The 57248-nt window shown below is 73.1% G+C and carries 51 protein-coding genes, 1 tRNA gene and 1 riboswitch (2 of these 53 running past the window's edge); of the genes, 12 read left to right on the top strand and 40 right to left on the bottom strand.

The window, feature by feature from the left end; translation table 11 throughout:
• Positions 1 to 367, top strand: partial view of a dihydrofolate reductase family protein gene (locus ACFQ8E_RS18160; RefSeq protein WP_430551969.1) — the 3' portion only. The gene continues 272 nt to the left of window position 1, outside the view; only the last 367 of its 639 coding nucleotides appear in the window; its start codon lies beyond the left edge, outside the window; it ends in the stop codon at positions 365 to 367.
• Positions 368 to 387: 20 nt separating this feature from the next.
• Here the strand turns inward: ACFQ8E_RS18160 and arfB are convergent, their stop codons facing one another.
• From arfB to ACFQ8E_RS18225, 13 genes are all read right to left on the bottom strand, one after another.
• The gene (arfB, locus tag ACFQ8E_RS18165) at positions 388 to 825 is read right to left on the bottom strand and encodes an alternative ribosome rescue aminoacyl-tRNA hydrolase ArfB (protein WP_430551970.1); all 438 of its coding nucleotides are present in this window, start codon (positions 823 to 825) and stop codon (positions 388 to 390) included.
• Positions 826 to 883: 58 nt separating this feature from the next.
• Positions 884 to 1831, bottom strand: a complete 948-nt coding sequence (gene bsh, locus ACFQ8E_RS18170; RefSeq protein ID WP_430551971.1) for a choloylglycine hydrolase — start codon at positions 1829 to 1831, stop codon at positions 884 to 886.
• 157 nt (positions 1832 to 1988) lie between these two features.
• Entirely contained in the window at positions 1989 to 2189 is a 201-nt protein-coding gene (locus ACFQ8E_RS18175; protein ID WP_430551972.1) for a hypothetical protein, read from the bottom strand.
• Positions 2190 to 2292: 103 nt separating this feature from the next.
• Positions 2293 to 2369, bottom strand: a tRNA-Pro gene (locus tag ACFQ8E_RS18180).
• Between the two features lie 51 nt (positions 2370 to 2420).
• A complete protein-coding gene (gene ribH, locus ACFQ8E_RS18185; protein WP_430551973.1) occupies positions 2421 to 2948 on the bottom strand; it encodes a 6,7-dimethyl-8-ribityllumazine synthase in 528 nt (175 codons plus the stop codon).
• Positions 2945 to 4273, bottom strand: a complete 1329-nt coding sequence (locus ACFQ8E_RS18190; RefSeq protein ID WP_430551974.1) for a bifunctional 3,4-dihydroxy-2-butanone-4-phosphate synthase/GTP cyclohydrolase II — start codon at positions 4271 to 4273, stop codon at positions 2945 to 2947. The genes ribH and ACFQ8E_RS18190 overlap by 4 nt, the downstream gene beginning before the upstream one ends.
• Positions 4270 to 4911, bottom strand: a complete 642-nt coding sequence (locus ACFQ8E_RS18195; RefSeq protein ID WP_430551975.1) for a riboflavin synthase — start codon at positions 4909 to 4911, stop codon at positions 4270 to 4272. Before ACFQ8E_RS18195 ends, ACFQ8E_RS18190 begins: the two co-directional genes overlap by 4 nt.
• A gap of 3 nt (positions 4912 to 4914) precedes the next feature.
• Complete coding sequence (ribD, locus tag ACFQ8E_RS18200; RefSeq protein WP_430551976.1) at positions 4915 to 5982, bottom strand: bifunctional diaminohydroxyphosphoribosylaminopyrimidine deaminase/5-amino-6-(5-phosphoribosylamino)uracil reductase RibD; 1068 nt, start codon at positions 5980 to 5982, stop codon at positions 4915 to 4917.
• Positions 5983 to 6122: 140 nt separating this feature from the next.
• Positions 6123 to 6252: riboswitch (FMN riboswitch) on the bottom strand.
• A 119-nt stretch (positions 6253 to 6371) separates the two neighbouring features.
• Complete coding sequence (locus tag ACFQ8E_RS18205; RefSeq protein WP_430551977.1) at positions 6372 to 7415, bottom strand: hypothetical protein; 1044 nt, start codon at positions 7413 to 7415, stop codon at positions 6372 to 6374.
• 7 nt (positions 7416 to 7422) lie between these two features.
• Positions 7423 to 9006: a ribosome biogenesis GTPase Der gene (der, locus tag ACFQ8E_RS18210; RefSeq protein ID WP_430551978.1), complete on the bottom strand. Its 1584-nt coding sequence runs from the start codon at positions 9004 to 9006 to the stop codon at positions 7423 to 7425.
• A 92-nt stretch (positions 9007 to 9098) separates the two neighbouring features.
• Complete coding sequence (gene cmk, locus ACFQ8E_RS18215) at positions 9099 to 9791, bottom strand: (d)CMP kinase (protein WP_430551979.1); 693 nt, start codon at positions 9789 to 9791, stop codon at positions 9099 to 9101.
• Positions 9792 to 9912: 121 nt separating this feature from the next.
• Positions 9913 to 10773: a pseudouridine synthase gene (locus ACFQ8E_RS18220; RefSeq protein ID WP_430551980.1), complete on the bottom strand. Its 861-nt coding sequence runs from the start codon at positions 10771 to 10773 to the stop codon at positions 9913 to 9915.
• Between the two features lie 86 nt (positions 10774 to 10859).
• A complete protein-coding gene (locus tag ACFQ8E_RS18225) occupies positions 10860 to 11483 on the bottom strand; it encodes a TetR/AcrR family transcriptional regulator (RefSeq protein WP_430551981.1) in 624 nt (207 codons plus the stop codon).
• A 104-nt stretch (positions 11484 to 11587) separates the two neighbouring features.
• On the opposite strand from ACFQ8E_RS18225, the gene ACFQ8E_RS18230 reads away from it, so the two are divergent.
• Positions 11588 to 12010 carry an organic hydroperoxide resistance protein gene (locus tag ACFQ8E_RS18230; RefSeq protein WP_430551982.1) on the top strand — a complete coding sequence of 141 codons (423 nt, stop codon included), beginning with the start codon at positions 11588 to 11590 and terminating at the stop codon, positions 12008 to 12010.
• A gap of 20 nt (positions 12011 to 12030) precedes the next feature.
• On the opposite strand, the gene ACFQ8E_RS18235 is transcribed toward ACFQ8E_RS18230, so the two are convergent.
• From ACFQ8E_RS18235 to ACFQ8E_RS18255, 5 genes are all read right to left on the bottom strand, one after another.
• Complete coding sequence (locus ACFQ8E_RS18235; protein WP_430551983.1) at positions 12031 to 12720, bottom strand: SMC-Scp complex subunit ScpB; 690 nt, start codon at positions 12718 to 12720, stop codon at positions 12031 to 12033.
• Entirely contained in the window at positions 12717 to 13694 is a 978-nt protein-coding gene (locus ACFQ8E_RS18240; protein ID WP_430552020.1) for a segregation and condensation protein A, read from the bottom strand. Before ACFQ8E_RS18240 ends, ACFQ8E_RS18235 begins: the two co-directional genes overlap by 4 nt.
• Positions 13687 to 14655: a ParA family protein gene (locus tag ACFQ8E_RS18245; RefSeq protein WP_429729163.1), complete on the bottom strand. Its 969-nt coding sequence runs from the start codon at positions 14653 to 14655 to the stop codon at positions 13687 to 13689. Before ACFQ8E_RS18245 ends, ACFQ8E_RS18240 begins: the two co-directional genes overlap by 8 nt.
• A gap of 89 nt (positions 14656 to 14744) precedes the next feature.
• Positions 14745 to 15758, bottom strand: a complete 1014-nt coding sequence (locus tag ACFQ8E_RS18250; RefSeq protein WP_430551984.1) for a site-specific tyrosine recombinase XerD — start codon at positions 15756 to 15758, stop codon at positions 14745 to 14747.
• Between the two features lie 56 nt (positions 15759 to 15814).
• The gene (locus ACFQ8E_RS18255) at positions 15815 to 16837 is read right to left on the bottom strand and encodes a heme o synthase (RefSeq protein ID WP_430551985.1); all 1023 of its coding nucleotides are present in this window, start codon (positions 16835 to 16837) and stop codon (positions 15815 to 15817) included.
• Positions 16838 to 17244: 407 nt separating this feature from the next.
• Between ACFQ8E_RS18255 and tkt the strand changes: the two genes are divergently transcribed.
• The 5 genes from tkt to pgl all read left to right on the top strand — a co-directional run bounded on the left by tkt (position 17245) and on the right by pgl (position 24074).
• Positions 17245 to 19380: a transketolase gene (gene tkt / locus ACFQ8E_RS18260; protein WP_430551986.1), complete on the top strand. Its 2136-nt coding sequence runs from the start codon at positions 17245 to 17247 to the stop codon at positions 19378 to 19380.
• 100 nt (positions 19381 to 19480) lie between these two features.
• Positions 19481 to 20611: a transaldolase gene (gene tal / locus ACFQ8E_RS18265; protein WP_430551987.1), complete on the top strand. Its 1131-nt coding sequence runs from the start codon at positions 19481 to 19483 to the stop codon at positions 20609 to 20611.
• 79 nt (positions 20612 to 20690) lie between these two features.
• Positions 20691 to 22232: a glucose-6-phosphate dehydrogenase gene (gene zwf, locus ACFQ8E_RS18270; RefSeq protein ID WP_429763413.1), complete on the top strand. Its 1542-nt coding sequence runs from the start codon at positions 20691 to 20693 to the stop codon at positions 22230 to 22232.
• Positions 22233 to 22329: 97 nt separating this feature from the next.
• The gene (gene opcA / locus ACFQ8E_RS18275) at positions 22330 to 23286 is read left to right on the top strand and encodes a glucose-6-phosphate dehydrogenase assembly protein OpcA (RefSeq protein ID WP_430551988.1); all 957 of its coding nucleotides are present in this window, start codon (positions 22330 to 22332) and stop codon (positions 23284 to 23286) included.
• On the top strand, positions 23283 to 24074 hold the full coding sequence (gene pgl, locus ACFQ8E_RS18280; protein ID WP_430551989.1) for a 6-phosphogluconolactonase: 792 nt from the start codon (positions 23283 to 23285) through the stop codon (positions 24072 to 24074). The genes opcA and pgl overlap by 4 nt, the downstream gene beginning before the upstream one ends.
• Before the next feature lie 4 nt (positions 24075 to 24078).
• Here the strand turns inward: pgl and ACFQ8E_RS18285 are convergent, their stop codons facing one another.
• The 15 genes from ACFQ8E_RS18285 to uvrA all read right to left on the bottom strand — a co-directional run bounded on the left by ACFQ8E_RS18285 (position 24079) and on the right by uvrA (position 41862).
• Positions 24079 to 24975, bottom strand: a complete 897-nt coding sequence (locus ACFQ8E_RS18285; protein WP_430551990.1) for a phenylalanine 4-monooxygenase — start codon at positions 24973 to 24975, stop codon at positions 24079 to 24081.
• 67 nt (positions 24976 to 25042) lie between these two features.
• Positions 25043 to 25408, bottom strand: coding sequence for an RNA polymerase-binding protein RbpA (locus tag ACFQ8E_RS18290; RefSeq protein WP_430551991.1), 366 nt, complete (start codon positions 25406 to 25408; stop codon positions 25043 to 25045).
• A gap of 146 nt (positions 25409 to 25554) precedes the next feature.
• Complete coding sequence (gene secG / locus ACFQ8E_RS18295) at positions 25555 to 25797, bottom strand: preprotein translocase subunit SecG (RefSeq protein ID WP_380326827.1); 243 nt, start codon at positions 25795 to 25797, stop codon at positions 25555 to 25557.
• Between the two features lie 195 nt (positions 25798 to 25992).
• The gene (gene tpiA / locus ACFQ8E_RS18300) at positions 25993 to 26760 is read right to left on the bottom strand and encodes a triose-phosphate isomerase (RefSeq protein ID WP_430552021.1); all 768 of its coding nucleotides are present in this window, start codon (positions 26758 to 26760) and stop codon (positions 25993 to 25995) included.
• A 73-nt stretch (positions 26761 to 26833) separates the two neighbouring features.
• Positions 26834 to 28033 (bottom strand): phosphoglycerate kinase, encoded by a 1200-nt coding sequence (locus tag ACFQ8E_RS18305; protein ID WP_430551992.1) that lies wholly within the window; start codon positions 28031 to 28033, stop codon positions 26834 to 26836.
• Between the two features lie 173 nt (positions 28034 to 28206).
• Positions 28207 to 29211 carry a type I glyceraldehyde-3-phosphate dehydrogenase gene (gene gap / locus ACFQ8E_RS18310; protein ID WP_429729141.1) on the bottom strand — a complete coding sequence of 335 codons (1005 nt, stop codon included), beginning with the start codon at positions 29209 to 29211 and terminating at the stop codon, positions 28207 to 28209.
• A gap of 306 nt (positions 29212 to 29517) precedes the next feature.
• Complete coding sequence (whiA, locus tag ACFQ8E_RS18315; RefSeq protein ID WP_429729139.1) at positions 29518 to 30498, bottom strand: DNA-binding protein WhiA; 981 nt, start codon at positions 30496 to 30498, stop codon at positions 29518 to 29520.
• 63 nt (positions 30499 to 30561) lie between these two features.
• On the bottom strand, positions 30562 to 31494 hold the full coding sequence (gene yvcK, locus ACFQ8E_RS18320) for a uridine diphosphate-N-acetylglucosamine-binding protein YvcK (protein ID WP_430551993.1): 933 nt from the start codon (positions 31492 to 31494) through the stop codon (positions 30562 to 30564).
• Between the two features lie 32 nt (positions 31495 to 31526).
• Positions 31527 to 32462 (bottom strand): RNase adapter RapZ, encoded by a 936-nt coding sequence (rapZ, locus tag ACFQ8E_RS18325; protein WP_430551994.1) that lies wholly within the window; start codon positions 32460 to 32462, stop codon positions 31527 to 31529.
• Positions 32459 to 34612 (bottom strand): excinuclease ABC subunit UvrC, encoded by a 2154-nt coding sequence (gene uvrC / locus ACFQ8E_RS18330; protein ID WP_430551995.1) that lies wholly within the window; start codon positions 34610 to 34612, stop codon positions 32459 to 32461. Before uvrC ends, rapZ begins: the two co-directional genes overlap by 4 nt.
• Positions 34613 to 34678: 66 nt before the next feature.
• A complete protein-coding gene (locus ACFQ8E_RS18335; protein WP_430551996.1) occupies positions 34679 to 35578 on the bottom strand; it encodes a carbohydrate ABC transporter permease in 900 nt (299 codons plus the stop codon).
• The gene (locus ACFQ8E_RS18340) at positions 35575 to 36597 is read right to left on the bottom strand and encodes a carbohydrate ABC transporter permease (protein ID WP_430551997.1); all 1023 of its coding nucleotides are present in this window, start codon (positions 36595 to 36597) and stop codon (positions 35575 to 35577) included. The genes ACFQ8E_RS18335 and ACFQ8E_RS18340 overlap by 4 nt, the downstream gene beginning before the upstream one ends.
• The gene (gene ngcE / locus ACFQ8E_RS18345; protein ID WP_430551998.1) at positions 36594 to 38039 is read right to left on the bottom strand and encodes an N-acetylglucosamine/diacetylchitobiose ABC transporter substrate-binding protein; all 1446 of its coding nucleotides are present in this window, start codon (positions 38037 to 38039) and stop codon (positions 36594 to 36596) included. Before ngcE ends, ACFQ8E_RS18340 begins: the two co-directional genes overlap by 4 nt.
• Before the next feature lie 260 nt (positions 38040 to 38299).
• Positions 38300 to 38818, bottom strand: coding sequence for an OsmC family protein (locus ACFQ8E_RS18350; protein WP_430551999.1), 519 nt, complete (start codon positions 38816 to 38818; stop codon positions 38300 to 38302).
• Positions 38819 to 38835: 17 nt separating this feature from the next.
• Positions 38836 to 41862 (bottom strand): excinuclease ABC subunit UvrA, encoded by a 3027-nt coding sequence (gene uvrA, locus ACFQ8E_RS18355; protein ID WP_430552000.1) that lies wholly within the window; start codon positions 41860 to 41862, stop codon positions 38836 to 38838.
• Between the two features lie 142 nt (positions 41863 to 42004).
• On the opposite strand from uvrA, the gene ACFQ8E_RS18360 reads away from it, so the two are divergent.
• Positions 42005 to 42301 (top strand): YciI family protein, encoded by a 297-nt coding sequence (locus ACFQ8E_RS18360; protein ID WP_430552001.1) that lies wholly within the window; start codon positions 42005 to 42007, stop codon positions 42299 to 42301.
• 59 nt (positions 42302 to 42360) lie between these two features.
• Here ACFQ8E_RS18360 and ACFQ8E_RS18365 read toward each other — a convergent pair whose 3' ends face one another.
• From ACFQ8E_RS18365 to uvrB, 3 genes are all read right to left on the bottom strand, one after another.
• Complete coding sequence (locus ACFQ8E_RS18365) at positions 42361 to 43479, bottom strand: TerC family protein (protein WP_430552002.1); 1119 nt, start codon at positions 43477 to 43479, stop codon at positions 42361 to 42363.
• Entirely contained in the window at positions 43476 to 44489 is a 1014-nt protein-coding gene (locus tag ACFQ8E_RS18370) for a TerC family protein (RefSeq protein ID WP_430552003.1), read from the bottom strand. Before ACFQ8E_RS18370 ends, ACFQ8E_RS18365 begins: the two co-directional genes overlap by 4 nt.
• A 257-nt stretch (positions 44490 to 44746) precedes the next feature.
• Positions 44747 to 46861, bottom strand: a complete 2115-nt coding sequence (gene uvrB / locus ACFQ8E_RS18375) for an excinuclease ABC subunit UvrB (protein WP_430552004.1) — start codon at positions 46859 to 46861, stop codon at positions 44747 to 44749.
• Positions 46862 to 47046: 185 nt separating this feature from the next.
• Here uvrB and ACFQ8E_RS18380 point away from each other — a divergent pair, with 185 nt between their 5' ends.
• Positions 47047 to 48513: a choice-of-anchor A family protein gene (locus ACFQ8E_RS18380; RefSeq protein WP_430552005.1), complete on the top strand. Its 1467-nt coding sequence runs from the start codon at positions 47047 to 47049 to the stop codon at positions 48511 to 48513.
• A gap of 194 nt (positions 48514 to 48707) precedes the next feature.
• Here the strand turns inward: ACFQ8E_RS18380 and coaE are convergent, their stop codons facing one another.
• On the bottom strand, positions 48708 to 49340 hold the full coding sequence (coaE, locus tag ACFQ8E_RS18385) for a dephospho-CoA kinase (protein WP_430552006.1): 633 nt from the start codon (positions 49338 to 49340) through the stop codon (positions 48708 to 48710).
• Between the two features lie 78 nt (positions 49341 to 49418).
• Between coaE and ACFQ8E_RS18390 the strand changes: the two genes are divergently transcribed.
• Complete coding sequence (locus ACFQ8E_RS18390; RefSeq protein WP_430552007.1) at positions 49419 to 51302, top strand: ABC transporter ATP-binding protein; 1884 nt, start codon at positions 49419 to 49421, stop codon at positions 51300 to 51302.
• Positions 51303 to 51403: 101 nt separating this feature from the next.
• On the opposite strand, the gene rpsA is transcribed toward ACFQ8E_RS18390, so the two are convergent.
• Positions 51404 to 52897 (bottom strand): 30S ribosomal protein S1, encoded by a 1494-nt coding sequence (gene rpsA, locus ACFQ8E_RS18395; protein WP_430552008.1) that lies wholly within the window; start codon positions 52895 to 52897, stop codon positions 51404 to 51406.
• Positions 52898 to 53104: 207 nt separating this feature from the next.
• Here rpsA and ACFQ8E_RS18400 point away from each other — a divergent pair, with 207 nt between their 5' ends.
• On the top strand, positions 53105 to 53926 hold the full coding sequence (locus ACFQ8E_RS18400; protein WP_430552009.1) for a class I SAM-dependent methyltransferase: 822 nt from the start codon (positions 53105 to 53107) through the stop codon (positions 53924 to 53926).
• Between the two features lie 19 nt (positions 53927 to 53945).
• On the opposite strand, the gene ACFQ8E_RS18405 is transcribed toward ACFQ8E_RS18400, so the two are convergent.
• Positions 53946 to 54296 carry an SH3 domain-containing protein gene (locus ACFQ8E_RS18405; RefSeq protein WP_430552010.1) on the bottom strand — a complete coding sequence of 117 codons (351 nt, stop codon included), beginning with the start codon at positions 54294 to 54296 and terminating at the stop codon, positions 53946 to 53948.
• 61 nt (positions 54297 to 54357) lie between these two features.
• Entirely contained in the window at positions 54358 to 57099 is a 2742-nt protein-coding gene (gene polA, locus ACFQ8E_RS18410) for a DNA polymerase I (protein WP_430552011.1), read from the bottom strand.
• Between polA and ACFQ8E_RS18415 the strand changes: the two genes are divergently transcribed.
• Positions 57098 to 57248 carry the 5' end (the start) of a hotdog fold thioesterase gene (locus ACFQ8E_RS18415; RefSeq protein ID WP_430552012.1) on the top strand. Its footprint extends 284 nt past the window's final position, so only the first 151 of its 435 coding nucleotides appear in the window; it begins with the start codon at positions 57098 to 57100; its stop codon lies beyond the right edge, outside the window. The genes polA and ACFQ8E_RS18415 overlap by 2 nt on opposite strands.

The raw sequence follows: 57248 nt of genomic DNA on the forward strand, positions 1-57248 counted from the left end.
CCCGAAGTACGTCGCCTCCCGCGGCACCCCCGACCTCTCCTGGGCCGGCTCCACCCAGCTCGGCCCGGACCTGCCCGCCGCCGTGCGGGAGATCCGCAACCGCCACGAGCACGTCCGCGTCGTCGGCAGCCTGAACCTCGTGCAGACCCTCCTGCACGAGAAGCTGTTCGACCGCATCGACCTCTGGGTCCACCCCATCGTCCTGGGCGTCGGGAAGAAGGTGTTCGACGGCGGGGAGGTGCCGACGAACCTCCGGCTGCTCGAGCCCCCTGCCGCCGGCCCCAGCGGCACCGTGTACCTCCACTACGGCCTCGCCGACGGCGTGCCAGCCACGGGGGACATGGGTGCTCCGGACCGCGGCGCCTGACGACCGCCGCGCCCGCCGGTTCAGTCCTGCGGCGGGCGCCGCATCCGCTTGACGCCCGCACGACGCTTCTTCGCGTCGATGCGTCGCTGCGCCGACCCGCGCGTCGGCCGCGTCGGGCGGCGGCGCGGCCCCGGCGGCGCGAGCGCCTCGGCGACGAGCGCCGCGAGACGGGTCCGGGCGACCTCCCGGTTGCGCAGCTGGGCGCGGTGCTGGGAGGCCGCGACCGTCACGACCCCGCGCACGGCACGGCCCGCCAGGTGCTCGAGGACCCGCGCGCGCTGCGCCTCCGTGAGCGACCTCGACTCCCCCACGTCCCACGACAGCTCGACGCGCGAGTCCGCCGTGTTCACGCCCTGACCGCCCGGACCCGACGAGCGCGAGAACCGCCAGGACAGCTCCCGCTCGGGGACGACGAGGGCCGCCGTCACGCGCAGGCCGGAGTGAGGGTCGTCGGGCACGCGTCCATCATGCCCGGTGCGTGCCCGCGAGCGCGGCCTCGACCTCGTCCACGTCGCGCTACGCCAGGACCAGGTCCGAGCCGTCGGCCGGATGGTCGGCCATCGCGACGCTGCGGATCGCCGGGTCGTCGTAGGTGTTCCAGTAGTACGTCGAGGTCTGGGAGGAGAAGAGCCCCGTGTAGATCGTGATCTCGAACTCGCCCGAGCCCATCGCGGCGCAGCCGTCGACCATCGCCACCTGCTGCAGGGTATGGAACGCGCGGCTGACGTTCTCCGCCTCGCTCTCCCTGCCGGGGTAGTGCGCGTTGACGTACGCCGCGCGGACGAACCGGGACGGCGAGTAGTAGTCGCCGGGGATCCCGCGCATGTGCGAACCCGACCCGAACGGGCCGAGGAGCGCCCTGCCCAGCGCGACGTCCTGAGGAAACTCCGGCGAGGTGTTGAGGTAGTTGCGCAGGTTCTCGTGGTGCCAGGCGAACCCGGGCTGGTTCGTCAGCACGTCGACGTCGTCGTCGAACACGTGCATGCCGTCGCTCGTGTGCTCCACCACGATCGCCCGCGTGCCGTCGGCGACGATCCAGTGGAGCAGCGAGCTGGGGAACTTGTCGTTGATCGGCCGGTCGACGATCACCACGTCCGCGAGCGCGGCCTCGACCTCGTCCACGCTCGCGAACTGCGAGCAGACCCACAGGGGGAACTCGAACGCGGCGACGTTGACGGCGCCGTCCACCGGGGCGGGGGCGTAGGCCGCGTATCCCGGGAAGTTGAGCCCCGCGACCGCCAGCCCCGCGTCGTTCCCGCAGTCGAAGTAGAGCGGCGTGGCCTCCTCCACGATGCCCATGCCGATGGTGGCGTGCTTGATGTCGGGCACGGCACCGAACGGCGACCTCGGCGCGAACCCGGTGGGCGTCATCACCACCTGCTGCCCGTAGCCGGTCGTCCAGTCGAGGTTTCGTGCGAGGTAGACGCTGCCGTGACCGTCGGAGAACCGGATTCCCGTGCACATGTCGTGTTTCCCCTCGTCGTCGTGTCGATGCGACGTGCCTGAGGCGTGCTCACTCTTGCCGCGTCGTGTCCCGTCTCGTGGCCATCGTCGCCCGCAGCGGACCGGGTCGCCCGGGGGCGACGCACGGGGCCGCAGACGCGTTCGTCCGGTGGCGGGGTCAGGACACGTCGGCAGCAGGTCCGGCGGGCGCGAGGGTCAGCAGCCTGTACCGGGCGCACGCGTCCACGTGGATCGCGTGCAGCCCGCCGACGACGGCGGCGGGTATCCGGTACTGCCGCAGCTCTCCGTCGATGACGAAGAACTCGCTCGCGACGGCCTCGGCGAGCTGCTCGTCGGTGTACCGGCGTTGGCGTCCCATGGGGAGGACGGTCGGGCGCGGGACCGACAGAGAGCGCAGGGCCGATCGACCCGAACGACGAGAGGCTCGGACCGTCTCCGGTCCGAGCCTCTCGTTCGTGTGCTGGTCGGGCTGACAGGATTTGAACCTGCGACCCCTTGACCCCCAGTCAAGTGCGCTACCAAGCTGCGCCACAGCCCGTCGACCCCACCTGTGGCACCGTGGTGCCACCCCGCAGGGCCGACCGAAATACTACCCCAGGTCAGACACTGCTCCTGCATCGACGCGAGCACCGCCGACGGGTGTCGCCCGGACGTCGCCGAGGACGCGCGCGGTGGCCAGCGCCGCCGCGGTGGCCTCGTAGCCCTTGTCCTCGTGCGAGCCGTCCAGCCCGGCGCGGTCGAGTGCCTGCTGCTCGTCGTCGCACGTCAGGAGCCCGAACCCCACGGGGACGGTGTGGTCGAGGGCTACCCGGTTCAGCCCGTCGGTCGCGGCGGCGCACACGTAGTCGAAGTGCGGGGTGCCGCCCCTGATGACGACGCCCAGGGCGACGACGGCGTCGTACCCGGCCTCCGCGAGCGCCTGGGCGGCGACGGGCAGCTCGAACGAGCCGGGCACGCGCACGACCAAGGGGGCGCCGACCTGGTGGTCGGCGCACGCGCGCAGCGCGCCGTCGAGCAACCCGTCCATGACCACCTCGTGCCAGCTCGCCGCGACGACGGCGACGCGCAGGTCGGAGCAGTCGACGGGCGCCGCGGTAGGGGCGCCGGCGCCGCTCATCGGGCGGCTCCGGCGGCCGTCGGGGCGGGCCGGGTCGCGGGGAGAGTCGAAGGGAGAGTCGGGGCGTCGTGCATCGTTCCTCCGGTGTCGTGCGGGACGTCGGTCAGGTGGGGCAGGTCGTGCCCCATGCGGTCGCGCTTGGTCCGCAGGTAGCCGAGCGTGCGCGGGTGGGCGGGCAGGGTGAGGGGCAGCCGCTCGACGACGTCCGCTCCCCCGGCGACGAGGCCGTCGACCTTGGCGGGATTGTTGGTCAGCAGGCGCACGGCCGGCACGCCCAGGTCCTTCAGCACGTGCGCGGCGGCGGTGTAGTCGCGGGCGTCGGCGGGCAGCCCCTGGTCGAGGTTGGCGTCGACGGTGTCGCGCCCGACGTCCTGCAGGGCGTAGGCGGCGAGCTTGGCGGCCAGCCCGATCCCCCGCCCCTCGTGCCCGCGCAGGTAGACGACGACACCTCGGCCGGCCTCGGCGATCCGCCGCAGCGACTCGTCGAGCTGCGGCCCGCAGTCGCACCGCAGGCTGCCGAACGCGTCCCCCGTGAGGCACTCGGAGTGCACCCTCGTCAGTACGGGGCCGTGCCCGGGGGCGGCCAGGGCGTCCAGGGCCCCTGCCACCAGCGCGACGTGCTCGTCGCCCGAGCGGGTGTCCCGGTAGGCCACGGCGGTGAGGTCGCCGTGCCGGGTGGGCAGGGTCGTCACGGCGACGCGCTCCACGAGCAGCTCGGTCGCCCGCCGGTGGGCGACGAGGTCGGCCACGCTGATCAGCGCGAGCCCGTGCTCGGCCGCGAACTCCCGCAGCGCGGGCAGCCGCATCATCGTGCCGTCGTCGTGCACCAGCTCGGCGAGCACGCCGGCCTCGCCCCGCCCGGCGAGGCGCGCGAGGTCGACGGCCGCCTCGGTGTGCCCGCGCCGCTCCAGGACGCCGCCGGGACGGGCCCGGAGCGGCAGCACGTGCCCGGGCCTCGTGAGGTCCGCGGGCCCGGCCGCCGGGTCGGCGAGCAGGCGCGCGGTGCGGGCCCGGTCGGCGCCGGAGATCCCGGTCGAGACGCCCGTGGCGGCGTCGACCGTCACCGTGTAGGCCGTGCGGTAGGCGTCCTGGTTCGCCTCGACCATGAGAGGCAGGCCGAGCCGGTCCAGCTGGTGGCCCGCCACGCCCACGCACACGAGGCCGCTGGTGTGCCGCACCAGGAACCCCATGAGCTCGGGCGTCGCGGCGTCCGCGGCCAGGATGAGGTCGCCCTCGTTCTCGCGGTCGGCGTCGTCCGCGACGACGACGGGGCGCCCGGCCGCGACGTCCGCGATCGCCCGCTCGACCCGCCCGACGGCGCTCACCGCGCCGCTCCTGCCGCAGCCGCGAGGCCGTGCGCGGTGCCGGACGCCAGGTGCCGCTCGACGTACTTGCTCAGCACGTCGACCTCGAGGTTGACCTGCTCCCCCACGGCGCGGGCGCCGAGCGTCGTGCGCGCCCGCGTCTCGGGGATGAGGCTCACGGTGAACGCGTCGTCCCGCGCGTCCACCACGGTGAGGCTCACACCGTCGACGGCGATCGAGCCCTGCGCCCCGACGTACCGCGCCAGCTCCGGGGGCAGCGCGATCTCGACGACCTCCCACTGCGTGCCCGGCGTGCGCGCGAGCACCGTGCCGACGCCGTCGACGTGCCCCTGCACGACGTGCCCGCCGAACCGCCCGTCGGCCGCGAGCGCCCGCTCGAGGTTGACCGGGTCGCCGGCACGCCGCCCGCCGAGGCTCGTGCGGGCCAGGGTCTCCGCCATGAGGTCGGCCGTCCAGGTGGCACGACCGTCGTGCTCCCCCGTCTCCGCGACGGTCAGGCAGCAGCCGTCGACGGCGATCGAGTCGCCGAGCCGGACGCCGTCGAGCACCCTCTCGGCCGCGACGGTGAGACGGGCGCCGTCCGCGTGCTCGCGCACGGCCACGACGGCGCCGAGCTCCTCCACGATTCCGGTGAACATGGCTCAGTGCTCCTTCCGCGGCCGCAGGGCCAGCCGCACGGTGGGGATGTCGGTGGGGTCGTCCGGGTCCCGGGGCAGGACGGCGACGTCGAGGAGGTCGAGGCGCGCGGCGTCCGCGATGGTCCCGATGCCGAGGTCGGCGACGGCGGAGGCGCCGACGCCGAGCAGCACGGGGGCGACGTAGGCGACGACGTCGTCGACGAGACCGGCGCGCCAGAAGGCGGCGGCGAGGGCGGGACCGCCCTCGAGCAGCACGTGCCGGTGCTCGCGGTACCAGAGCAGGTCCAGCACCTCGTGCGGGTCGTGGGTGCGCAGGTGCATCACCGCCTCCCCGGCGGCCGCGGCCCGCGCGAGCCGGGACGACGCGGGCAGGTCCCTCAGCCCGACGACGACCCGGTCCGGCTGCTGCCCCGTCAGCGGGACGTGCCGCACGGTGAGGTCGGGGTCGTCGGTGAGCGCGGTGCCGGTGCCGACGACGACGGCGTCGACCCCGGCCCGCAGCCGGTGCACGTCGTGCCGCGCGGCCCGCCCGGTGATCCAGCGCGAGGTGCCGTCGGCGGCCGCGGACCGTCCGTCGAGCGTGCTCGCGACCTTCCAGGTGACGACGGGACGGCCGAGCTCGAGCGCGCGCGTCCAGATGGCGTTGAGGGCGCGGGCCTCGTCGGCCAGGACGCCGCCGACCACCTCCACGCCCGCGGCACGCAGGCGCGCGGCACCCCCCGACGCCGCCGGGTTGGGGTCGTGCTGGGCGTGCACGACCCGCGCGACCCCCGCCTCCAGGAGCGCGTCCACGCACGGCCCGGTGCGCCCGTGGTGGTTGCAGGGCTCGAGCGTGACGACGGCGGTGGCCCCGCGCGCGGCGCCCGGGCCGCGGGACTCGGTCGCGCGGCGCAGCGCCTCGACCTCGGCGTGTGGCGTGCCCGCGCCACGGTGGAGACCCTCCGCGATCGTCGCGCCGTCGGCGTCGAGGAGCACGCACCCGACGCGCGGGTTGGGTCCTCGGGCCGGCACCTGCGCGGCCAGCTCCAGCGCGCGCTGCATCGCGGCGCGCTCCGCCGTCGTGGCACTCATCCGTCCTGCCCCTGTCGTCCGGTCGCGGACCCCGGGGCAGGAAGGCGGGGTCGGGACGTGCTCGCACCTCCGGTCCCGGACGTCGTCACGACGGACGGCGCCGGCCACGAGGGCCGGGGGACGGACCGGACGGGGAGCCGTCGCGTGCGCTTCCCATCCGGACTTTGACCGTCGGTCCAGGAGTTCCACCTGGTCAACCGGTCACAGGCTGTGACCGGGTCGCGGACTTTCACCGCCGGCTCGGAATTTCACCGACCCCAGAGCACGCGAGCTTTTCGCTCGTCACCGCCGACCGTGCCACGCTCCGCGACCACCTGGCAAGCCCGAGTGGCGGACGTCTCACGGGCCGGCCGTCGCTCCGTCGGGCCCGTGCGTCCGCGCGACGGCGCTCAGCGCGCCCGCGGCCGGACGGAGCGTCGCTCGTCGTCCCGCCCCAGGGCGACCCCGAGGGCGACGAGCACGACGAGGTCGACCGCCAGCCCCGCCACGGCCACCCACTGCACCGCGCGGAACGCGAGGAGCTGGGTGACCAGCAGGCTGACGAGGACGCCCCGGCGCACCCACACCGCGCCCGCGCGATGGTCGCGCGGGCCGACGACGAGCGCCCGCACGACGCACGCCACCGTCACGGCGACGGCCGCGAGGATGCCGACGCCGACCCAGGTCGGGACGGCGACGCCGCCGAGCAGCACCCGCAGTGCCACCACGACCGACCCCGCGCTGGTGCCGAGCACCGCCACCGTCACGACCGCGGCCGCCCAGCGGTGCTCCATCGCGTCGGCGAACCACGCCGACACCCGGACGACCAGCGCCCGCACGGGGTCCGGCACGGCGACCGCGTCCGCGGGCACGGCCTCGACGAGAGCGGCCACCTCGTCGGCGGCGGGCTCGCCGCGGCCCCGCTCCACCAGCGCCCGCGCCTCCTCGCGCTCCGCGTCGGTGAAGCCGCCCGCCACCCCGGCCACGGCACGGTCGGTCGCCACCGCGAGGTACTCGGCCGGGTGGTGCGACCGCCTCCCGTGCAGGGCCTCCACGAGCAGCACGAGCACGACGACGACCGCGTAGATGAGCGCCGCCGTCGGTTCGTAGAAGTAGTCGTTGTCCGAGGTGACGAACTTGCCGATCTCGTCGACGAACAGCCCGAAGCCGACGCCGCCCAGCACCGCGCCGAGCGACCGCGGCGCCGGCCCCACCCAGGAGAGCAGCACCACCACCGCGAGCGCCATGCCGAGACCGCCCCAGAGCACGTGCGCCACGTGCAGACCGCCGCCGCCCACCTGCGGGTAGCCGGACGCGGCGAGGAGGAACCGGGTCACGAGCACCGTCGCCACCGCAACCACCAGGAACGTCACCAGGTGGCGCACCGCGGACGTGTCGCGCGCCACGCCCAGGCGCAGCAGGCGACCCCGGCGGGCCAGCGGGGCAGCGCTCAACGGCAGCTCATCGGCGCCGCTTCTCCCGCACGCGGACGCTGATCTCGATGGGCGACCCCTCGAACCCGAAGGTCTCGCGCAGGCGGCGCTCGATGAACCGGCGGTAGCCCGCCTCGAGGAACCCGGTCGCGAAGATGACGAACCGCGGCGGGCGGGTCGAGGCCTGCGTGCCGAACAGGATGCGCGGCTGCTTGCCGCCCCGCAGCGGGTGGGGGTGGGCGGCCACCAGCTCGCCGAGGAAGGCGTTGAGGCGGCCGGTGGGGATGCGGGTGTCCCACGACTCGAGCGAGGTCTCGAGCGCGCGCGTCAGCTTGTCGGTGTGCCAGCCCGTGCGGGCGGAGACGTTGACGCGCGGCGCCCACTGCACCTGCACCAGGTCCCGCTCGATCTCGCGCTCGAGGTACGGGCGACGGTCGTCGTCCATGAGGTCCCACTTGTTGTACGCGATGACGAGCGCCCGGCCGGCGTCGACGGCCTGGGAGATGACGCGCGTGTCCTGCTCGGTCATCGGCTCCGAGGCGTCGACGAGCACGACGGCGACCTCGGCCTTCTCGATCGCCGCCTGCGTGCGCAGCGACGCGTAGAAGTCGGCGCCGCGCGTCTGGTGCACGCGGCGGCGGATGCCGGCCGTGTCGACGAACCAGTACGGCACGCCCTTGATCTCCACGAGCTCGTCGACCGGGTCGCGCGTGGTGCCCGCGGTCTCGTCGACGACGACGCGCTCGGCCCCGGCGATCTTGTTCAGCAGCGAGGACTTGCCGACGTTCGGGCGGCCCACGAGGGCCACCCGGCGCGGGCCGGCGGGCCGCAGCTCCCCGTGCTCGGAGACCTCGGGCAGCACCTTCATCGCGGCGTCCAGCAGGTCGCCGGTGCCGCGGCCGTGCAGCGCGGACACGGGGTGCGGCTCGCCCAGGCCGAGCGACCACAGGTAGGCGGCGTCCGCCTCGCCCGACGGCCCGTCCACCTTGTTGGCGGCCAGCACGACGGGCTTGCCCGAGCGGCGCAGCAGCTCCACGACGCGCTCGTCGGTCGACGTCGCGCCCACCGTGGAGTCGACGACGAAGATGACCGCGTCGGCCAGCTCGACGGCGACCTCTGCCTGCTCGGCGACCTTCGACTCGATGCCGGCGACGTCGACCTCCCAGCCGCCGGTGTCCACGAGGGTGAAGTCGCGGCCGGCCCACTCGCCGGGGTAGCTCACGCGGTCGCGCGTGACGCCCGGGGTGTCCTCCACGACGGCCTCGCGGCGGCCGAGGATGCGGTTGACGAGGGTCGACTTGCCGACGTTGGGGCGCCCGACGACGGCGAGCACCGGCAGCGGCGCCTCGCCCGGGCCGAAGCCCTCCTCGTCCCACTCGGCGTCCAGCAGCGCGCGGTCGGCCTCGTCGAGCTCGAAGTCCTCCAGGCCGACGCGCAGCGCGCGCTCGCGCGCCTCGTCGTCGCCGTCGGACTCGAGGACCTCCGCCACGGCGTCACGGCCCTCGGTGTCCGCACGGTCCGCGGGCGCCGCGGCGATGCCGGGCGCAGGCGGGGCGGTGGGCTCGTCGGTGGGCTCGGCAGCAGGCACGGAGCCGTCGGCGGGAGTGGTCATGCGCACCATTCTCCCAGGCCGAGCGACGTGTCACGAACGAGACCCGCGTCACCGCGTCCGGCGCGGCGTCGCGCATCCGTCGCGGCGGCGCGTCAGGCGGTGACCTGCGCGACGACAGCGAGCACGGCGTCGACCGTCTGGTCGAAGTCGAGGTCGGAGGAGTCGACGGTGACGACGCCGTCGGCGGCGACCTGGAACTGGCTGACGGTGGAGTCGTCGCGGTCGCGGCGCAGCACCTGGTCGCGCGTCGCCTCGACGGCCGACTCGTCGGCCGCGCCGTGCACCTCGAGGGAGCGGCGGCGCAGGCGCGCCTCCTCGCTGGCGGTCAGGAGCACGCGGGCGTCGGCGTCGGGCGCGACCACGGTCGTGATGTCGCGCCCCTCAGCGACGATGCCCTTGCCGCCCGAGAAGCCGCCCGGCGCGCCCTCGGTCTCGATGACGGCGCGCTGCCGGCGTCGGAGCTCGGCGCGCACCTCGAGGTTGGTGGCCACCTGCGAGACGGCGGTGGAGACCTCGGTGGTGCGGATCGCCGCGGCGACGTCGCGACCGCCGAGGTGCACCGTCGGGGCCGCCGGGTCGACGCCCATCTCGAGCGGCATGGCGCGCACGGCGTCGGCCACCGCGGCCTGGTCGGCGAGGTCCGTGCCGCCGTCGACGCACCACAGCGTCGCGGCCCGGTACATCGCCCCGGTGTCGAGGTAGGCGAGCCCCAGCCGGGCCGCCACCGCCTTGGAGACGCTGGACTTGCCGGACCCGGAGGGACCGTCGACGGCGATGACGACCACGTGTGCTCACCTTCTGTTGTCGCGCGGTTCTGCCGCGCGGGACTGCGGGACTACGGGTGCTGCTGGGACTGCTGGGACTGCTGGGACTGCTGGGTCGACGCGGGTCGGTGGTGCGACGGCGTCACATGTCGACGTCGCGCATGAGGGTGCCGAGCTCGGTGCGCCCGAGCACCCGCGAGCGCCCGACTCGCAGGTCGCCGAGGGCGATGGGGCCGATCCGGGTCCGCACCAGGCGCGTCACCGGGAAGCCGACGGCCTCGAGCATGCGCCGCACGATCCGGTTGCGGCCCTCGTGCAGCACCACCTCGATCATGGTCTCGCCGGGCACCGAGTCCACCACGCGGACCTTGTCGGCGCGCGCGAGGCCGTCCTCGAGCTCGACGCCGTCGGTGAGCTGCTTCGCGTGGCGGGGGTAGAACTCGCCGCCCGTCACGGTGACGAGGTACGTCTTGCGGATCTCGTACCGGGGGTGCGCGAGCCGGTTCGCGAGCTCGCCGTCGTTCGTGAGGAGCAGCAGGCCCTCGCTGTCGGCGTCGAGCCGGCCGACGTGAAACAACCGCTCCGACCGGTCCTTGACCAGGTCGGCGAGCGTGGGGCGGCCCTCGGGGTCGCTCATCGTGGAGACCACGCCGAGCGGCTTGTTCAGCGCGAGGGTGATCTTCGAGGTGTCGAGCTGCACGCGCATGCCGTCCACGTGCACGGCGGCGGTGGCGGGGTCGACGCGCACGCCGAGCTCCGTGACGAGGACGCCGTCCACCTCGACGTGGCCCTCGGCGATGAGCTCCTCGCACTTGCGGCGCGAGCCCAGGCCCGCCTGGGCGAGCACCTTCTGCAGGCGGACGCCGTCGGCGACGTGGACGTCACGGTCGGGCTCGCCCGAGCGCGGTGCGGGGCGACGGGGTGCGGCCTTGCGGGGGCGCTGCGCAGCGGGGCCCTGCGGACGGCTGGTGCGGCGGCTCCCGCCGCGGCGTTCGGTGCTCATGGTGCTCGATTCTCTCAGGTCCCCCCGAACCTGCTCGACACACCTGCTCGACACACCTGCACGACTGCCGCCCGACGCCCGGGCGGTCACCCCCGGTGGGCGGCCAGGACCGCGGCGAAGCCCGCGGCGAGGCGCGGCGCCACGACGCCCGCGTCGTCCACGTCCCCGCACACCATCGCCCCGTCGCGGAGCATCATCAGCTCGGCGGCCGCGGCCGCGGGGTCGTCGGCGCCGCCGTCGCGGGCGACGGCGGCGAGGAAGGCCGCGTACCAGGCGCGATGGTCGGCGACCGCGCGCCGGACGGGGTGTGCGGGGTCGGCGAACTCGGCCCCGGCGTTGACGAACGCGCAGCCGCGGAACCGGTCGCCCCGCGCCACCTCGCCGAGCGCCCCGGCGAGCGCCGCGAGGGCCCCGGCCGCGTCGCCCGCGTGCTGCGACCGGATCTCCTCCAGCCGCTCGCGCTCGGCGGCCGCGAGCTCCCCGAGGTAGGCGACGACCAGGTCGTCCTTCGTCGGGAAGTGCCGGTAGAAGGTGACCTTCGACACGCCGGCCGCGGCGATGACCTTGTCCGCGCTCACGGCACGGATGCCCTCCGCGTAGAAGAGCCCGCTCCCCGCCTCGACGATCCGCTCGCGCACCCGCCCGCGGCCGTGCCCGCTCGCCCGCCCGGCCGGTCCGGTGGCCGTCTCCTCCGGCGCGCTGGTCTCCATCTGCCCAACCTCTCACGTCCGGCCCGGCACCGGGCCCTTGCTTGCGGCGACGGTCGCCGCATGATCTAGTAGACGAACTAGTAACTCTACCGAGAGGACACACCATGAGCGCGATCTACACGGCGGTCGCCACCGCGACCGGCGAGGGACGGGACGGGCGGTCCCGCTCCGACGACGGGCTCCTCGACGTCGACCTCGCGATCCCGAAGGAGATGGGCGGCGCCGGCGGCGCCACGAACCCCGAGCAGCTCTTCGCCGCGGGGTACGCCGCGTGCTTCCATTCCGCGCTGAAGCTCGTCGCGCGGCGCGAGCGGGCCACCGTGAGCGACTCCGCGGTCGTGGCCGAGGTCTCCCTGCACCCGACGCCCGAGGGCGGCTTCGCGCTGACGGTCGCGCTGCACGCCGAGCTCGGCGGCGTCGACCAGGCCACCGCGGACGCCCTCGTCGCCGCCGCGCACCAGGTCTGCCCGTACTCCAACGCCACGCGGGGCAACGTCGACGTCACGGTCGACGCGACGGTCGCCTGACAGCCGCGGACGCCTGATCCTCAGGCGTCGGGCCCGTCCTCCGCCAGCCCGCGACGCAGGGCCGAGGACGGGTCCAGGGCGATCGCCTCCCCCACGTCCGGCAGGTGCGGCGCCAGGGGCGGCAGCTCCTCGAGCGACGACCAGCCCATCCGGTCGAGGAACTCGCCCGTCGTGCCGAACAGCACGGCCCCCGTCATCGGGTCCTGGCCCGTCTCCGCGATCAGGCCGCGGGCCAGCAGCGTGCGCACCACGCCGTCCACGCTCACCCCGCGCACCGCCGAGACCTGCCCGCGGGTCACGGGCTGGCGGTACGCGATCACGGCGAGGGTCTCCAGCGCCGCCTGGCTGAGCCGGGACGACTGCCCCTCGAGGACGAAGGCGCCCACGACGTCGGCCTGTGCCCGCGCGGAGTACACGCGCCATCCCTCGGCCCCCTGGCGCAGCTCGAAGCCGCGCGGGCGCCCGCCCGTCTCGCCCCGGTACTCCGCGGCCAGCTCCTCGAGCGCCCCGGCGACCACCGGCACCGGTCGCGCGACGCCCGCCGCGAGCCGCTCGACCGGCACCGGGGACTCCGCGACCATGAGCACGGCCTCCAGCGCCGCCGCCAGCCCGCCCGGCAGGTCGTCGACGTCCACCTCGACCTCGGCCGTCCGCTCGGCCTCGGCCGCCGGCCCGACGGCCTCGGCCTGCTCGTCCGTCTGCTGCGTCATGCCACGACCTCCGTCACGCCGGCGCCGCCTGCGGCGGGTGCGCCGGTCCCCTCGTCCTGCCCGGGCGTCCCGTCGAACTCCTCGAAGCCCGCCGCGAGCTCGCCGTCGTCGTCCTCGTCGTCCTCGTCGTCGCGGTCGCCTCCGGCGCCCGCGGTCCACCGCACGGTGAGCTCACCCAGCGCCGTGGCCTGCTCGAACGCCACCCGGCCGGAGCGGAACAGCTCCAGCAGGGCGAGGAACCTCGCGACGGCCACGAGCCGCTCCTCCCCCGCGACGAGCGCGCGGAAGGTCGCGACGTGCTCGCGCCGCAGCCGGCGCGCGATCACGCCCGCCTGCTCCCGCACGCTCACGGCGGGGGCGTGGAGATGGTCCAGCCCGACGACCGGCGGGGGTTTCGGCTCCAGCGCCTTGGCCGCCAGCTCGGCGAGACACGCGCCGTCGAGGGTCCACACCAGCTCCGGCAGCAGCGCCACGAGGTGCGGCTCGAGCGGGACGGACCGTGGCACGCGGCGCCCCTCGGTCTCCAGCCGCTCGGCGAGGAGGCCGGAGACCTCCTTGTACGCGCGGTACTGGAGCAGCCGGGCGAACAGCAGGTCGCGGGCCTCGAGCAGCTCCAGGTCCTCGGCGTCCTCCTCGACCACGCCGGGCAGCAGCCGAGCGGCCTTGAGGTCGAGCAGGGTGGCCGCGACGACGAGGAACTCGCTCGCCGTCCCGAGGTCCCACGACGGGTGCTCCTCGCCGCGAGCCGTCGCCTCGCGCGACGCGGCCTCGGCCGCGCGGATGTGCGCGACGAACTCGTCGGTCACGGCCGCGAGCGCCACCTCGGTGACGTCCAGCTCGTGCTTCGCGATCAGCGACAGCAGCAGGTCGAACGGGCCCGTGAAGTTGTCGAGGTGCACCTCGAACCCCGGCCGGGCGTCGGAGCCGTCGACGGCGTCGACCGCCTCCCCCTGCTCCGGGGCGAGGTCAGGCAGCGTCACCACGGGCGACGAGCTCCCGCGCGAGCTGCCGGTACGCGGCGGCGCCGGCGTGGGTCGGGGCGTAGTTGGTGATCGGCTCGGCCGCCACGGACGCGTCCGGGAACTTCACCGTGCGTCCGATGACCGTGTGCAGCAGCGTGTCGCCGAACGCCTCGTGCACGCGCGCCACGACCTCCCGCGAGTGCAGGGTGCGCGAGTCGTACATGGTCGGCAGGATGCCGTCGATCTCCAGGGCCGGGTTGAGCCGGTCGCGCACCTTCTCGATCGTCTCCACGAGCAGGGCCACGCCGCGCAGCGCGAAGAACTCGCACTCCAGCGGGATGAGCACGCCGTGCGCCGCGGTGAGGGCGTTGACCGTGAGCAGGCCCAGCGACGGCTGGCAGTCCACGAGGATCACGTCGTAGTCGTCCAGGGCCGGGCGCAGCGCACGGGCGAGGACCGACTCGCGGGCCACCTCGCCGACGAGCTGGACCTCCGCGGCCGAGAGGTCGATGTTCGCGGGCAGCACGTCCATGCCCTCGATGTTCGTGGGCTGCAGCACGTCGGTGAAGCTGACGTCGCGCTCCATGAGCAGGTTGTAGACGCTGAGGTCGAGGTCGTGCGGGCTGACGCCGACGCCCACCGAGGCGGCGCCCTGCGGGTCGAAGTCGACGAGCAGGACGCGGCGGCCGTACTCGGCCAGCGCGGCGCCCAGGTTGATCGTGGTCGTGGTCTTGCCGACGCCGCCCTTCTGGTTGCACATCGCGACGATGCGCGCGGGCCCGTGGGACGCCAGCGGCGCCGGGTCGCGGAAGTCGGGCAGCGGCCGCCCGACGACGTCGGTACGCGGTTCCTCGAGCCCGCCGGCCGGACTGCCCGGCGCGGGGCTGGTCGCGGTGGCCGCGGCCGGTGAGGCGTCGCTCGTGGTCGTCTGCGTCATGGTGTCGCTCCCGAGTCCCTCGCTCACCTGCGTCACGCTACCCCAGGGCCTGCCGGGGTCCGGGCGGCACGCCGGGCGCGCCGTCGTTCCGGCGGGCGGGCCGCGGCGGGCGTGCTGACGGGGGTTCAGCCGAGCGCGCGGGGATGCGCCGCGGCGTACACCTCGCGCAGCGCATCGCGCGTCACCATCGTGTAGATCTGCGTGGTCGTCACCGAGGCGTGTCCCAACAGCTCCTGCACCACGCGGACGTCGGCGCCGCCCGCGAGCAGGTGGGTGGCGAACGAGTGCCGCAGCGTGTGCGGCGACACGTGCTGCGTCAGGCCGGCGCGCTCCGCGGCGGCCTGCAGCACGGACCAGGCGCTCTGCCGCGACAGCCGGGCGCCGCGGGTGTTGAGGAACAGCGCCGGCGTGCCGCGTCCCGCCGACGCGAGGGGCGCCCTGGCGCGCACCAGGTACGCCTCCAGCGCGGCCCGCGCGTACGAGCCCACGGGCACCACGCGCTCCTTGTCGCCCTTGCCCCGCAGGCGCACGGACCCGGCGCGCGGCACCCCGTCGTCGTGCGCGTCGGGCGGGTCCGTGCGGCGGCCCACGCCGTCCAGGAGGCCGTCGACGTCGTCGACGTCGAGACCCACGACCTCGCTGATGCGCCCGCCGGTGGAGTAGAGCAGCTCCAGCAGGGCGCGGTCGCGCAGCGGCACCGCGCCGTCGCCGGCGCCCGCCGCGTCGAGCAGACGGGCCACCTCGTCGATCGACAGCGCGTGCGGCAGCCGGCGCAGCGCGCTCGGGGCGTGCACCTGCGACGCGGGGTCGGCGCTCGTGGCGCCCTCGGCGTGCGCGAACCGGTGCCAGCCGCGGACCGCGGCCAGCGCGCGGGCGGTGGAGGACGGCGACAGCGGGGCCCCGCCGTCCGATCCCTGACGGAGCACGACGACGTAGTCCTCGACGTCGCGCTCCCCCACGTCGTCGAGCCCGGAGCGACCCGTGGCGTGCAGGTGGCGCGCGTAGCGACCGAGGTCGCGGCGGTAGGCCGCGACCGTGTTCGCCGACAGCCCGCGCTCGACGCCGAGGTGCGCCAGGTAGTCCTGCAGCGCGGCCGTCAGCGCGGGCGGGAGGGGCGGGGCGAACGTGGTGTCGGGCACCGGAACATCATGCCCCGGGGCCACGACGTCCCGGACGGGCCGCGTCACCGGGAGGGTCAGAACGGCAGGAAGACGTCCACCGCGACCGCGATGAACAGCACCGTGAGGTACGTGATCGAGCCGTGGAAGACCTTCATCGCGCCGAGCTTGCCCCGCTCGGGGTGGCCGGCGCGGCGCAGCATCGCGATCACGAGCCAGAGGAACCAGCCGCCCGAGGCGACGGCGACGGCCGAGTAGAACCACGACATGCCCGCGAGCGGGATGAGCGCGAGCGAGCAGGCGATCATCGCGACCGTGTGCGCGACCATCTCGACCGCGACGCGACGGTCCGTCGCGACGACCGGGAGCATCGGGACGCCGGCGTTGGCGTAGTCCTTCTTGAACTTCACGGACAGCGGCCAGTAGTGCGGCGGCGTCCAGAAGAAGATGACGCCGAAGAGCGCCACCGCCGCCCAGCTGAGCGACTCCGTGACGGCGGCCCAACCGATGAACACGGGCATGCAGCCCGCGATCCCGCCCCACACGATGTTCTGCGGCGTGCGCCGCTTGAGGATCATCGTGTAGCCGACGACGTAGATCGCGATGGCCGCGAAGGTGAGCCACGCCGCCGGGACGTTGACCAGCAGGGCGAACCACAGCAGCGACACGACGCCGAGCACCGTGGCGAACACCAGGGCCGCCCGCGGCGTGATCTCCCCCGTGGCCAGCGGGCGCCGCTTGGTCCGGTTCATCACCTGGTCGATGTCGCGGTCCAGGTAGCAGTTGAAGACGTTCGCCGACGCGGCCGCGAGCGTCCCGCCGACGAGCGTCTTGACCACGAGCCACAGCGAGGGCAGGCCGCCCTGCGCGAGGATCATGGTGGGGAGCGTCGTGACCAGCAGCAGCTCGATGATGCGCGGCTTGGTCAGCGCGACGTACGCCCCGACGCGGTCGCGCCATCCCGTGCTCGCCCCCCGGCCCTGCTCCGCGTTCCCTCCGCGGCGGTCCGCCCGGTCCGCATCGGCACGCTCCCGCTCGGCGCGCGCGGCCGCGCGGGTCGGCGCCTGGGGGTGGGACGTCGTGGTGCTCGTGGTGCTCACGCGCGTGCTTGTCCGTTCTCGGCTGGGGGTCCGGGGAGCTCGGGCGACGTGGGACGGTCGCCGCCTCATCGTACGCCGAGGTCAGCGACCCGGCGGCCCGGACGGTGGCCGCCCGGCTGTGAGAAATGCCCGCGCCGGCGTCATCTCCCCGGACATCCTCCGGCGCGCACGGCGCGCCGCTCAACTGGTGGGACGAACGGCTCCGGGACGGGCGTGACGGGAATGCTCGGCGCTAGGGTGGTGCTGCACAACGGTGAACAGCGGGCCGCCCACCCGGTCGGCCCCTCGACGCCGTGCCCCGCCGTCGCCCCCAGGACCCCGTGCGGCGTCCGACGCGACGGCGCCCCGTACCGGCAGAGCAGCAGCAATCACCCGGGGCTCGCTCCGGGCAGGAAAGAGGCACATCTGTGAACGCGTTCGACCCCGTCGTCGCCCCGCTCGAGTGGAGCTCGCTCGACGACCGCGCGGTGAAGACCATCAAGGCGCTGGCGGCCGACGCCGTCGAGAAGGTCGGCAACGGCCACCCCGGCACGGCGATCTCCCTCGCCCCCGCCGCGTACCTGCTGTTCGGCAAGACGATGCGGCACGACCCCTCCGACCCGCACTGGGTCGGTCGTGACCGGTTCGTCCTCTCCGCGGGCCACTCCTCGCTCACGCTGTACCTGCAGCTGTTCCTCTCCGGCTACGGCATGGAGCTGGAGGACCTCGAGGCGCTGCGCACCTGGGGCTCGCAGACCCCGGGCCACCCCGAGTACCGCCACACCCCCGGCGTCGAGATCACGACCGGCCCGCTCGGCCAGGGCCTCGCGTCCGCCGTCGGCATGGCGTTCGCGGCCCGCCGCGAGCGGGGCCTGCTCGACCCCGACGCCGCGCCCGGCGAGTCGCCGTTCGACCACCACGTCTACGTCATCGCCTCCGACGGCGACCTGCAGGAGGGCGTCACGTCCGAGGCGTCGTCGCTCGCCGGCACGCAGAAGCTCGGCAACCTCGTGGTGATCTGGGACGACAACAAGATCTCCATCGAGGACGACACGGACATCGCGTTCACCGAGGACACCCTCGCGCGCTATGCCGCCTACGGCTGGCACACCCAGCGGGTGGACTGGACGCAGGGCGGCACCGGCTACGCCGAGGACGTCGACGCGCTCGCCGCGGCCATCGCGGCCGCGAAGGCGGAGACCGACCGCCCGTCGTTCATCGCGCTGCGCACCATCATCGGCTGGCCGTCGCCCACCAAGCAGAACACGGGCGGGATCCACGGCTCCGCGATGGGTGCCGACGAGGTCGCGGGCCTCAAGGTCGCCCTCGGTCTCGACCCGGAGGCGACCTTCGCCGTCGACGACGAGGTGCTCGGGTACACGCGCGACGTCGCGGCCCGCCAGGCCGAGCAGCGCGCCGCCTGGGACCGCTCGTACGACGCGTGGCGCACCGCCGCCCCGGAGCGGGCGGCCCTGCTCGACCGCCTCGTGGCCCACGAGCTGCCCGCCGGCTGGACCGACGAGCTGCCCGTCTTCGAGGCCTCCGAGAAGGGCGTCGCCACGCGCGCCGCGTCCGGCAAGGTCCTCACCGCGCTCAAGGACGTGCTGCCCGAGCTGTGGGGCGGGTCCGCAGACCTCGCCGGCTCGAACAACACCACGATGGACGGCGAGCCGTCGTTCATCCCCGTCGAGCACGCGACCAAGAAGTTCCCGGGCAACCCCTACGGGCGCACCCTGCACTTCGGCATCCGCGAGCACGGCATGGGCGCGATCCTCAACGGCATCGTGCTGCACGGCCTCACCCGCCCCTACGGCGGCACCTTCCTCCAGTTCGCCGACTACATGCGGGCCTCGGTCCGCCTCGCGGCCCTCATGGAGATCCCGACGACGTTCGTGTGGACGCACGACTCCATCGGGCTCGGCGAGGACGGCCCCACGCACCAGCCCGTCGAGCACCTCGCGGCGCTGCGCGCCATCCCCGGCCTCGACGTCGTGCGCCCCGCCGACGCGAACGAGACCGCGTGGGCCTGGCGCGGCATCCTCGAGAACACCGCCAACCCGGCCGGCATCGTCCTCACCCGCCAGAACGTCCCGACGTTCCCGCGCGGCACCGACGGCTTCGCCGGCGCCGAGGGCACGCTCAAGGGCGGCTACACGCTGGTCGACGCCACGAACGACGAGACCGGCACGCCCGACGTCGTCCTCGTCGGCACCGGCTCCGAGGTGCAGCTCGCCGTCCAGGCGCGCGAGCAGCTCGCCGCCGAGGGGATCGCCGCCCGCGTCGTGTCGATGCCGAGCCGCGAGTGGTTCGACAAGCAGGACGCCGCGTACCGCGAGTCCGTGCTGCCCTCCGCGGTGAAGGCGCGCGTGTCCGTCGAGGCGGGCGTCGCGCAGGGCTGGCGCGACGTGGTCGGCGACGCCGGCCGCAGCGTCTCGCTCGAGCACTACGGCGCGTCGGCCGACTACCAGACGCTGTACCGGGAGTTCGGGATCACGGCGGAGGCCGTCGCGGCCGCCGCCCGCGAGTCGCTCGCCGCCGTGCGCGGCGCTGGCGACGCCGCCTGAGCGCTCGTAGATTCCCAGGGTGGGGCGTCGCCGGCCGGCGCCCCACCCGGCCCCTGTCGAGACCTCCCGCTCAGGGGCTTCCGACCTGGAAGGACGTCCGATGACGCAGAGCACCGTCCCCGCACCGATCACCGACCTGACCGGCGCCGGGGTGTCCATCTGGCTCGACGACCTGTCGCGGGAGCGCCTGCGCAGCGGCAACCTGGCGGCCCTCGTGGCCGAGCGGGGCGTCGTCGGCGTGACGACGAACCCCACGATCTTCGCCAAGGCGCTGTCCAGCGGCGACGCCTACGACGCCCAGCTGGCGGAGCTCGCCCGCCTCGGTGCGGACGGAGACGTGGACGCCGCCGTCGAGACCATCACCACCGACGACGTGCGCGCCGCCGCCGACCTGCTGCGCCCGGTCTACGACGCCACCGACGGCGTGGACGGGCGCGTGTCGATCGAGGTCGACCCCCGCCTCGCGTACGACGCCGACAAGACCGTGGTCGTGGCGGAGCGCCTGTGGCGCACCGTCGACCGCCCGAACGTCTTCATCAAGATCCCGGCGACCGTGCCCGGCCTGGACGCGATCTCGCGGACCCTCGCCCAGGGCATCAGCGTCAACGTCACCCTGATCTTCTCGATCGAGCGCTACCGCTCCGTCCTCCAGGCGTTCGCGATCGGCCTCGAGCAGGCGCGCGCCGACGGGATCGACCTCGGCCCGATCGGGTCGGTGGCGTCCTTCTTCGTCTCCCGGGTCGACTCCTCGGTGGACGCCGCGCTGGAGAAGATCGGCACGCCGGAGGCCCTCGACCTGCGCGGGCAGGCCGCCGTCGCGAACGCCCGGCTTGCGTTCGAGGCCTACGAGCAGTTCGTCGGCACGGACGAGTGGCGGTCGCTCGCGGCGTCCGGCGCGCACCCGCAGCGGCCGCTGTGGGCGTCGACCGGCGTGAAGAACCCCGAGTACTCGGACACCCTGTACGTCTCCGAGCTGGTCACGGACGGCGTCGTGAACACGATGCCCGAGCCGACCCTGCAGGCGTTCGCCGACCACGGCGTCGTCACGGGCGACACGGTCCGCGGCACCGCGGGCGCCGCGCGGCGCACGATCGAGACCATCGAGTCGTTCGGCGTCTCCCTCGCCGAGGTCACCGACCACCTCGAGACGGACGGCGTCCGCAAGTTCGAGGACTCCTGGACCGAGCTCCTGGACACCGCGTCCGCCGGGCTGAAGGCCCAGGGGGCCTGAGCCCTCACCCCGGGGGCGCCACGGCGCCCCCGGGCCCGCACCACCTCCCGCCCGCACGACGAAGAACGGTGCCCACCTCGTGAGACCGGCCAAGATCACCGCCGAGCACAACCCCCTGCGCGACCCCCTCGACCTGCGGCTCCCCCGCATCGCCGGCCCCAGCGGCCTGGTGATCTTCGGGGTCACGGGCGACCTGTCGCGCAAGAAGCTCATGCCCGCCGTCTACGACCTGGCGAACCGCGGCCTGCTGCCGCCCGGCTTCGCGCTGACGGGCTTCGCCCGCCGCGACTGGGAGGACGAGGACTTCGCCCAGGTCGTGCACGACGCGGTCAAGGAGCACGCCCGCACACCGTTCCGCGAGGCCACGTGGCGCCAGCTCGCCGAGGGCATCCGCTTCGTGCAGGGCTCGTTCGACGACGACGAGGCGTTCGAGCGCCTGCGCCAGACGGTCGAGCAGCTCGACGCCGAGCGCGGCACCGGCGGCAACCACGCCTTCTACCTGTCCGTGCCGCCCAGCGCGTTCCCGATCGTGTGCCGGCAGCTGTCCGAGTCGGGGCTCTCCAAGTCGTCCCCGGACGCGTGGCGCCGCGTCGTCATCGAGAAGCCCTTCGGGCACGACCTCGAGAGCGCGCGCGAGCTGGACGCCGTCGTCTCCCAGGTCTTCGACCCGGAGTCGGTGTTCCGCATCGACCACTACCTCGGCAAGGAGACGGTCCAGAACCTCCTCGCCCTACGGTTCGCGAACCAGATGTTCGAGCCGCTGTGGAACAGCAACTACGTCGACCACGTGCAGATCACCATGGCCGAGGACATCGGCATCGGCGGGCGGGCGAGCTACTACGACGGCATCGGCGCCGCCCGCGACGTGATCCAGAACCACCTGCTGCAGCTCCTGGCGCTCGTCGCCATGGAGGAGCCGGTCAACTTCGACGCCGAGGCCCTGCGCGCCGAGAAGATCAAGGCGCTCTCCTCGGTGCGGCTCCCCCGCGACCTCGGGCGTCACACCGCACGCGGCCAGTACGCCTCCGGGTGGCAGGGCGGCGAGAAGGTCGTCGGGTTCCTCGAGGAGGAGGGCTTCAACCCCGACTCCACGACCGAGACCTTCGCCGCGGTCAAGCTCGAGATCGACAACCGGCGCTGGGCGGGCGTGCCCTTCTACCTGCGCACGGGCAAGCGCCTGGGCCGCCGCGTCACCGAGGTGGCCGTCGTCTTCAAGAAGGCGCCGCACCTGCCGTTCGAGTCGTCGCTCACGTCCGACCTGGGCAACAACGCGCTGGTCATCCGCGTGCAGCCCGACGAGGGCGTCACCCTCCGGTTCGGCGCGAAGGTGCCCGGCACCGCGATGGAGGTCCGCGACGTCACGATGGACTTCGGCTACGGCCACTCGTTCACCGAGTCGTCCCCCGAGGCCTACGAGCGCCTCATCCTCGACGTCCTCCTCGGCGACCCGCCGCTCTTCCCGACGCGCGAGGAGGTCGAGCTCTCCTGGAAGATCCTCGACCCGGTCACCGCGTACTGGGCGGGCAAGGGCAAGCCGGAGCAGTACGCCTCGGGGACCTGGGGCCCGGAGTCCGCCGACAAGATGATGGCCCGCGACGGCCGCTCGTGGCGGCGCCCGTGAGGCCCTCCGGCGCCCCCGACGACGCCGCCCGCGCCGCGGCGAGCCGCATCCACCCGCGCCGCATCCACCCGCGCCGCACCCAGCGAGGAGAGCCCCGATGATCATCGACATGCCGGACACGACCACGAACGCGGTCGGCAAGCGGCTCGCCCACCTGCGCGACGAGGGCGGCGCCGTGGCGCTCGGCCGGGTGCTCACCCTCGTCGTCGTCGCGGAGGAGGCCGACATCGAGGACTCCGTCCGCGCCGCCAACCAGGCCAGCCACGAGCACCCGTGCCGGGTCGTCGTCATCGCGCCGCTCGCGCAGCGCGACCGCTCCGCGCCGCGGCTCGACGCCGAGATCCGCGTCGGCGGCGACGCCGGCGCCTCGGAGGTCGTCGTCCTGCGGGCCGGCGGGCCGATGCTCGACCACCCGGACACGCTCGTCATGCCCCTGCTGCTGCCGGACGCCCCGATCGTCGTCTGGTGGCCCACCGGCGGCCCGGACGCCCCGTCGGCGGACCCGATGGGCGCGATGGCCCAGCGCCGCATCACGGACACGACGACGGCAGCGGACCCGGTCGCGATGCTGCACCGGCTGGCGGGCACGTTCAGCCCCGGCGACACCGACCTGGCGTGGGCGCGCGTCACCCTGTGGCGCGGGCTCATCGCGGCCGCGGTGGAACAGCCGCCGTTCGAGCCCGTCACCGCGGTGACCGTCGAGGGTCAGGAGCAGCACACGTCGCTCGACCTGCTCGCCGCCTGGCTCGGCCAGCGCCTGCGCTGCCCTGCCACGGTCGTGCGCACCGACAGCGACGACGCGATCACCCGCGTGACTCTGGAGCGCAGGAGCGGGCCGATCGTGCTCGACCGCCCCGACGGCCGCGTCGTGTCGATCACGCAGCCCGAGAAGCCGGAGCGCCGCATGGCGCTGCCCATCCGCGCGCTGAGCGAGGCCCTCATCGAGGAGCTGCGGCGCCTCGACCCCGACGAGCTCTACGGCGAGGTGCTCACCAAGGGCCTCACGCGGGTCGAGACCGTCAAGGCGAAGTCGACGGCGAAGGCCCGGGCGTGAGCGCGCCGCTCGTCGTCGTGCACCCGGACCCGGCCGTCCTCGCGGAGGCCGCCGCGGCCCGGCTGCTCACCCGCCTGCTCGACGCGCAGTCGGTCCGCACGCCGGTGCACGCGGTGCTGACGGGCGGCACCGTGGGCATCAAGACGCTCGAGGCCGTTGCCGCGAGCCCGCTGCGTGCGGCCGTGGACTGGTCCGGGGTGCACCTGTGGTGGGGCGACGAGCGGTTCCTGCCGGACGGCGACCCCGACCGCAACGAGACCCAGGCCCGTGCCGCCCTCGTGGACTCGCTCGTCGCGGACTCCGGCCTGCCCGGCGCCCACGTGCACGCGATGCCCGCGCGCGGTGCCGTGCTCGACGGCGACACCGTCGAGACGCCGGAGCAGTCGGCCGCGGCCTACGCCGCCGAGCTCGCGGCCTTCGCCCCCTCGCCCGCGGCCGACTCGCAGGAGCCGGCCGTCCCGGCGTTCGACGTGCTGCTGCTGGGCATGGGCCCGGACGGGCACGTCGCCTCGTTGTTCCCCGGGCATTACGGCCTGTCGGCCCGCGGCGCGACGGTCGGGGTGCACGGTTCCCCGAAGCCGCCGCCGGAGCGCGTCTCGCTCACGTTCGACGCCCTGCGGCGGGCGCGCGAGGTGTGGGTCGTCGCGGCCGGTGCCGAGAAGGCGGCCCAGGCCGCCGCCGCCCTCGCCGGCGGCGCGGTGACCGACGTCCCGGCGGCCGGGGCCCGCGGCACCGAGGGCACGTTGTGGCTCCTGGACGCCGCCGCCGCGGCCGGCCCGGCCGCCTGACCTGCTAGCTCGCCGACCGGTGCCGGTCGGCGAGCAGGCGGGCGGGCGTCTCGTCGTCGAACTCGGCGAAGAACTCCCCCACCCGTTCGGTGAGCTCGCTCATCCCGTCGCACGCGAACAGGGTCGGTTGGTAGTGCGAGATGTCGTACTCCACGGTGCCCATGGAGTAGAAGTCGAGCGGCAGGATCGTGGCGCCACGGAACTCCTCGATCTCGCCGTACGAGGACAGCAGGCCGGCGCCGTACGCCCGCAGCTCCCCGTCCTCGTACATCACGCCGAACTCGATGGTGAACCAGAAGACGTCCGCCACGAACTGCAGTCCCTCGGCCGTCTCGCAGCGCCGCGCGGCCTCGCCCGCCCGTCGCTTCACCTCGGCGATCGCCGGGTTGGCGAGCAGGTTCCCGTGCCCGACGACCTCGTGGATGATGTCCGGCTCGGGGGTGTACAGGGGCTGCGACCCGTGGCGCAGGTACTGCGTGGAGTGGAAGACGCCGTCGGCGAGCGACCCGTAGAACTGGTCCAGGGGCACCAGCCCCGCGGCGGGGTGGAGCCGGAAGCCGCTGAGCGGCTCCAGGCCCGCGCTCACCTCGTCGAGCTGCGGCACCCGGTCGGTCGGCAGGCCGAGGGCTTCCTTGCCCTCGAGGTACCCACGGATCGCCAGGCGCTCGTGCTTGGGCGCGAGCTCGGCGCACACGGTGCGCCAGATCTCGTTCTCCCCGTCGGTGTACTCGACGCGGGGCACGGGGTCTCCCGGCGACCAGCGCAACGCAGGGCCGGCGATGACCTCCCGGCGGCGCCGGTACTCCGGGTCGTTCGCGCCGGGGTGGTCGTCCGTGAGGTGCACCGTGACGCCGTGCTCGTCCTCGGTGACGGGGGCGTAGAGCTGTCCTTCCTCGAACATGCGGCCAGACTACGCCACCGTCTCGACAGGTGGACACCCCGTCGGGTCGGAGCCCGACCCGCCGCCGTCAGCTCGCCCGGCGCAGGCCCGTCCGGCGTGCCCGCAGGGTCGCGAGCGCCTCCTCGAGGAGGGCGGCGCCGTCCTCCTCGGACCGGCGTTCCTTCACGTATGCGAGGTGCGTCTTGTACGGCTCGTTCCGCACCGGCTCCGGCGGGTTGGCCGCGTCCAGCCCGGCGGGGAAGCCGCAGCGCGGACAGTCCCAGAACTCCGGGGGCTCGACGCCCTCGTTCGCCGAGAAGCTCGGCGTCGTCTCGTGCCCGTTCGCGCACCAGTACGAGACCCGCACCCGGGGTGCCGCCTCGCCGCGCTCGGACTCTCCCAGCGGACCCGCGCCCACGCGCGAGCCCCGGATCGCATGACCGGCTGTAGCCACGTCCTGTCGTCCTCACCTTCGACTCAGTGGGCGTACGCCCACGGACGATCTTCGTGAACCGTGGAGCCGGGCTCGCCACCCGGCTCCGTTGCCCCCGCACCGGCCGAGCCTGAGCCCGGGCCGGTGACGGTCGCGGTCGTGCGGCCTCAGCTCACCTTCGTGATGAGGCCGAGCAGCACGATCACGACGAACCAGACGAGTGCGAAGCTCACCGTGATCCGGTTGAGGTTGCGCTCGGCGACGCCGGAGCTTCCGGCGGCGCTCGAGATCCCCCCGCCGAACATGTCGGACAGACCGCCGCCCTTGCCCTTGTGCATCAGGATGAGCAGGGTCAGGAAGGCGCTGGTGATCACCAGGAGAACCTGAAGGATGATCTGCAAAACGTCCACGGTGTCCTCGGCTGTCCTCGTTCGTCGTCCGTCCCGCGGGGCGGGCTTCTGTTCGTCACCCGACCAGGACGTCGTCCCGGCCGGGTCAAGAGTAAGTGACGGACGCCTCTCGAGGCGAACACCGATGTTTCCATCGGGTGACGATCCTCGGGAGGCGTCCGTCGGACGGGTCCGGGCCCGCCGTGGGGTGTCGCGTCAGGCGACGTGCGACTGGTAGCGCGCGATCTTCGCGAACTCGACCGGGTCGAGGCTCGCGCCACCGACGAGCGCGCCGTCGACGTCGGGCTGCGCCATGATCTGCGCGACGTTGCCCGACTTGACCGACCCGCCGTACAGCACGCGCACGCCCGCGGCGAGCTCGGCGTCGTACAGCTCCGCGAGGCGGCCGCGGATCGCACCGCAGACCTCCTGCGCGTCGTCCGGCGTCGCGACCTCGCCGGTGCCGATCGCCCAGACGGGCTCGTAGGCGATGACGACCTGCGCGGCCTGCTCCGCCGGCACGTCGGCGAGGGCGGCGTCGACCTGCGCGAGGGTGTAGGACACCTGCTCGCCGGCCTTGCGCACGTCCAGCCCCTCCCCGACGCACAGGATGGGCACGAGCCCGTGCTCGAAGGCGGCACGCACCTTGGCGTTCACGAGCGCGTCGTCCTCGGCGTGGTACTCGCGGCGCTCGGAGTGCCCGACCGCCACGTACGTGCAGCCCAGGCGGGCCAGCATCGGGCCCGAGATCTCGCCCGTGTAGGCGCCCGACGCGTGCGTCGACAGGTCCTGGGCGCCGTAGCGCACCCCGAGCTTGTCGGCGTCCACGAGGGTCTGCACGGAGCGCAGGTCGGTGAACGGCGCCAGGACGGCGACCTCCACGGCCTCGTAGTCGTGCTTCGCGTCCTTGAGCGTCCACGCGAGCTTCTGCACCGCGGCGATCGCCTCGGTGTGGTCCAGGTTCATCTTCCAGTTGCCCGCCATCAGGGGCGTGCGGGTGGTGGCCACGATGGGCTCCTCGTTCTCTCGTGCTGGGGTGGGAAGGATCGGAAGGCTGTCAGTCCGCGAGGACCGCGAGGCCCGGGAGCTCCTTGCCCTCGAGCAGCTCCAGGCTGGCGCCGCCGCCGGTGGAGATGTGGCTGAAGCCGTCCTCGTCGAAGCCGAGCGCGCGCACGGCCGCGGCCGAGTCGCCACCGCCCACGATCGAGAACGCGCCGGCCGCGGTCGCGTCGACGATGCCCTGCGCGACGGCGCGGGTGCCCGCGGCGAACGCCGCGAACTCGAACACGCCCATCGGGCCGTTCCAGACGACCGTCTTCGCGTCCGCGAGCCGCGCGGCGAACAGGGCACCGGACTCGGGGCCGATGTCGAGGCCCATCGTCCCGTCGGGGATCTGGTCGGCCGGGACGGTGCGGTGGGGCGCGTCGGCGGCGAACGAGTCGGCGGCGACGATGTCGGTCGGGAGCACGATCTCCACGCCCGACTCGGCGGCCTGGGCGAGATACCCCTTGACGGTGTCCACCTGGTCGGCCTCGAGCAGCGACGAGCCCACCGAGTGGCCCTGCGCGGCGAGGAAGGTGAAGACCATGCCGCCACCGATGAGCAGCCGGTCCGCCTTCGTCAGGAGGTTCTCGATGACGCCGAGCTTGTCGGAGACCTTCGAGCCGCCCAGGACGACGGCGTACGGGCGCTGCGGGTCGGTGGTGGCGCGCGAGAGCGCCTCGACCTCCTTGAGGACGAGGTCGCCGGCCGCGGCCGGGAGCAGCTTCGCGACGTCGTAGACCGACGCCTGCTTGCGGTGCACGACGCCGAAGCCGTCGGACACGAACGCGTCGGCCAGCGCGGCCAGCTCGCCGGCCAGCTCCTCGCGCTCCGCGTCGACCTTCGAGGTCTCGCGCGCGTCGAACCGGACGTTCTCCAGGAGCGCGACCTGGCCGTCGGCCAGGGCGGCGACGGTCTCCTGGGCCGACGGGCCGGTGACGTCGGCCGCCAGGGCCACGTCCTGGCCCAGCAGCTCACCGAGGCGCGCGGCCACGGGCGCCAGGGAGTAGGCGGGGTTCGGCTCGCCCTTGGGGCGGCCGAGGTGGGCGGTCACGACCACGCGCGCGCCGGCGTCCGTGAGGCGCTTCAGCGTGGGCAGCGCGGCCTTGATCCGGCCGTCGTCGGTGATGGTGGTGCCGTCGAGCGGCACGTTGAAGTCCGAGCGGACGAGGACGCGCTTGCCGCGCAGCTCGCCCAGGGTGTCGATGGTCTTCATGGGGCACACCTGTCCGTCAGGGCCCGGTGCGCGCGGCGCGACCCTCATGCGTCCGCACGTCCTGGGCCGGGGTGATCTGGTCCGTACATGACGACGTCCGCGTGCGCGGCCGGAGTTCGGCGCGCACGCGGACGTCGTGACTCACGCTCGAGCGGTGTCGGGCGCCGGAGTCGTCAGAGCTTCTCGCCGACGTGGACGGTCAGCGCGACGAGCGAGTTGGAGTAGCCCCACTCGTTGTCGTACCACGAGACGACCTTGACCTGGTTGCCGATCACCTTGGTCAGCTTCGAGTCGAAGATGCTCGTGTGCGGGTTGGTGACGATGTCCGACGACACGATCTCGTCGTCCACGTACTCCAGGGTGCCCTTGAGCGGGCCCTCGGCGGCGGCCTTGACCGCGGCGTTGACCTCCTCGACCGTGACCTCCTTCGGGGCCTCGAAGGTGAGGTCGGTGGCCGAACCGGTGATGACCGGGACGCGCAGGGCGTAGCCGTCGAGCTTGCCCTTCAGCTCCGGGAGCACCAGGGCGACAGCCTTGGCGGCACCCGTGGTGGTCGGCACGATGTTCTGCGCGGCGGCGCGGGCGCGGCGGAGGTCCTTGTGCGGGCCGTCCTGCAGGTTCTGGTCGCCGGTGTACGCGTGGATCGTCGTCATGAGACCACGCTCGATGCCGATCGAGTCGTTGAGGGCCTTGGCGAGCGGCGCGAGGCAGTTCGTCGTGCACGACGCGTTGGAGATGATGTGGTGCGCGGCCGGGTCGTACTGGTCGTTGTTCACACCCATGACGAAGGTCGCGTCCTCGTTCTTCGCCGGGGCGGAGATGATGACCTTCTTGGCGCCGGCGTCGATGTGCGCCTTGGCCTTGGTGGCGTCGGTGAAGAAGCCGGTGGACTCGATGACGATGTCCGCGCCCAGCTCGCCCCAGGGGAGGTTCGCGGGGTCGCGCTCCGCGAGCGCACGGATCTTCTGGCCGTCGACGATGATGTTCTCGTCGTCGAAGTCGACCGACTTCGGGAAGCGGCCGAGCACCGTGTCGTACTTGAGCAGGTGGGCCAGAGTCTTGTTGTCGGTCAGGTCGTTGACGCCGACGACCTCGATGTCCGCACCCGACTCCACGAGAGCGCGGTAGAAGTTCCGTCCGATCCGACCGAAGCCGTTGATCCCGACGCGGATGGTCACGATTGCCCTCCTCAGGGCGCGCCGGTGAGATCCCGGCGCACACGGTTGATGCCGACTTCCGCACGCCGCGAGGGGCGTGCTGATGATTCACGTCGTGACCCCGGAACCACCCGACGTTCTTCCACCGGGCGGTCAGCCTCGGGTCACGTCGTCGTCACCTGACGGAATGAGCCTATACCCGAACGGGCCGTGCCGCTGACCCTCGACGGCACCGTGAGACATGTGGTCTGACCATATGGACAGGACCCGGGCCAGAGCCGGCCGACGCGCGTCGCGAGGCCTGTCCGCCCGGGCGGCCGGACGCCGTCAGAGGTCGAGGAGCTCCGGGCTCAGGCCGGACTCGGTGTCCGGGATCCCGACCTCGAGCGCCCGCTTGTCCGCCGTCGACAGGAGCCGCCGGATCCGGCCCGCGACGGCGTCCTTGGACAGCGGCGGGTCCGCCAGCTGCCCCAGCTCCTCCAGGGAGGCCTGCTTGTGCGCCAGGCGCAGCTCCCCCGCCTGGCGCAGGTGCTCGGGCACGTCCTCGCCCAGGATCTCGAAGGCGCGCTGCACCCGGGCGCCCGCCGCCACGGCGGCCCGCGCCGACCGCCGCAGGTTCGCGTCGTCGAAGTTCGCGAGCCGGTTGGCCGTGCCGCGCACCTCGCGCCGCGCACGCCGCTCCTCCCAGATCTCGCGGGTGCGGACGGCACCCATGCGCCGCAGGATCTCCCCGATCGCCTCGCCGTCGCGGACCACGACGCGGTCCACGCCCCGCACCTCCCGGGACTTCGCCTGCACGCCCAGGCGCCGCGCGGCGCCGACCAGCGCGAGCGCCGCCTCGGGCCCGGGGCACGTGACCTCCAGCGCCATCGACCGGCCGGGCTCCGTGAGCGACCCGTGCGCGAGGAACGCGCCCCGCCACACCGCCTCGGCCTCCGCGACGCCCGCCGACACGACCTCCGGTGCCAGGCCACGCACCGGCCGCCCCCGGGAGTCCAGCAGGCCCGTCTGGCGGGCGAGCGACTCGCCGTCGCGCACCACCCGCACCACGTACCGGTTGTTCTTGCGCAGCCCCCCGGCCTGCACCACGATCAGGTCGCTCGTGTGCCCGTAGAGCTCCGTGATCGACTGCCGCAGCCGCGCCGCGGCCGCCTCGTCGTCGAGCTCCGCCTCGATCACCACGCGGCCCGAGATGATGTGCAGCCCGCCGGAGAACCGCAGCGTCGCCGAGACCTCGGCCTTGCGGCACGACGTCCGGGTCACCTTGATCCGCGCGAGCTCGTCCTTCACCTCTGCCGTCAGCGCCATGGCGTCATCCTGCCACGCGAGGCAAGCACCCCGAGCCGTCGGCAGCGTGCCGCCGGGCAGCGGTCACACGTCCCCGTAGACGCCCTCGAACACGTCCCGGTAGGCCGCCGCGAGGCGCAGCGGGTCGTGGCGCGCCGTCCCGTCGCCGCGACGCACCTGGCGCATGAGGAGCCGGGCGCCCACGGCCTGGGCGGCGTCGGCGAGCTCGTCCACGTCCTCCACGGCCGACGGGTCGGCCAGCACCGCGTCGACGCGCAGCCCCGGCGCGTGCCGGTACAGCGCCTCGAGATGGTCGGTCGCGGTCAGCCCCTGGGTCTCGCCGCGCTCGGCGGCCAGGTTGAGCGTCACGCACACGCGCGCGTCGGTCTCGTGCAGAGCCTTCGCGAGCTCCGGCACCAGCAGGTGCACGAGCACCGACGAGTACCAGGATCCCGGGCCCAGCACGACCCAGTCCGCGGTGCGGACCGCCTCCACCGCCTCCGGGCACGCCGGCGGGTCCGCCGGCACCAGCCGCAGCTGCTCGATCCGGCCCTCGGACACGGCGACGCGGCTCTGCCCGACGACGGTGTCGAGGGTCGCCACGCCGTCGCGACGCACGTCCGCCTCGACCACGAGGGGCACCGACGCCATGGGCAGCACGCGACCCCGCGCGCCGAGCAGCCGGCCGACCCAGTCGAGCCCCGTCACCGTGTCGCCGAGCAGCTCCCACAGCGCGACGATCAGGAGGTTGCCCATGGCGTGCTTGTCCAGGCTGCCGCCCGAGACGAACCGGTGCTGCAGCAGGTCGCTCCAGGTGCGACCCCACTCGGAGTCGTCGCACAGCGCCGCGAGCGCCATCCGGAGGTCGCCGGGCGGCAGCACGTCGAGCTCGTCACGCAGGCGGCCCGACGACCCGCCGTCGTCCGCGACCGTCACGACGGCGGTCAGCCGGTCGGACATCAGGCGCAGCGCGGACAGGCTCGCGAACAGGCCGTGCCCTCCCCCGAGCGCCGTCACCGCCGGCGCCCCCGGGCTCCCGACCGGCGCCGTCACTCCTTCCCCAGGTCGCGCGCCGTGAGGGAGACCCGCTGGCCCGCGTCCCGCAGCCGCTGGGCGATCTCGCCCGCGATCGCGACCGAGCGGTGCTTGCCCCCCGTGCACCCGACGGCGATCGTCACGTACCGCTTCTCCTCGGCCAGGTAGCCGGCGAGGACCGGCTCGAGCGCCGCCACGTACCGGTCCACGAACTCCTGCGCCCCGGGCCGGGCGAGCACGTACTCCCGCACCGGGGCGTCGCGCCCCGTCAGGTGACGCAGCTCGGTGATCCAGTACGGGTTCGCCAGGAAGCGCACGTCCACGACGTGGTCGGCGTCGAGCGGGATGCCGTACTTGAAGCCGAAGGCGAGCACGTTCACGCGCAGCGCGTCGGGCGCGCCGTCCGCGACGGCGGCGCGCACCTCGCGCGCGAGGTCGTGCACCGACAGCTCCGACGTGTCGATGACGACGTCGGCGCGCTCGGCGATCGACGCGAGCGCACGACGCTCCTCGCCGATGCCGTCGAGGATCCGGCCCTCGCCCTGCAGGGGGTGCGGGCGGCGGACGCTCTCGTAGCGCCGCACCAGGGTCTCGTCGCGCGCGTCCAGGAACAGGATCCGGTAGTTCACCCCGGCGTCGCGCAGGTGCTGCAGCACCCGGGTGAGCTCGGCGAAGTACTCCCGCCCGCGCACGTCGACCACGACCGCCAGCCGCTCCACGGAGGAGCCGGCCCGGGTCATGAGGTCGACGAGCGGCACGATCATCATCGGCGGCAGGTTGTCGACCACGAACCAGTCGAGGTCCTCGAGGACGCCCGCGGCACGCGAGCGCCCGGCGCCCGACATGCCGGTGATGATCAGGACCTCGGTCTCGGCCTGCTCCGGAGCCGGGGTCGTGGCCTCGATCTCGGGGATGCCCTGCGGGACGGTGATGGGGTCCGGCTCGCTCATGCGCCCAGCATGCCAGGACCCGCACCGTCGTGGCTGGTCGGCGCGCTGCCAGCGCCGGTCGGCACGTCCGCCGAGGTCGCCCCGGACGCCGCGTCGGGTGCGCCGCCGTCCCTGCCGAGGGCGGCGACCACCGCCTCCGCCGTGCGCCTGCCCATCCCCCGCACCGCGGCGATCTCGTCGACGCTGGCCGCGCGCAGCTTCTTCACCGACCCGAACGTGGTCAGCAGCGCCTTGCGACGGGTGGGCCCGAGGCCGGGCACGTCGTCCAGGGCCGACGTGATCATGCCCTTGCTCCGACGCCGCCGGTGCTGCGTGATGGCGAACCGGTGGGCCTCGTCGCGCACGCGCTGCAGCAGGTAGAGGCCCTCCGAGGAGCGCTGCAGGATCACCGGGTAGTCCTCGCCGGGCACCCAGACCTCCTCGAGCCGCTTCGCGAGCCCGCAGAGCGCGACGTCGGTGACGCCCAGCTCGTCGAGGGCGCGCTGCGCCGCCGCCACCTGCGGCGGCCCGCCGTCGACGACCACGAGGTTCGGCGGGTACGCGAACCGCTTGCGCTCCCCCGGCTCCTCGGCGGGCACCTCGCCCGAGCGCGGACGGGCGGGGACCCGTGCGGACGCCCTCGCACCGTCGCGGTCGTCGTCGCTGTCGTCGAGCTCCACGTCGCCCGACGCCAGCCGGTCGGCCAGGTATCGCCGGAACCGGCGCGTGATCACCTCGTGCATGGCCGCCGTGTCGTCCCGTGCCCCGTCGCCCTCGGGCCCGCGGACCGAGAAGGTGCGGTACTCGCTCTTGCGCGGCAGACCGTCCTCGAACACCACCATCGACGCCGACTGGTACGTGCCCTGCGTGTGGGAGATGTCGTAGCACTCGATGCGCAGCGGGGCGGACTCCAGCCCCAGCGCCTCCTGGATCTCCCGGAGCGCCTGGCTCCGGGTGGTGAGGTCGCCCGCACGGCGGGTCCGGTGCAGGGTCAGGGCGTGCTCCGCGTTCGCCCTCACGGTGGCGGCGAGCTCGCGCTTGTCGCCACGCTGCGGCACCCGCAGCTCCACCCGGGCTCCGCGCAGGCCGCTCAGCCACGCCGTCATCTGCTCCGGGTCCGGTGGCAGCACCGGGACCAGCACCTCCCGCGGGACGGCGTCGCGCGTCTCGCGCCGGGACGCGGCGCGGCCCTCGGAGTCGAGGTCCGCCACCTCCGCCGCCGCGCGCGCGTCCTCGACCGCGCCGTACACCTGCTGCAGCAGGTGCTCGACGAGCTCCGCGTCCGTGACGTCCTCGACCTTCTCCACCACCCAGCCGCGCTGCCCGCGGATGCGCCCGCCGCGCACGTGGAACACCTGGACGGCGGCCTCGAGCTCGTCCCCCGCCAGGGCGAAGATGTCGGCGTCGGTCGCGTCCGGGAGCACGACGGCGTTCTTCTCCGTGGCGCGGCGCAGCGCCTGGATGTCGTCGCGCAGCCGGGCCGCCTGCTCGTACTCCATGGACGCGGCGGCCTCGTTCATGCGTGCGGTGAGGCGCCGCTCGAACCGCTGGGTGTCGCCGGCCATGAAGTCGCAGAAGTCCTGCGCCAGCTGCTTGTGGTCGTCGACGGTGATGCGCCCGACGCAGGGCGCCGAGCACTTGTCGATGTACCCGAGCAGGCACGGTCGGCCGGTCTGGTGCGCTCGGCGGTAGACGCCCGCGGAGCAGGTGCGGATCGGGAAGACCCGCAGCAGGAGGTCGAGGGTCTCGCGGATCGCCCAGGCGTGGCCGTACGGTCCGAAGTAGCGCGTGCCGGGGCGCTTGGCGCCGCGCATCACCTGGGCGCGGGGCACCTCCTCCCCCATGGTCACCGCGAGGAACGGGTACGACTTGTCGTCGCGGTACTTCACGTTGAACCGCGGGTCGTACTCCTTGATCCACGAGTACTCGAGCGCCAGGGCCTCGACCTCGGTGCCCACCACCGTCCACTCGACCGACGCCGCCGTGGTCACCATGCTCTGCGTGCGGTGGTGCAGGTGGGCGACGTCCTGGAAGTAGCTCGACAGCCGCGCCCGCAGGTTCTTCGCCTTGCCCACGTAGATCACGCGGCCGTGCGCGTCGCGGAACCGGTAGACGCCGGGCGACGTGGGGATCTCCCCCGGCTTCGGGCGATAGGTCGCTGGGTCGGCCATGCCGTCAGCCTAGGTCAGGCCACCGACGCCCCGGCGTCGCGACCGGCGGCCCGGAGCCGGGGCCGGCTACTTCATCGTGCCCGCCGAGACCGACCCCTGGAGCTGTCGCTGGAAGATCAGGTACGCGATGAGCACCGGCACGATCGTCACCACCACCGCCGCGAACATCGCGCCGAAGTCCACGGCGTACCCCGCCGACGACACGAACGCGGCCAGCCGTTGGGACAGGACGTAGTTCTGCTGCTCGGGGTTCAGCGCGATCGGGAGGATGAACTGGTTCCACAGTCCCAGGAAGTTGAAGATCGCCACCGACGCCATGCCCGGCCGCGCCATGGGCATCATCACCTGGAAGAAGGTCCGCCAGTGCCCCGCGCCGTCGATCGCCGCCGCCTCGGCGATGTCGTCCGGCAGGCCTCGGAAGAACGCGTAGAGGAAGAACACCGTGAAGGGCAGCGCGAACGCCACGTACACGACGATCAGCCCTGGCAGCGTGCCGAGCAGGCCGGCGTTCTGGAGCACGAAGAACAGCGGGACGATCGCGAGGAAGACCGGGAACGTCAGGCCCGCCAGCATGAGGTAGTAGATCGCCCGTCGCCCGGGGAACTCGAAGCGGGCGAGCACGTAGGCGCACATCGCCCCGAGGAGCATGACGAGCACCAGGGCGGTCCCGACCACGATGATGGTGTTCACGAAGGCTCGGCCGATCTGGGCGTCGACCCACGCGTTCTCGTAGTTCGTGAACGACCAGTTCGCCGGCAACGAGAACGGCGAGGCGAAGATCTCCGCGCTCGTCTTGAAGGATCCGATGAACACCCAGATCATCGGCGCGATGACGAGGATGCACCAGATCACGAGGACGGTGTGGGAGACCCCGGCCGCGAGACGGTCGCCGCCGGCCGCGTGGGCGGCGCGGGACCGCGGGACGGCGCGAGCCGTGCGCGGCATCGCCTGGGCGTGGGCGGTCATCCTCGGCCCCTCTCGCTGCGCCCGCCGGCGAGGCGGTTCACGGTGAACACCAGCGCGGCGAACACCAGGGTCACGATCGCCATCGCCACGCCCATCGCGCTGGCGTAGCCGAACTTCCCCTCCGTGAACGCCGTGCGGAACAGCTGCTGGGACATCACGAGCGTCGAGTTGTCCGGGCCGCCCTGAGGGTTGAGCGCCTGCACGTACACGAAGAGGTCGAGCGCGATGATCCCGAGGTAGATGTAGGCGGTCTGCACGTTGTCCCGGATGAGCGGCAGGGTGATGGACCATGACGTGCGCCACCGTCCGGCGCCGTCGATCCGCGACGCCTCGTAGATCTCCGACGGCACGCCCTTGATCGCCGCGATGAACAGCAGCATGTAGAAGCCGACGAACCCCCACACGACGACGAACATCGTCACCGGCATCGCGGTGCCCACGTTCCCCAACCAGGCGAACGACTGGAAGCGGTCCAGCCCGAGCCCCGTGAGGACGCCGTTGACGAGCCCGTTGCTCGGGTCGAGGATCAGGCGCCACATGATGCCGACGGCGATGGCCGGGATCACGTAGGGGAAGAGGGAGACCACGCGGTAGAAGCCCGCGGCGCGGACGCCGCGCACCTGTCCCTTGCCCGACCCGCCGACCGTGATGAGGATCGCGAACGTCAGGGCGATGGCGATGGTGATGAGCGGGATGAACAGGCCGAACATCACGCTGTTGCCGACGGCGTTGACGAACCGCGGGTCCTGCAGCAGCGTCGTGAAGTTGGCCATACCGACGACGTCGAACTGGGTGGAGAAGCCCGACCAGTTGGTGAGGGCGTAGAACGCGGCCTGCACGAACGGCCAGATCACGAAGACGAGGAACAGGGCGAGCGGCAGACCGAGGCAGACGACGAAGAAGCTCACGGTGTCGAACGACCACCCACCGGCCCGCCGCCGGCGGGGCCCGTTGCCGGGCCCCGCGGCAGCCCCCTCGCCGGTGGGCAGGATCTGCCCGGCGCCAGGGATGGCGGTCATGACACCTCGATCTTGTCGATCGTGTCGTCGTTCGCGATGCGGTCCGTGATCGCCTGCAGCTCCTTGGTCAGGTCGGCGACCGACTTCTTGCCGTCGAGGAAGGAGTTCCAGATCGGGAGCTGCTCCTGGTTCATGCCGTACGTGTTGACGAAGTTGAACGTGAAGATGTCGGTCCCGGCCGCGCTGAGCATCTCGGTCTGCGACACCAGCGCCGTCGACCCGAACCCGTCGGCGGGGACGATGTCCTTCACGATCGTCGGGGCCAGCTTCGTCTTGGAGAAGTTGGTGGCCGCCTCCTTCGAGAGCATGACGCGCAGCAGCTCCTTGCCGCCCGCGACGCTCTTCGCCTGCGACGGCACGATGAACGGCTCGCCGGCGGTCGAGTGCAGCGCGGTGGCCGGCATGGCCGGGCTCGCCGTGACAGAGAAGCTCGGGACGCCCTTCATCTGGAAGTCCGACGCCGTCTGGTCCTTCATCTCGTTCTCGATCCAGGAGCCCGACGGGTAGAGCAGCGCCTCCTGCTTGTTGCTCCACTGCGCCTGCGCGGCCGTGAACTGCGTCCCCGACCCGCCGGGCTTGAAGTACCCGGCGTCGATGATCTCCTTCATGATCGTGAAGGTCGCCTGGAGCGCGTCGTTCGACCAGCAGTCGGGCTTCAGGTTCTCGAGCGACAGCCGGACCTCGTCCCCACCCTCCTTGATGGCCGACTCGATCGCGAGCGTCTGGTAGTAGGTCGCGGCCTCGGTGCCCCACAGGAACAGGTACTTGCCGGCCTTCTTCGCCTCCGCGCCGAGTGCCTTGGCCTCCTCCCAGGTCGCGGGCGGGGTCCACCCGTTCTTCTCGAACAGGCTGCCCGAGTACCAGACGCCGTAGACGGTGAGCACGTAGTTGAGGGCCGCGAACTTGTCACCGTAGGTCCCCGGCGCGAGGACGCCCTCGTAGAGGGTCTCCCGGATGGTCGTGCCCTCGACGTTGGGCGCGTCGATGATGTCCGTGAGGTCCTCGAGCTGGTCGAGGATCGTGTTGAACCCGATCGACTGGGCGCCGGAGTTGTCCACCAGGTCGGGCGGGTTGCCGCCGACGAACCGTGGCTGCAGCTCCGTGGCGATCTGCGTCGAGGGCGAGACCTTCACGGTCGAGCCGGCGTGCAACCCGGCGAGGACCGTGCCGGCGAACTCCACGTAGTCGACGCCGTAGCCGCCGTCGAAGATCACCGCGTCGACCGTGGTGTTCTCGGCCATGCCGAACGGGTTCTTCGCGTCCTGCTCGCCGCCGGGTGCGGCGCTGGTGGTCTCCTCGCCGCCTCCCCCACCCGTGGCGCATGCCGCGAGGGGGAGGCCGAACGGGACGGCGGCGGCCGTGTACATCACGGCACGGAGCACCGACCGACGGGAGGGCTGGGGGGTGATGTTGCTCTGGTCAGTGGTGAGGTTGTTGGTCATCGTCGTTGATGCCCTTCGTGTCAGGGTGCGTCGCTGGACGCCCCGTCAACCGTGCTGCCTGCCCGCTCGGGCCCTGCGCCGACCTCCTCGTCTCGCGCCACGGTGAGCCGTTGCGGCGGGTTCCGCACCGCTCACGGAAATATCTCCCATCCACCACGGGGATGGAGTGGAAAATATTCACGCGCGGACGCCACGTCAACAGCCGACACGACAGTGTGACCGGACTGGTATAGATCACCCGCTCGGGTCGGGGCGGCCCCTTACGGAGCCGGCGCCGCGAGCCGCACCGGCGCGGGCTCCACGAGAACCGCGAAGTTGACCGACCGAGCGATGAAGCACAGGGCGTGCGCGCGGTGGTGCAGCGCCGCCACCGCCTCGTCCGTCGCCTGCGGCCCCGCGTCGACGGTCACCCTCGGCCGCAGCGTGACGTCCGTGAACTGCCCCTCGCCCCGGGACTCCACGCGCATCGTGCCGGTCGTCTCGTCCACGTACTCACGGACCACGAGGCCGTGCTCGGCGGCCAGGTGCAGGAACCACAGCATGTGGCACTGCGCGAGGCTCGCGACGAACAGCTCCTCCGGGTTGTACCGCGCCGGGTCGCCCCGGAACGCCGGGTCGGCGCTGCCCGGAAGCGGCGGCTTGCCCGCGACGAGCACCGTGTGGTCCCGGGAGTACGACGTGTAGGACGTCGTCCCCGGACCGCCACCGGGAGCAGCGGCACCGCCCTCGGCAGCATCGGGCCAGGCGACGGTCACGGCGTAGTTGTGGTGCGCACCCATGGCCACACGCTAGGGCGTCAGGCGGCGCTGCGCTTACCGGGACGCTTCGTCGTGGACTTCCCCGTCGCCTTCGTCTTCCCGGAGCCCTTCGCCGCCCCCTGGGCGGTGGCCTTCGCCGAGCCGCGGGCCCGCGGCGCCGACGAGGTCGACGTCGCGGCGGCGGACCTCGCCCGGCCGGCCGGGGCCGCCACCGGCACGGCCGGGTGCGCCTGGAGGATCGGCGCGAGGAACCGACCCGTGTGGCTGGCCTCGACCCGCACGACCTCCTCAGGAGTCCCTTCCGCCACGACCGTCCCGCCGCCCGAGCCACCCTCCGGCCCCATGTCGACGATCCAGTCGGCGCTCTTGATGACGTCGAGGTTGTGCTCGATGACGAGGACGGTGTTGCCCTTCTCCACCAGCGACTGCAGCACGCCGAGCAGCTTGCGGATGTCCTCGAAGTGCAGGCCCGTGGTCGGCTCGTCCAGCACGTAGATCGTGCGGCCCGTGGAGCGCTTCTGCAGCTCGCTCGCGAGCTTGACCCGCTGCGCCTCACCGCCCGAGAGCGTCGGCGCCGGCTGCCCGAGGCGGACGTATCCGAGGCCCACCTCGACCAGCGTGGTGAGGTAGCGCGAGATCGCGGGGAACGCCGCGAAGAACTCCGCGGCCTCCTCGATCGGCATGTCCAGCACGTCCGCGACCGTCTTGCCCTTGAAGTGCACCTCGAGGGTCTCGCGGTTGTACCGCGCGCCGTGGCACACCTCGCACGGCACGTAGACGTCGGGCAGGAAGTTCATCTCGATCTTCAGCGTGCCGTCGCCCGCGCACGCCTCGCACCGGCCGCCCTTGACGTTGAAGGAGAAGCGCCCCGGCCCGTAGCCGCGGACCTTCGCCTCCTCCGTCTCCGCGAAGATCTTGCGGATCCGGTCCCACACGCCGGTGTAGGTGGCCGGGTTGGACCGCGGCGTGCGCCCGATCGGGCCCTGGTCGACGTGCACCACCTTGTCGAGCTGGTCCACGCCCGTGACCCGGGTGTGGCGGCCCGCCACCTGGCGCGCGCCGTTGAGCTCGTTGGCGAGCACGGTGTGCAGGATCGAGTTGACGAGCGTCGACTTGCCCGACCCCGAGACGCCGGTGACCGCCGTGAGCACCCCGAGCGGGAACGACACGTCGATCCCCCGCAGGTTGTTCTCCCGGGCACCGACGACCGTGACCTTCCGGCCGGGGTCGGTCGCGCGACGCTCCGCCGGCAGCGCGATGCTGCGCCGGCCGGAGAGGTAGGCGCCGGTCATCGAGCCCTCGGCCTCGAGGAGCCCGGCGTAGTCGCCCGAGTGCACCACGCGGCCGCCGTGCTCGCCCGCGCCGGGGCCGACGTCGACGATCCAGTCGGCCGCGCGGATGGTGTCCTCGTCGTGCTCGACGACGATCAGCGTGTTCCCGAGGTCCCGCAGGCGGGTCAGCGTCTCGATGAGGCGGTGGTTGTCGCGCTGGTGCAGGCCGATCGACGGCTCGTCGAGCACGTACAGCACGCCGACCAGGCCGGAGCCGATCTGGGTCGCGAGCCGGATGCGCTGGGCCTCCCCACCCGACAGGGTGCCCGCCGGGCGCTCGAGCGACAGGTAGTGCAGGCCCACGTCGACGAGGAAGCCGAGCCGGGCGTGGATCTCCTTGAGCACCTCGGCCGCGATGGCGCGCTCGCGCTCGCCCAGCTCGAGCCCGTCGAGGAAGTGCTTGGCCTGGTCGATCGGCAGGCGGCACACGTCCCAGATCGACTTGCCCCCCACCGTGACCGCGAGGACCTCGGGCTTGAGCCGCGCCCCCGAGCACACGGGGCACGGCACCTCCCGCATGTACGCCTCGTACTTCTCCTTCGACCAGTCGGACTCGGTCTCCCGGTGCCGCCGCTCCAGGAAGGTCACCGCGCCCTCGAAGCCCGTGGAGTACTGCCGTTCGCGGCCCCACCGGTTCTTGTACCGCACGTGCACCTGGTGGTTGCGGCCGAACAGGATCGCGTCGCGGGCGCGCTGCGGCAGGGCGCGCCACGGCACGTCCATGGAGAAGCTCATCTCCTCCGCCAGGGCGGTGAGCACCCGCTCGAAGTACTCGGACGACGTCTGCGCCCACGGCACGACGGCGCCGTCGCGCAGGGTCCTCTCCTCGTCCGGGACGACGAGGTCGGCGTCCACCTCGAGGCGGAAGCCGATGCCGGTGCACTCCGGGCACGCGCCGTACGGCGCGTTGAAGGAGAAGGTCCGCGGCTCGATCTCGTCGAGCGCGAGCGGGTGGTCGTTGGGGCACGCCCGCTTCTCCGAGAACTTGCGCACCCGGTCGAGGTCGTCGATGTCGGCGTCGACGAGCTCGACCATGACGAGGCCGCCCGCGAGCCGCAGCGCGGTCTCCACCGAGTCCGTCAGGCGACGCTGGACGCCGTCCCGTGACACGAGGCGGTCCACGACGACCTCGATGTCGTGCTTGAGCTTCTTCTCGAGCGTGGGCGGGCTGGTCAGCTGCACCACCTCGCCGTCGACCCGCGCGCGGGCGAAGCCCTGCGTCTGCAGCTCGGCGAACAGGTCGGCGTACTCGCCCTTGCGCCCCCGCACGACGGGCGCGAGCACCTGGTAGCGCGTGCCCTCCGGCAGCTCGAGGAGCTTGTCGACGATCTGCTGCGGCGTCTGCGAACGCACCGGTTCCCCGCACACGGGGCAGTGCTGCGTCCCCGCGCGGGCGAACAGCAGGCGCAGGTAGTCGTAGACCTCGGTGATCGTGCCGACCGTCGACCGGGGGTTGCGGTTGGTCGACTTCTGGTCGATCGACACCGCGGGCGAGAGGCCCTCGATGAAGTCGACGTCGGGCTTGTCCATCTGCCCGAGGAACTGGCGCGCGTACGCGGAGAGCGACTCCACGTAGCGTCGCTGCCCCTCGGCGAAGATCGTGTCGAACGCCAGGGAGGACTTCCCCGAGCCGGACAGGCCGGTGAAGACGATCAGCTCGTCGCGCGGGAGGTCGAGCTCGATGTTGCGCAGATTGTGCTCGCGGGCGCCGGAGATGACGAGGCGGTTGCTCACCCGGGCATCCTACGTCGGAGCGCCGACATTCGTACAGGCGTTCTATGCGGTTTCCGATGCCTGACCGGTCACACCCGGACGCTCTCCCTGACCCGCCTGGACGCCCACCGCCGGCACCGGCCCGGGGTGCTTGGATACGGCCATGTCCGTCTACGCCGTCACGTACGTCTACGTCACCGACCCCGACCGCCTCGCGGAGGTCCGGCCCGAGCACCGGGCGTTCCTTCGCGGCCTGCACGAGAGCGGCGCGCTCCGCGTGTCCGGCCCGCTGCCCGCCACGCCCGACGGCGAGCCCGGCGGCGCGCTCCTGGTCGTCGAGGCTGCCGACGCGACCGGGGCGCTCGAGCTGCTCGCGGCCGACCCCATGCGCCGCGAAGGACTGGTCGCGCACCGCGCGGCACGTGAGTTCGTCCCGGTGATCGGCGGCTTCGCCGCTTGACGCCCGTCGACGAGCGCGGGCCCCGGACGGCGTACCGTCCGGGGCCCGCGCTCGTGTCGTCAGCGCCCCGTGGCCTCCGGCCCCGGTGAGGCGGACGAAGAGGCGGACGAAGAGCTGGACTCCGGCTCCGCGTCCTGCGTCACCGCCGTCGACGACGGCTCCGGGCCGGTCGCGTCCGTCGGGGTCGTCTCCTTCGCGGCCACCGCGGCCGTGCGCCGCGTCTTCGCCAGGCTCGCGACGGTGGCGATCGCGATCGAGCCGAGGATCACGGTCAGGGACAGCCAGATCGGGATCTCGGGGGCCCAGGCGACGTGCTCGCCCCCGTTGATGAACGGGAGCGTGTTGGTGTGCAGCGCCTCAAGGATGAGCTTGACGCCGATGAACCCGAGGATGACGGCCAGGGCGATCGGCAGGTACACCAGCCGTTCGAGCAGGCCGCCGAGCAGGAAGTAGAGCTGCCGCAGCCCCATGAGGGCGAAGATGTTCGCGGTGAAGACGATGAAGGGGTCCTTCGTCAGCCCGAAGATCGCCGGGATCGAGTCGAGCGCGAACAGCAGGTCCGTCGAGCCGATCGCCACGAACACGACGAGCATCGGGGTGAACAGCTTCTTGCCGTCGACCACCGTGCGCACCTTGGCGCCGTCGTACTCCTTGCTCACCGGCAGCACGCGGCGCAGGAGGCGGATCGCGACGTTCTCCTTGAACTCCTCCTCGTCGTCACCGCCCGCCACCAGCTTCACGGCCGTGTAGATGAGGAACGCGCCGAAGAGGTAGAACACCCACACGAACTGCTCGAGGATCGCCGCACCGGCGAGGATGAACGCGCCGCGCAGCACCAGCGCGATGATGATGCCGACCATCAGCACCATCTGCTGGTGCTGCTTCGGCACCGCGAACCGCGACATGATGATGACGAAGACGAACAGGTTGTCCACGCTCAGGGAGTACTCGGTGAGCCAGCCGGCGTAGAACTCCCCGGCAGGGGCGGAGCCGCCCACGGCGAGCACGACCAGTCCGAACACCAGCGCCAGGGCCACGTAGAAGCCGACCCACAGGCCGCTCTCCTTCATGCTCGGCACGTGGGGGCGCCTGCCGACGATCGCGAGGTCGACGGCGAGCAGGACGATCAGCGCCGCGAGCGACGCCCACTCGAACCAGATCGGCAGCTCGTGGATCATGCATCTCCTTCGGAGGACGGGGCCACGACCGCGCGGGCCCGACGGTCGCGCCGGTCACGGGCGAGCGAGGCGATCGTCGTGACGGCGAGCACCACCACGATGAAGCCCAGCGACAGGGTGGTCGGGATCTCGGGGATGGCCTCGACGTGCTCACCGCCGTTGACGAACGGCAGCTCGTTGGTGTGCAGCGCGTGGATCACCAGCTTGACACCGATGAAGCCGAGGATCGCCGCCAGCCCGTAGTTGAGGTAGACGAGCCGGTCGAGCAGCCCGTCCACGAGGAAGTAGAGCTGGCGCAGGCCGAGCAGCGAGAACGCGTTGGCCGCGAACACCAGGTACGTCTCCTGGGTGAGGCCGAAGATCGCGGGGATCGAGTCCACCGCGAACAGGAGGTCGGCGCTGCCGATCGCGACCATCACGATGAGCATCGGCGTGATGAACCGCTTGCCGTCGATCTTCGTGGTCATCCGGTCGCCGACGTAGGAGTCGGTCGTGGGGAACACCCGGCGCGTCAGGCGCAGCAGGCCGTTCTCGTTCCACTCCTCGTCGTGGCCCGTGCCCGAGCGCGCCTGGGCGATCGCGGTCCAGATGAGGAAGGCGCCGAAGATGTAGAACACCCAGGCGAAGTTCGCGATGATCGCGGCGCCGGCGATGATGAACACCGTGCGCAGCACCAGCGCGATCGTGATGCCGATGAGGAGCACCCGCTGCTGGTACTCCCGGGGCACCCGGAAGCTCGTCATGATCAGGACGAAGACGAACAGGTTGTCGACGCTGAGCGACTTCTCGGTGATGTACCCGGCGAAGTACTCGCCGCCGTACGTCCCGCCCCACACGATCCACACGATCACGCCGAACACGACCGCGACCGCGACATAGGCCAGGGACCACGTGGCCGACTCGCGCAGGGTGGGGGCGTGGGGGGTGCGCACGTGGCCGACGTAGTCGACCGCGAGCATGGCGAGGATCACGCCGACGGTGACGATCCAGACCCAGACGGGCACATCCATGGAAACTCCTCCGGTACGTAGCACTGAGCACCGGAGGTCTTCCCCACCCGGAGCGGCTGCGAGCCTGACGTCCGGGCCGACGAGGCCGGTCCGGCATCCGTGCCGGACGTGATGACGACCTCACCGTGGGCGGGGTACTCCCCTCCAACCCGCACACCTTACATGAGACCTCGGACCGGCCATCCGCGCATGTCACGACGCGATCGCCGCCTGCCGCGGTGGCCACGAACGTGCGCCGCGGCGCACGGCTCGCGCGCTCAGGCCGTCGCGGCCTGCATCTGCCGCAGCTCCTTCTTCAGCCCGCCGATCTCGTCGCGCAGGCGCGCCGCGACCTCGAACTGCAGCTCCGCGGCGGCGGCGTGCATCTGGTCGCTGAGCTCCTGGATCAGCTCCGCGAGCTCGCCCGCGGCGGCGCCGGCGAGCCTGTTGCCGGTGGTGGCGCCCTCCTTCGGCGAGCCCGGCACGGGCGCGCGGCCCTTGCCCTGCGCGGACGCCGGGGCCTTGCGGTACCCGCCGGACAGCAGCTCCTGCGTGTCGATGTCCTCGCGGGCGAGCATGTCGGTGACGTCCGCGATCTTCTTGCGCAGCGGCTGCGGGTCGATCCCGTGCTCCTCGTTGTACGCCACCTGCTTCGCACGTCGGCGGTCGGTCTCGTCGAGGGCGTACCGCATGGCCGGCGTGATCTTGTCCGCGTACATGTGCACCTGGCCGGTGACGTTGCGCGCCGCGCGACCGATCGTCTGGATGAGCGACCGCTCGGAGCGCAGGAAGCCCTCCTTGTCGGCGTCGAGGATCGCCACCAGGGACACCTCGGGCAGGTCCAGGCCCTCGCGCAGCAGGTTGATGCCGACCAGGACGTCGTACTCGCCCAGCCGGAGCTCGCGCAGCAGCTCGACACGACGCAGCGTGTCGACCTCCGAGTGCAGGTACCGCACGCGCACGTCCTTCTCGAGGAAGTAGTCCGTGAGGTCCTCGGCCATCTTCTTGGTGAGCGTCGTGACCAGCACGCGCTCGTCCTTCTCGACGCGCTCGCGGATCTCGTGCAGCAGGTCGTCGATCTGACCCGTGGTCGGCTTGACGACCACCTGCGGGTCCACCAGGCCGGTGGGCCGGATGACCTGCTCCACCACGCCGTCGGACATGGAGAGCTCGTAGTCGCCCGGGGTCGCGGACAGGTAGACCGTCTGCCCGATCCGCTCGACGAACTCCTCCCAGCGCAGCGGCCGGTTGTCCATCGCGCTCGGCAGGCGGAACCCGTGCTCCACGAGCGACCGCTTGCGCGACATGTCGCCCTCGAACATCGCGCCGATCTGGGGCACGGTCTGGTGCGACTCGTCGATGACGAGCAGGAAGTCCTCGGGGAAGTAGTCGAGCAGGGTGTTCGGGGGCGAGCCCTGCTCGCGGCCGTCGATGTGCCGCGAGTAGTTCTCGATGCCGCTGCACGTGCCGATCTGGCGCATCATCTCGATGTCGTACGTGGTGCGCATGCGCAGCCGCTGCGCCTCCAGCAGCTTGTTCTGCCGCTCGAGGTCCGCCAGGCGGTCGGCGAGCTCGGCCTCGATGCCGCCGATCGCCCGCTCCATCCGCTCCGGGCCCGCGACGTAGTGCGTGGCCGGGAAGAGGTAGACGCTCTGCTCGTTGCGGATCACCTCGCCCGTGAGCGGGTGCAGGGTCTGGATCGACTCGATCTCGTCGCCGAACATCTCGATGCGGACGGCGAGCTCCTCGTACACCGGGATGATCTCCACCGTGTCGCCGCGCACGCGGAACGTCCCGCGCGTGAACGCCAGGTCGTTGCGCGTGTACTGCATCTGCACGAAACGACGGAGCATGTCGTCCCGGTCGACCACGTCGCCGACGTCGAGCCGCACCATCCGGTCGACGTACTCCTGCGGGGTACCGAGGCCGTAGATGCACGACACGGAAGCGACGACGATGACGTCGCGCCGGGTCAGCAGCGACGACGTCGCCGAGTGCCGCAGCCGCTCCACCTCGTCGTTGATCGACGAGTCCTTCTCGATGTAGGTGTCCGTCTGCGCGATGTACGCCTCGGGCTGGTAGTAGTCGTAGTACGACACGAAGTACTCGACGGCGTTGTTCGGCAGCAGCTCGCGGAACTCGGTGGCGAGCTGCGCGGCGAGCGTCTTGTTGGGCGCCATGACGAGCGTGGGCCGCTGCAGCTTCTCGATGAGCCACGCCGTCGTCGCGCTCTTGCCGGTGCCGGTCGCGCCGAGCAGGACGACGTCCTTCTCCCCCGCCTGCACACGGGACGCGAGGTCCGCGATGGCGGTGGGCTGGTCCCCCGAGGGTTCGTAGTCGGACACCACCTCGAAGGGGGCCACCGCACGCTGCAGGTCGGTCACGGGTCGCATGGCACCACCGTACGGCGCGCCCCCGACACCCACTGCCGCCCCGGGGAACGACCCGGACAGGGGGTGAAATTCCGACATTTATTTTGTAAGGAAAGAGTCGCAACCCTAGGGTGACGGCGAGCCCGTGCCCGGGCACCGCACGTCCGCCCGCGCCCTCGCGGCGCGCCCGAGTCCCGTGGAGACCTATGCCCGCCGTCGCCCCCCGTGTCCCCCGTGTCACCCTGCGTCGCCCGGTCGTCCTGGGTGCGTGCGCGGCGCTCGTCGCCGCGCCGGCCCTGGCCCCCGTCGCCGCCCTCGCGACCGACGGCGCGGCCCCGGTCGCGTGGTGCGCCGACCTGGGGGCCGACCGTCCCGTCGGCGTCTACGACGAGGCCGTCGTCGTGGACGACGGGGTCGGCATCTACGTCGGCGGCGACCTCGCCGTCTCCCGCGCCAAGGAGCTCGAGGGCAGGGTCGTCGTCGCGGGAGACGCCGACCTCGCACGCGACGGCGGCCCCGACTCCCTCAACGTCGGCACGGCCGGGGGCGGCGGCTCCGCGATCGCGCCCGCGGGCGGCCGCGACCACCTCGTGGTGGGCGGTGACCTGGCGGCCGGACCGCGCCTCCAGGTCGGCTTCAACACTCCCGGCGGCGGCAACGTCGTGGTCGGCGGACGGATCGTCGGCGACGTGAGCACGGAGTCCTTCGTCGACCGCGCCCGGGGCAGCGTCCGCGCGGAGGTCGGACGCGAGGCCGCGCTCGCCGCCTACTCCGGCTACCCGGCCCTGGCGCGCGCCCTGTCCGACCAGGCCGAGGCGTCGGCGACCGACGTCGATCCCGAGAGCGGGGTGCTGACCCTGCGGGCCCCCGGTTCCTACCGGATCACCGCCGCCGAGGCGCGCGACCTCCAGGTCCTCAGGATCGACGGGAGGGAGCCCGTCACGATCACGGTCTCGGGGGCAGCCGTGTCGATGACGCTCGACCACGTCGAGGTCGCCGGCGACCGGGTCTACCAGGCCACCCAGTTCCTCGGCAGGTCCCTCCTGTGGTCCTTCCCCGACGCCGCCTCCGTCGACCTCGGCACGAACGGCCAGCTCCCGGGCAGCCTCGTCGTCCCCGGCACGGACAGCACCCTCACCGTCGCGACGAGCACGAACGGCCGGGTCCTCGCCGCGGGCGACGTCTCCTACACGGGCGGACACGGCATCGAGCACCACAACTACCCGTGGACCGGCGAGTGCGTCGACCTCCCCGCGGTCACCCCGCCGGGCGGCGCCACCGACGAGGGCGACGGCGACGACGGCGGGGACGGGTCGCAGACCCCGGCGCCGACCACGGAGCCGTCCCCCACGACCACCGAGGACGCCGCCCCCGGCCCGTCCACGACGTCACCGGCCTCGGAGGCGGACGGCGAGAGCCCCGCGGACGGCGCGGCTCCCGTCGGCGGGAGCGACGAGGGCACGACGCTCCCGGACGACGACCTCGCCGCCGCGGCGGCCGTGGCCGGCGCGGAGCCCACGCCGGCGTCCTCCGACCGACCGGCCGAGGACGCGCTGCCCCGCACCGGCGCGCAGGTCGGCCTCGTCGCCGCCGCGGCCGCGGCCCTGCTCGGTGCGGGCGCGCTCCTCGTCGCGCTCCGTCGTCGGACGACCCGAGGCACGTCCCGCGGCTGAGCCGTCGCCCGGGCAGACGGCAGCGGCCGACGCCCGCCGCGCTCCGGGTGGCCACCGGCGCACCGGCCGTGATCGCCGCCCCGCCGGGGTCGCGGCCGACCCGACGACGAGGGCGCCCGACCGGATCCCTCCGGTCGAGCGCCCTCGTGGTGTCGTCGTGCCGTCGCCGGCCGCCCGGGCGTGCGTCGGCGGCGTCAGGCCGACGACGCGGCGTCGGACTCCTCGTCCACCTCCGCGCGCAGCCGCTGCCAGAGCGCGTCGACCTGCTCGCGCAGCCCGTCCTCCGTGCCGGAACCGTCCAGCACCACGTCAGCGACGGCGGTCCGCTCCTCGTCCGTCGCCTGCGCCCCGACGCGGGCCCGCGCCGCACCGTCGTCGAGGCCGCGTCCGTCGACGAGGCGCGCGACCCGCTGCTCCGCGGGGGCGTGCACGACCACGAGCAGGTGGAAATGATCGGCCTGGCCGGTCTCGACCAGCAGCGGGATGTCGTGGACCACGACGGCCCGGTCGTCCGCGGCCCCGGCGAGCGCCTCCCGCTCGGCCGCCAGGCGGCGGATCTCCGGGTGCAGGATGCCCTCGAGCCGTGCCCGGGAGGCCGTGTCGTCGAAGACGAGCCGCCCCAGCGCCGGGCGGTCGAGGGAGCCGTCCGGGGCGAGGACGCCCTCGCCGAAGGCCGCGACGACCTCCTCGAGCCCCACCGTGCCGGGCTCCACCACCTCCCGGGCGAGGACGTCGTGGTCAATCACGACGGCGCCCAGCTCGGCGAGGCGGCGCGCGACGACGGACTTGCCTGCGGCGATGCCGCCCGTGAGGCCGATGCGAAGCATGGGCCCATCCTGCCCCCGGCGTAGGCTTCCCGCCATGAGCGCCCAGCGGCACCGGGCCGGGGCGGGCCGGGAGGTGCCATGGCGGGCGGACCGATGATGCGGTCGTACCTGAACGACGCGACCGTGAAGGACCGTCGGCTCGCGGGCTCGACGCTCCGCCGCATCCTCGGCTTCGCCCGCCCGTACCGGGCACAGCTCGCGGCGTTCGTCGGGCTGCTGGTGCTCAGCGCGGCCGCCGGCGCCGTCACGCCGCTGCTGTTCCGCCGCCTCATCGACGACGGCATCGGGACCGGCGACCGCGGGCTCGTGCTGGCGATGGCCGCCGCCGCGGCGGGGATCGCGCTCGTCACGGCCGCCCTGGCGGTGGCGGAGCGCTGGCTGTCGTCGCGGGTGGGCGAGGGACTGATCCTCGACCTGCGGTCCGCCGTCTTCGACCACGTCCAGACGATGCCCCTCGCCTTCTTCGCCCGGGCGCGGACCGGCGCTCTCGTGCAGCGGCTCAACGGTGACGTGCTCGGCGCGCAGCAGGCGTTCACGTCCACGCTCCAGACCGTCGTCTCCAACGGGCTGACGATCGCGTTCACCCTCGCCGCGATGCTCGCGATGTCGTGGCAGCTCACCCTGGTGTCCCTGGTGCTCGTCCCGGCGTTCGTGCTGCCCGCCCGCTGGTTCGGGCGCCGACTCGCCGGGCTGGCGCGCACCGGGTACGACCTCAACGCGGACGCCGGGCAGATGATGAACGAACGCTTCAACGTCGCGGGCGCCCACCTGGTCAAGGTGTTCGGCGACCCGGAGGCGGAGAGCGCGCGGTACGCGGCCCAGGTGCGCCGGCTGCGGGACCTCGGCGTCCGCACCGCGCTGCTCGGCACCTGGTTCCGCGTCGGGCTGACGACGCTCGCGTCCCTGGCGATCGCCGCCGTCTACGGTCTGGGCGGGCTGCAGTCGATCGCCGGCGAGCTCACCGTCGGCACCGTCGTCGCGCTGACCGCCTACCTCGGTCGCCTCTACGGGCCGCTCACCGCGATGTCGAACGTCCAGGTCGACGTCATGACCGCCCTGGTCAGCTTCGAGCGCGTGCTCGAGGTGCTCGACCTCGAGCCTGCACTCGCCGAGAAGCCCGGCGCAGCCGACCTGAGGGCGGCCGTGGCCGCCCGGGGCGCCTCCGTCGAGCTGGACCACGTGACCTTCCGGTACCCGAGGGCCGACGAGGTCTCTCTCGCCTCCCTCGAGTCGGTCGCGACGCTGCGCTCCGACCCCACCGAGGACACGCTGCGCGACGTGTCGTTCTCCGTGCCCGCCGGCGCGATGGTCGCGCTGGTCGGGCCCTCCGGGGCCGGCAAGACGACCGTCTCCCAGCTCGTCTCGCGCCTGTACGACCCCACCTCCGGTGCCGTGCGCATCGCCGGCGCGGACCTCCGGGACGTCACCGCCGCGTCGCTGCGGGGCACGGTCGGCGTGGTCGCCCAGGAGGCTCACCTCTTCCACGACACCGTGGCGGCGAACCTCCGCTTCGCCCGGCCCGACGCGACCGACGAGGACCTCGAGCGGGCGTTGCGCCAGGCGCGCATCTGGGACCTGGTCGGCCGGCTGCCCGAGGGCGTCGACACCGTGGTCGGCGACCGCGGCTACCGCCTGTCCGGCGGCGAACGGCAGCGGCTCGCGATCGCGCGGCTGCTGCTCAAGGCGCCGGACGTCGTCGTGCTCGACGAGGCGACCGCCCACCTGGACTCGGAGTCCGAGGCCGCCGTGCAGGCGGCGCTCGACCAGGCGCTGGCGGGCCGCACGTCCCTCGTCATCGCGCACCGGCTGTCGACCGTCCGGGCGGCGGACGCGATCGTCGTCCTCGCCGAGGGCCGCGTGGTGGAGACCGGCACGCACGCCGAGCTGCTCGCCGCGGGCGGCCTGTACGCCGAGCTCCACGCGACGCAGTTCGCGGGCGCTGCGGCGAGCACGAACGAGTAACGACCGGCCGGGCGCACGACGGCGGCCCGCCACCCCGAGGGGTGACGGGCCGCCGTGGGCTACCGGTGGGTCGCGGACGACCCGACGGTGTCAGTCGCCGATCAGTTGCCGGTGAGCTTCTCGCGGAGCGCGGCGAGCGCCTCGTCCGAGGCGAGCGTGCCCGCGGCCTCCTGCGCCGGCGGGGCCGACGAGTAGGAGGAGGACGAGGACGACGACGAGCTGCTGGAGCTGCTGCCGGGGACCGCGTCGTTCACAGCCGCGTCGGCGTCCGCCGCGATGGCCGCACGGACCTGCTCGCGGTGCGACTCCCAGCGGGCGTGCGCCTTGGCGTACTCCGCCTCCCAGGCCTCGCGCTGCGTCTCGAAGCCCTCGAGCCACTCGTTGGTCTCCGGGTCGAAGCCCTCGGGGTACTTGTACTCGCCGTTCTCGTCGTACTCGGCAGCCATGCCGTAGAGCGCGGGGTCGAAGTCCTCGGACTCCGGGTCCATGCCCTCGTTGGCCTGCTTGAGCGACAGCGAGATGCGGCGACGCTCGAGGTCGATGTCGATGACCTTGACGAACACCTCGGCCCCGACGCTGACGACCTGCTCGGGCAGCTCGACGTGGCGGACGGCCAGCTCGGAGATGTGCACCAGGCCCTCGATGCCGTCCTCGACGCGGACGAACGCACCGAACGGCACGAGCTTCGTGACCTTGCCGGGCACGACCTGGCCGATGGCGTGCGTGCGGGCGAAGGTCTGCCACGGGTCCTCCTGCGTCGCCTTCAGCGACAGGGAGACGCGCTCGCGGTCGTGGTCGACGTCGAGCACCTCGACGGTGACCTCCTGGCCCACCTCGACGACCTCGGACGGGTGGTCGATGTGCTTCCAGGACAGCTCCGAGACGTGCACCAGACCGTCGACGCCGCCGAGGTCCACGAACGCACCGAAGTTGACGATCGAGGAGACGACACCGGGGCGCACCTGGCCCTTCTGCAGCGTCTGCAGGAAGGTGGAGCGGACCTCGGACTGCGTCTGCTCGAGCCAGGCACGGCGCGACAGGACCACGTTGTTGCGGTTCTTGTCGAGCTCGATGATCTTGGCCTCGATCTCCTTGCCGACGTACGGCGCGAGGTCGCGGACGCGACGCATCTCCACGAGGGAGGCGGGGAGGAAGCCACGAAGACCGATGTCGAGGATGAGGCCACCCTTGACGACCTCGATGACGGTGCCGGTGACGACGCCGTCCTCCTCCTTGATCTTCTCGATCGTGCCCCAGGCGCGCTCGTACTGAGCGCGCTTCTTCGACAGGATCAGGCGACCCTCCTTGTCCTCCTTCTGGAGGACGAGAGCCTCGACGGCGTCGCCCACGGCGACGACCTCGCCCGGGTCCACGTCGTGCTTGATGGAGAGCTCCCGGGACGGGATCACACCCTCCGTCTTGTAACCGATGTCGAGGAGGACCTCGTCGCGGTCGACCTTGACGATCGTGCCTTCCACGATGTCACCATCGTTGAAGTACTTGATGGTGGCGTCGACGGCGGCAAGGAAGTCCTCCTCGGTGCCGATGTCGTTGACGGCAACCTGCGGGGCGGACTTCGTGGTGGAGATGGTCATTGAGTAGATGCTCCGATGCGGACAGGACGTAGTGCGGACAGGGTCTGTGGCGAGGGCACCGGGTTGTCGACGTGACGATCGATCCGCCGCAACGTCGTGACGACGGCGATTCGAGCTCAAGGACGGCCCCGGGCGCACTGCACCGCGGACAATCTTATCGATGGCCAGGCGAGGGGTCAACGCGGGGCCCCGTGCCACGATGGCCGGGTGAGCGACCATCCTCCCGCGCCCCGTCCCGTCACGCACGCGGGGTACGACGACGTCCCCGACGACGCCGGCAACGCGGCCGCGCGCGGCTGGTGGGACGAGAACGCCGACGACTACCTCGCCGACCACGGGTCGTTCCTCGGCGACGCGGGCTTCCGCTGGGGCCCGGAGGGCCTCACCGAGGCGGAGGCCGGCCTGCTCGGCGACGTCGCCGGGGCACGTGTCGTCGAGATCGGCGCCGGTGCGGCGCACTGCTCGCGCTGGCTGGTCGGCCGCGGCGCCCGGGTGGTGGCCACCGACGTCTCCGCACGGATGCTCTCCGGCGCGGCACGGCTCAACGCGGCGACGGGCACACCGGTGCCGCTGGTGCAGGCCGACGCCCGGTCGCTCCCGTTCGCCCCCGCCAGCGTCGACATCGTGTTCACCTCGTACGGGGCGATCCCCTTCGTGGCGGACGCGGCGCGGGTGCACGCCGAGGCCGCCCGCGTGCTGCGGCCCGGCGGCCGGTGGGTGTTCTCCGTGACGCACCCCGTCCGCTGGGCGTTCCCCGACGACCCCACCGCCCGGGGACTCACCGTGCACCGCTCCTACTTCGACCGGCGTCCCTACGTCGAGACCGACGACCTCGGCGACGTGCGCTACGCCGAGTACCACCGCACCGTCGGCGACCACGTGCGCGACGTCGCCGCCGCCGGCCTGCGCCTGCGCGACGTCGTCGAACCCGAGTGGCCGGACTGGAACGACGCCACCTGGGGCGGCTGGAGCCCGGAGCGCGGCGCCGTGCTGCCCGGCACCGCGATCTTCGTCACGACCAAGGACTGACCCGAAGGGCCCGACCGGCTCAGGCGGGCCCGAGCGCCCGGTGCGGCACCCAGCCGGCGCGGCCGTCCCGCGCGACGCACCAGCTCCACCCGGACTCGGCGTCGTCGGCGGTGACCTCGACCCGCTCGCCCGCGGTCACCGCCAGCTCCTGCGTGTCGTAGGCCGTGCGGACCACCGCGACAGGACGGGCGCCGTCCAGGTGCCGCGCGGGCACCCACCCGCTGCCCCCGTCGTCGGTCGTGACGAACACGAACGCGGGCCAGGTGTCGTCGCGGTCCCCGACCCGCACCACGGTGCCCGGCGCGACGCGCAGCGCCGCGCGCGTCGGGATCTCGTGGTCGGCGACCGCGCGGGCCGGACCGAGGTCCATCGTGCTCCCCTCCCCGTCGTGGCCGGCGTCCTGTCGCGTGCGCCGGCCGGGCCGTCAGCCGTCAGTGCCCGGCGTCGTGCCAGGTCGCCCCAGCGCCGACGGAGACGTCCAGCGGCACGTCCAGCTCCACCGCGGAGCCCATCTGCGACCGCAGCACGTCCTCCGCCGCCTCGCGCTCCCCCGGCGCCACCTCGACCACGAGCTCGTCGTGCACCTGGAGCAGCAGCCGCGACGCGAGCCCGCGCTCGTCGAGCTCGCGCTGCACGCCGAGCATCGCGACCTTGATGATGTCGGCCGCGCTGCCCTGGATGGGCGCGTTGAGCGCCATGCGCTCCGCCATCTGCCGCCGCTGGCGGTTGTCGCTCGTGAGGTCCGGCAGGTAGCGGCGACGTCCCAGGATCGTCGCGGTGTACCCCGTGGCCCGCGCCTCCTCGACCACCCCGGTGAGGTAGTCGCGCACCCCGCCGAAGCGGGTGAAGTAGTCGTCCATCAGCGACTGCGCCTCGCCGGTCGGGATGGTGAGCTGCTGCGACAGCCCGAAGGCGCTCAGCCCGTACGCGAGCCCGTAGCTCATCGCCTTGATCTTCGAGCGCATCTCGGGCGTGACGTCCGCGGGAGCCACCTCGAACACGCGGGAGCCCACGTAGCGGTGCAGGTCCTCGCCGGACCGGAAGGCCTCGATCAGCCCCTCGTCGCCGGACAGGTGCGCCATGATCCGCATCTCGATCTGGCTGTAGTCCGCCGTGAGCAGCGTCTCGTAGCCCTCACCGACCCGGAAGGCGCGGCGGATGCGCCGCCCCTCCTCCGTGCGGATCGGGATGTTCTGCAGGTTCGGGTCCGTGGAGCTCAGGCGGCCCGTCGCCGCGATCGTCTGCTGGAACGTGGTGTGGATCCGCCCGTCGGGCGCCACGGACTTGAGCAGCCCCTCGACCGTCGAGCGCAGCCGGGTCGCGTCGCGGTGCGCCAGCAGGTGCTCGAGGAAGGGGTGCTCGGTCTTGACGTAGAGGTCCTGCAGGGAGGCCGCGTCGGTGGTGTAGCCCGTCTTGATCTTCTTGGTCTTGGGCATGCCGAGCTGGTCGAACAGCACCTCCTGCAGCTGCTTCGGGCTGCCGAGGTTCACCTGCCGGCCGATCACGTCGTACGCGTCGGCGGCCGCGTCGGCCACCATCGAGGCGAACTGCTTCTCGAGCTCCGTGAGGTACTCGACGTCCGCCGCGATGCCCGTGGCCTCCATCCGGCCCAGCACCTGCGTGAGCGGCAGCTCCAGGTCCGTGAGCAGCCCCGCGGCTCCCCGGTCCGCGAGCTGCCCGGCCAGGGCCTGCGCCAGGTCGACCACGGCCGCCGCGCGCACGGCCGCCTGCCGCGCCCGTGGGTCATCGTCACCGCCGTCGAGAGCGAGGTCCAGGGCGCCCTGTCCGGCGGCGTCGGGCGCCTCCCCCGCGGACAGCTCGCGCCCGAGCAGGCGCACCGTGAGGTCGGCGAGGTCGTAGCCACGCTGGTCGGGGTAGCAGAGGTATGCCGCGAGCTCGGTGTCGAAGGACACGCCGCGCAGGTCCAGACCGCGCCCGGCGAGCTCGTGCCAGGCGGCCTTGGCGCCGTGCACGGCCTTCGGCGCCGCGGGGTCGGCGAGCCAGGTCGCGAGCGCGCTCTCGTCCTCCGGCGTCACGTCCGCCAGGTCGACGACGGCGGCGGCGGTCTCGCCGTCGTGGTCGTCGGCGAGCGCGACGTCCCACGCGTCGCCGGCACCCGGCGTCGGCGTCCCCGTGACCTCGAGCCCCAGGGCGCGACCGGAGCGCGCCGCCAGCCAGGCACCCAGCCCGCCCGGCTCGAGCGCCGCGAGCGCGACCTGCACGCCCGCCACCTCGACCGCCTCGACCGGCTCCGCGGACGGGTCCGCCGCGAGCAGGCGGTCGCGCAGCGCGCCGAACTGCAGGGTGTCGGACACCCGGTGCACGGCCTCCCGGTCGAACCCGTCGAGCCCCAGCTGGTCCACCGACAGGGGCAGCTCGACGTCGTCCAGCAGCCGGTTGAGCTCACGGTTGAGGCGCACCTGCTCGACCGCCTCCCGCAGGTTGCCCGCCGCCTTGCCCTTGAGCTCGTCGACGTGCTCCAGCAGCGGCTCGAGGCCGCCGTACGTGGTGACCCACTTGGCCGCCGTCTTGGGGCCGACGCCGGGCACGCCGGGCAGGTTGTCGCTCGACTCCCCCACGAGGGCCGCCAGGTCGGGGTACTGCTGCGGGGGCACGCCGTACTTCTCGGCGACGGCCTCCGGCGTCATGCGCGCGAGCTCCGACACGCCGCGCTTCGGGTACAGCACGGTGACGTCCTCGGTGACGAGCTGCAGCGAGTCCCGGTCACCGGAGCAGACCAGGACGTCGAAGCCCGCCTCGCGCCCCTCGCGGGCGAGCGTGGCCAGGATGTCGTCGGCCTCGATGCCCTCGCGCTGCAGCGCGGGGATGCGCAGCGCCTCGAGGACCTCCTTGATGAGCGGCACCTGCCCGCGGAACACCTCGGGGGTCGCGTCACGGTTGCCCTTGTACTCGGGGAACCGCTCGGTGCGGAACGTCACCCGCCCGGCGTCGAACGCGACGGCCGCGTGCGTCGGCTGCTCGTCGCGCAGCAGGTTCGTCAGCATCGAGGTAAACCCGTAGACGGCGTTCGTCACCTGGCCGCTGGAGGTCACCAGCGTGTCCGGCAGCGCGAAGAACGCTCGGTACGCCATGGAGTGGCCGTCGATCAGCAGGAGGCGTGGGCGGGTCCCGGTTCGCGCGGAGGTCGTCACGGGTGCCAACCTATCGCCCATGTCTGACACCACCGCCGACGCGCCCCGGTTCCCCCGCACCCTCGAGGAGTGGACCGCCGCCGCGCAGGGCACGCTCATCGAGCGACTCGGGATCCGGCTCACGGAGGTGGGGGCCGAACGCACGGGCGGCACCATGCCGGTGGCCGGCA

The organism is Isoptericola sp. NPDC056573, from assembly GCF_042793335.1.
Taxonomy (GTDB): domain Bacteria; phylum Actinomycetota; class Actinomycetes; order Actinomycetales; family Cellulomonadaceae; genus Isoptericola.

Excerpts from the sequence above, each read along its gene's own strand:
- bsh (WP_430551971.1), bottom strand. The coding sequence starts at position 1,831 with ATGTGCACGGGAATCCGGTTCTCCGACGGTCACGGCAGCGTCTACCTC.
- ACFQ8E_RS18175 (WP_430551972.1), bottom strand. The coding sequence starts at position 2,189 with ATGGGACGCCAACGCCGGTACACCGACGAGCAGCTCGCCGAGGCCGTC.
- ribH (WP_430551973.1), bottom strand. The coding sequence starts at position 2,948 with ATGAGCGGCGCCGGCGCCCCTACCGCGGCGCCCGTCGACTGCTCCGAC.
- ACFQ8E_RS18195 (WP_430551975.1), bottom strand. The coding sequence starts at position 4,911 with ATGTTCACCGGAATCGTGGAGGAGCTCGGCGCCGTCGTGGCCGTGCGC.
- ribD (WP_430551976.1), bottom strand. The coding sequence starts at position 5,982 with ATGAGTGCCACGACGGCGGAGCGCGCCGCGATGCAGCGCGCGCTGGAG.
- der (WP_430551978.1), bottom strand. The coding sequence starts at position 9,006 with ATGACCACTCCCGCCGACGGCTCCGTGCCTGCTGCCGAGCCCACCGAC.
- ACFQ8E_RS18220 (WP_430551980.1), bottom strand. The coding sequence starts at position 10,773 with ATGAGCACCGAACGCCGCGGCGGGAGCCGCCGCACCAGCCGTCCGCAG.
- ACFQ8E_RS18225 (WP_430551981.1), bottom strand. The coding sequence starts at position 11,483 with ATGGAGACCAGCGCGCCGGAGGAGACGGCCACCGGACCGGCCGGGCGG.
- ACFQ8E_RS18230 (WP_430551982.1), top strand. The coding sequence starts at position 11,588 with ATGAGCGCGATCTACACGGCGGTCGCCACCGCGACCGGCGAGGGACGG.
- ACFQ8E_RS18235 (WP_430551983.1), bottom strand. The coding sequence starts at position 12,720 with ATGACGCAGCAGACGGACGAGCAGGCCGAGGCCGTCGGGCCGGCGGCC.
- tal (WP_430551987.1), top strand. The coding sequence starts at position 19,481 with ATGACGCAGAGCACCGTCCCCGCACCGATCACCGACCTGACCGGCGCC.
- opcA (WP_430551988.1), top strand. The coding sequence starts at position 22,330 with ATGATCATCGACATGCCGGACACGACCACGAACGCGGTCGGCAAGCGG.
- ACFQ8E_RS18285 (WP_430551990.1), bottom strand. The coding sequence starts at position 24,975 with ATGTTCGAGGAAGGACAGCTCTACGCCCCCGTCACCGAGGACGAGCAC.
- tpiA (WP_430552021.1), bottom strand. The coding sequence starts at position 26,760 with ATGGCGGGCAACTGGAAGATGAACCTGGACCACACCGAGGCGATCGCC.
- ACFQ8E_RS18305 (WP_430551992.1), bottom strand. The coding sequence starts at position 28,033 with ATGAAGACCATCGACACCCTGGGCGAGCTGCGCGGCAAGCGCGTCCTC.
- whiA (WP_429729139.1), bottom strand. The coding sequence starts at position 30,498 with ATGGCGCTGACGGCAGAGGTGAAGGACGAGCTCGCGCGGATCAAGGTG.
- rapZ (WP_430551994.1), bottom strand. The coding sequence starts at position 32,462 with ATGAGCGAGCCGGACCCCATCACCGTCCCGCAGGGCATCCCCGAGATC.
- uvrC (WP_430551995.1), bottom strand. The coding sequence starts at position 34,612 with ATGGCCGACCCAGCGACCTATCGCCCGAAGCCGGGGGAGATCCCCACG.
- ACFQ8E_RS18335 (WP_430551996.1), bottom strand. The coding sequence starts at position 35,578 with ATGACCGCCCACGCCCAGGCGATGCCGCGCACGGCTCGCGCCGTCCCG.
- ACFQ8E_RS18340 (WP_430551997.1), bottom strand. The coding sequence starts at position 36,597 with ATGACCGCCATCCCTGGCGCCGGGCAGATCCTGCCCACCGGCGAGGGG.
- ngcE (WP_430551998.1), bottom strand. The coding sequence starts at position 38,039 with ATGACCAACAACCTCACCACTGACCAGAGCAACATCACCCCCCAGCCC.
- ACFQ8E_RS18350 (WP_430551999.1), bottom strand. The coding sequence starts at position 38,818 with ATGGGTGCGCACCACAACTACGCCGTGACCGTCGCCTGGCCCGATGCT.
- ACFQ8E_RS18360 (WP_430552001.1), top strand. The coding sequence starts at position 42,005 with ATGTCCGTCTACGCCGTCACGTACGTCTACGTCACCGACCCCGACCGC.
- ACFQ8E_RS18365 (WP_430552002.1), bottom strand. The coding sequence starts at position 43,479 with ATGATCCACGAGCTGCCGATCTGGTTCGAGTGGGCGTCGCTCGCGGCG.
- ACFQ8E_RS18370 (WP_430552003.1), bottom strand. The coding sequence starts at position 44,489 with ATGGATGTGCCCGTCTGGGTCTGGATCGTCACCGTCGGCGTGATCCTC.
- uvrB (WP_430552004.1), bottom strand. The coding sequence starts at position 46,861 with ATGCGACCCGTGACCGACCTGCAGCGTGCGGTGGCCCCCTTCGAGGTG.
- ACFQ8E_RS18380 (WP_430552005.1), top strand. The coding sequence starts at position 47,047 with ATGCCCGCCGTCGCCCCCCGTGTCCCCCGTGTCACCCTGCGTCGCCCG.
- coaE (WP_430552006.1), bottom strand. The coding sequence starts at position 49,340 with ATGCTTCGCATCGGCCTCACGGGCGGCATCGCCGCAGGCAAGTCCGTC.
- ACFQ8E_RS18390 (WP_430552007.1), top strand. The coding sequence starts at position 49,419 with ATGGCGGGCGGACCGATGATGCGGTCGTACCTGAACGACGCGACCGTG.
- rpsA (WP_430552008.1), bottom strand. The coding sequence starts at position 52,897 with ATGACCATCTCCACCACGAAGTCCGCCCCGCAGGTTGCCGTCAACGAC.
- ACFQ8E_RS18405 (WP_430552010.1), bottom strand. The coding sequence starts at position 54,296 with ATGGACCTCGGTCCGGCCCGCGCGGTCGCCGACCACGAGATCCCGACG.
- polA (WP_430552011.1), bottom strand. The coding sequence starts at position 57,099 with ATGGGCGATAGGTTGGCACCCGTGACGACCTCCGCGCGAACCGGGACC.